Here is a 44,690-nt window from a genome sequence, read left to right on the forward strand (position 1 = left end):
CACCTGCTAGAAGCGGTTAATAAAACATCAGCAACGCTTAATTCTTGTACAGCAGATACAAAAAAGCGCCGCTTAAGTTAATAAGCAGCGCTTTGTTTACTGGCTATAAATAATAGTCTCTATATAGAAAGCTCTATAAAGAGATAATTAAGCTAACTCAAAGAGGTGATGCTTCTTTTTACCCAGCTTGACCAAAAAGTACTTACCGAATAGCGCCTTTTCTGCTGCAAACATTCCTGCCGCATTCATAATATCGTCCATACCATGCGCATTACCATTTACTACAACAGCATTACGCTGCAACGCATCCTTTACCTGCTTACCTGAAGGCGCCATCCCAGCATCAGCAAGTAGCGTTGTTACTGGCTGATCTGACACAGCTGCAACATCTAGCGTAGACGACGGTAGACCATCCTGAGCTAACTGAGCATAATCCTGCTCACTTAAGGAAGAGGTATCCCCAGAGAACAACGCTTCAGTAATCCGTTTAGCAGCAAGTAAACCTTCTTCTCCATGCACTAAACGAGTCACCTCCTCAGCTAGAACCCTTTGTGCATCTGGACGACCCTGACGCTCCGCATCTTCTGCCTCAATTTTTTCAATATCCGCAACAGGCAAAAATGTGAAGTAACGCAAGAAACGATATACATCGGCATCAGCAGTTTGTAACCAGAACTGGTAGAAGGCATAAGGCGACGTCTTAGTTGAATCAAGCCAGATAGTTCCAGATTCAGTTTTTCCGAATTTAGTACCATCAGATTTCGTTATCAAAGGTAACGTAAGCCCGAATACCTGATTGCCATTCATTCTACGAGTCAGTTCAGTACCGCCCGTGATATTGCCCCACTGATCTGAGCCACCAATCTGTAGCGAACAACCATGTGATTTATTCAATTGCTGAAAGTCGTATGACTGAAGAATCATGTAAGTAAACTCTGTATAAGAGATACCTTCACCTTCACGATCAAGACGCTGCTTAACAGACTCTTTACCTATCATCTGATTAACAGAAAAATGCTTACCTATATCTCTCAAGAACGTAAGAACATTAATATCTTTCGTCCAATCAAGGTTATTAACCACTTCAGCACTGTTTGAACCGGAATCAAAATCAATGAACGCACTTACCTGCGCTCTTATTTTACCGACCCAGTTTGCAACCGTTTCATCATCATTAAGCTTTCGTTCTTGCGCTTTAAAACTTGGGTCACCAATTAAACCTGTTGCGCCACCTACTAGCGCTAACGGTTTATGACCATACTCTTGGAAACGTTTTAATGTCAGTAACGGCACCAAGCTACCAATATGTAGGCTGTCAGCTGTTGGGTCGAAGCCACAATAAAGTGTCACACTACCATCCGTTAGATGCTTCTCCAGTTCTTCTTCACTGGTCATCTGCGCAACCAGTCCGCGCGCTTTTAGATCTTGTAACAGTGTTTCACTCATTGTGTATGTCTAACCTTGTATGATGGCATTTATAAAAACGACGCCTATTTTAGCGATACAACGCGCGTAAACAAATAGTAACTGGCGAATATTTATTCATTTTCATTAAGCCCTGCTTAAGTTTCAGCCATAAAGGCCGACATTTTGTAATGAGAATGGCATAATACTTCGATTATTTGATCAGCAACCTGTTTAGAAGGGGACTAGGGTGCTATATCGTTTCAAGCAATTACAAAAACAATTGCCTACTGTGCACTTGCTCGCTGTTAGTGCCTGCGTGTCTATACTCGGCCTGACTCTATTACTCCTACCTTCAGAACAGGTGGAAGCAACTAGAGGGGAAATTTCATCGACACAACCTCCTTTGGTCGTCGAATCAGTTTCTTCCACGCCTTTAATTGAGAAAACCTCCTCTCCATCGTTTGATGCTAAAGACGCTACAGCTGAAACGCCTGTAGTCATCAGGCAAATTGAAGAAAATTGGACTGACTATATAGTAGGTTCTGGTGATAACTTAACTTCAATGTTCAAAAAAGCCGGACTCACTGCCCGCGATGTATACAATGTCACAACCTCTACTGAGGCTGCTCACTCTCTTAGCCGGCTTTACCCTGGTCAAACGCTTTCTTTTATCATTGAAAACGACCAACTTATTAAACTTCGCCATATTCAATCTAAACTTCAGCAAACATTGATTTCTAAAACTGCTGAAGGGTTTATCGTTGATACTGTCGAGCGCAAGCCTGATATAAAGCAAAAGTTTACTGCAGGAACCATTCAAGACTCTCTTTTCCTAGCGGGAGAAGAAGCTGGATTATCAAACAAGAAAATTATGGAGCTTGCCAGCATTTTTGGCTGGGATGTCGATTTCGCTCTTGATATCAGAAGAGGCGACAGCTTCAATCTCATTTATGAAGAGAAGTATTTAGACGGCAAGTATATTGGTGAAGGCCCCATTATCGCGGCACAATTTATAAATCGCGGCACCAAACATACAGCTTTACGTTATACCGACTCTGAAGGGGATAGTAACTATTTCACTCCAGAAGGCTACAGCATGAGAAAAGCCTTTCTCCGCTCACCAGTTGGTTTTGCGCGCATCAGCTCCCGGTTCAGCCTCAGCAGAAAGCATCCTGTACTCAATACCATTCGAGCACATAGAGGGGTTGATTACGCTGCACGCACTGGCACTCCGATCAAATCTGCAGGTGACGGCAAGATAATCTACCGCGGTAGAAAAGGTGGTTTTGGTAATGTCGTAATCATCCAACATGGCAGCAACATCACCACTCTTTATGCCCATATGAGCAACTTTAAACGCGGACAAAAAGTAGGTTCACGCGTACAACAGGGGCAAGTTGTCGGTTTCGTCGGCAAAACGGGTTTAGCAAGCGGGCCTCATCTGCATTATGAATTTCGTGTAAATGGTGTTCATAAAAACCCACTTACGGTTAAGTTACCTAAAGCTCTGCCTATAGCTAAAGCGGAACACTCAACATTCAAGTCGACTGCAAGCGCACTATTGGCTCAACTAGAAACATATCAAGCGACTACGGTTGCCTCTTTGAGCACTCTTAAGTAGGCATGAGCACCTCTGATATTTATATTGGTCTCATGTCGGGCACAAGTCTGGATGGAATCGATGTTGCAGCCATCGATTTCAGCCAATACCTTTCGATTGTGGCCACACATTCAGAAACAATCCCTGACACATTAAAAAAAGAGATACTCCAACTCACGCAACCCAATCCAGATGAGATAGACCTGATGGGTAAGGTTGACATAGAGTTAGGTAAACTTTTTGCCAAAGCCGTCAATACTCTCATTTCTCAAACAAAATTATCCAAAACTCAGATTCAAGCTATTGGCAGCCATGGACAGACCATTCGGCACAGACCTGAGTTCGGTTTTACTCTGCAAATTGGTGATGCAAATATTATTGCGGAACATACAGGAATCACCACGGTCGCTGATTTTAGACGTCGCGATATGGCGGCTAGCGGACAAGGAGCTCCATTAGTGCCCGCTTTCCATAAAGCAGTACTGCATAATCCAGCCAAAGATCGCATACTCCTCAACATTGGCGGAATGGCAAATATCACCTACCTCCCCGCCGATAATAGTAAGATTACGGTCGGTTTCGATACTGGACCAGGCAATGTATTAATGGATGCGTGGATTCATAAACATAAAGCGCTTAGCTATGACCATAACGGTAAATGGGCGCAAAGTGGAAACTGCGACATTAAGCTCCTAGAAAAACTGCTATCGCTTCCCTATTTCCATGAAGCTCCACCTAAAAGCACTGGTCGCGAGCAATTTCATTTGGACTGGTTAACACACCAGCTGGAAGGCTTTAATCTATCGCCTGAAGACACACAAGCGACTCTACTCGAATTAACTGCAGCATCCATAGTTAGTGCCATACAAAGCCACGTGGCCAGTGAATCATTTGAGTTACTAGTATGCGGCGGCGGAAGTAGGAATAACGCACTGATGCAGCGCCTGAAACAGCTATTACCTTACAATGATGTTTCCACTACGGATAAAGTAGGCATTAACGCTGACTGGATGGAAGCTGCTGCCTTTGCATGGTTAGCAAAACGTTGCTTAGAGGGTAAGACTGGCAATAATACAGATGTAACTGGGGCTGACGGAGAAAGAATTCTTGGCGCTATCTATCAAGCTTAAAACATCTATTCAATCGACAGTATGCGTTTAAAAGTAAATATACCCGTCTTTACGTAACCGCACCTCTTCCAATGGACCTAAGGGCACAGTATCAACAAATTCAGGTAACTCTGAACGATCAACATCATTCGCTCGCATCCATGTTTCACAAATACGAACATCAATAACATTATTTTTTTCTAACCTTTCTGCCAAATCCAGTAACGCCTTATGCTGTTCCATATTACGATGACGAAAAGCATGCGCCTCCTCCCCATGCAATACAAACACAATGGGCTCGTATGCGTTTAAATTATCCACCCTTTCCGCCAGCATACTCGCTCGATGAAAAAGCATTTCCACTTCGCTAGGAGAGTTATTCTTTATCAGAGCTAAATATCGAGGTTCTTCATGCTCTGGAGATAAAGGTACTGGAGACTGCAGCGGAGCCGCTGAAGCAACACTAGAAAAAAGAAAGAAAACTAAACTAATTAAAAAAGTTCGCATATCGCCCTCCACAAGTTCAACAATGATAACTTATTAGCAGAGCAAAAAGCGGATGAATAGACTCTGAATCTAAAACAGAGCCTATTCCAAGGCAATCAGATGGAGAAGGATGAACCGCAGCCGCAAGTAGTTGTCGCATTTGGGTTATTAATCACAAATTGAGAACCTTGTAAGCCCTCTTTAAAATCGACTTCAGAACCCGCCAAGTACTGATAACTCATCGGATCAACAACCATTGTAACGCCATCTCGCTCTACAACAGTGTCATCATCCGCAGCACTCTCATCAAATGTAAAACCATATGAAAAACCTGCACAACCACCACCTGTAATAAATACACGAAGTTTGAGGCTTTCATTTTCTTCTTCTTCGATAAGAGTTCTGACTTTCGCAGCAGCCGATTCTGTAAATATCATCGACGACTCTAAGTTTGGATCTACTGTTTCTATCATGGGAACTTTACTCACATTGGCAGGCAACAATTATCGCCTTAACCAAGCAAATTAGTCAAGTATTAAGGCATCAAGCCAACAATATTTAGTCCAGCGCCCTCTTCGACCCCAAACATGATATTCATATTCTGAATTGCCTGCCCTGCAGCACCTTTAACTAAATTATCAATCACAGATAAGACCACAACAGTGTCATCATTCTGCGGACGGTGAATACTAATGCGGCACATATTTCCACCTTTCACGCTACGCGTCTGCGGATGAGAACCCGCTGGCATAACATCAACAAATGGCTCATTCGCATAACGCTCTTCAAAAAGAGTCTGTAAATCATGATCCACAGGATCTTTTAAGATACCGTAGCAAGTTGAATGAATACCGCGAATCATTGGCGTCAGATGAGGTACAAATGTCAAATGAACAGGGCGCTCAGCTGCAATAGCTAAACCTTGTTTGATTTCAGGAAGGTGACGATGCCCATGAACACCATAAGCCATCATACTTTCGCTTGCTTCGCACATTAACATACCAACCTTAGCGCCTCTCCCTGCACCACTGACGCCTGATTTACAATCGGCGATCAAACGGCGATGATCAATCAACTTATTCTCAAGTAATGGAAGATAAGCCAATTGGGTAGCTGTTGGGTAACAACCTGGGCACGCGATCAACTTTGCATCTTTAATTTGTTCACGGTTCATTTCAGGCAAACCGTAAACAGCTAACTCAGCCATCTCAGGCGAGGTATGCTCCATACCGTACCATTCAGACCATACATCAAGATCTTTAATACGGAAATCAGCGCCAAGATCAATAACTCTTACACCATTATCAATCAGTTCGGCTGCCATCTTCATCGCAACACCATGAGGAGTAGCAAAGAAAACCACATCACACTGGCTTAATGTTTTCACATCAGGCACTGAAAACTTAAGGTCGTGATGGCCTCGCAAGTTAGGATACATATCAGCTACACTCACACCCTCTTCTGAGCGAGATGTAATCACTTCCACTTTTGCTTCTGGGTGATTTGCCAACAAACGTAATAATTCCACGCCTGTATACCCGGTGCCACCTACAATACCTACCTTAATCACAGAGACCTCTCATAAGAGTTGAAAAACTGGTAACGTATAATACTACAAAGTATGCAAACCAATGACTATTAATTAAGTAATTCAATACTATGTTTCGACACGCATTTTCCATGGCGCACTTCCGCCACCGCCTAGCGCATAATGAAGCGCTGCCTCAAATGATTATTTTAGGTATTTTGTGCGGTCTTATATGCGGAGTAGTACTAGGCTCATTTCGCCTGCTCCTTGAGGTGCCCCTACAAAATGTACTTCCAGGCCAAAGCAGTGAGAATTTTGAGGGGCTCCCTCCTTGGTTGCATTTTTTCTTGCCGATTATGGGCAGCCTATTACTGATTGCCGTTTTATCCAGAGTAACGCCCCTTAGCAGAAAAGTCGGGGTCACCCACCTTCTGGAAAGAATGGCCTACCACCAAAGCAATCTACCTCTTACGAATGCTTTACTTCAGTTTGTAGTCGCTAGCATCGCCTTACTTTTTGGTCACTCTGTCGGAAAGGAAGGTCCCGCCGTTCATATGGGAGCAGCATGCGGAAGCCAATTAGGGCTCAAGCTCAACCTACCTAATAATACACTTCGAATTTTAGCCGGCTGCGGCTGCGCTGCGGGTATTGCAGCAACCTTTAACACCCCTTTAGCTGGGGTCGTGTTTGCGATGGAAGTAGTCCTGCTCGAGTACACAGTTATCGGCTTCATGCCTGTTATGGTTGCCGCGGCCACTGGCGCTTTGGTTGTGCAATTCATCTTCGGTAGTGATGCTGTACTCACCGTTCCAACAATGCACATAGAATCTCTCCACGAAATCCCTTACGTCGCTTTTCTTGGAGGCATAATAGGATTGCTCGCAGTTATATTTATTATTGTGATGAAAAAAACCATGGAATGGTCAAACCACTCAGTACTTAACTATAAATCCAAGCTGATGATTGCAGGGGTACTAACAGGCAGCGTAGCCCTCTTTTATCCGCAAGTTATGGGGATAGGTTACGATACCGTTACCGCTTCACTGCAGGGTGAAATTGGCATAGGCCTTCTTTTGGGTATTCTTATAGCCAAATGTCTTTTAACGCCCATTGTTCTTGGATTAGGCCTACCAGCAGGACTTATTGGCCCCACATTTTTCATTGGGGCAATTGCAGGCGGACTGTTAGGCATTCTTGGTGCCGGAGCGGTTGATCAAAATGTGGCCAATCCTGGATTCTATGCCTTGTTAGGCATGGGTAGCATGATGGGAGCTGTATGTAATGCCCCTATGGCAGCATTAGTCGCAATACTTGAACTAACCGGAAATCCAAATATTATATTTCCAGCCATGATCTCCATCGTTATATCTAATCTGATTGCTAGATACGTTTTCAATATGCCGTCCATCTTCGTCATGAGCATGCATCAACAAGGCCTAGACTATCGCTACCAACCACTCACTCAGGTTCTTAATGGATCAGCGGTGAGCAGCATTATGAAAACCGACTTTATACATTGTGATACCCAAATATCTCTTCAAGGTGCAATAAAAGCGTTAGAGCATGACCCTAGCTGGATATTAATTGGGGAAGATAACAAACAAACCCTGCTATCCCCCGGAGATCTTAAGATTGCAACGCGACAAGCAACGTCACCACATGATCTGATTAATACAATGGCGATGCCTGCTTTGCGACTTGATAGTACAAAAATAAATAAAAAGGCCACACTTCAGCAAGCGCTGGATACAATGACCGAAAAAGACGTCAAAGCACTGTGCGTAATGGATGATAGCGATGAGGTTCTTGGCCTAATCACACAAGATCAAATCGAATCTTTTTATCGTCAATAATTAACAAACAACAAACTGAAACTAGATATGAACTCTAATCTTTGCGGTTTATATGGCATAACCGACGCCGTACTAATGCCCTCCCTTGAACAGCTACTAGCTCAAGTAGAGCTCAGCCTGCAGGGTGGTGCAACAATCATACAATACCGAGATAAATCAGAAGATAAAAATAAGCGCAGGGCTCAGGCTCAAGCACTTCAAACGCTTTGCCAAGAATATTCTGTACCCATGCTCATAAACGATGATATCGAGCTCGCAGTCGCTGTCGAAGCTGCCGGTGTTCACTTAGGTCAAAGTGATGGCGCCGTTGACGAAGCTCGCCGTAAGCTAGGTAACGAAGCCATCATCGGTGTCACTTGCCATGATTCTATTGAGCTAGCCATTCAAGCGGAGCAGCAAGGTGCAGACTATTTAGCATTTGGCGCTTTTTTCCCATCTAAAACAAAACCCAATGCAAAACCCGCCCCTTTGCACTTACTCCATGATGCTAAACAAAAACTTAGCCTTCCAATAGTAGCGATTGGAGGCATTAGCATGGATAATGCAAACCAGATTATCACTGCTGGTGCAGATATGATTGCCGTAATACATGCCCTATATGCTCAGAACGACATAAAAGCGACGGCCCAATCCTTTTGCCAGCATTTTAACAACTGATTTTTAGAGAGATACAACATGTCCCGTTCAGAAGATCTATTCCAAGCTGCACAAGCTCATATCCCAGGTGGTGTAAATTCACCCGTTCGTGCATTTAAAGGTGTAGGAGGCACACCCATCTTCTTTAAGCGCGGGACAGGCGCCTATCTTTTTGATGAAGATGATAAAAAATATATCGACTACGTAGGCTCATGGGGCCCTATGATTTTGGGGCATGCTAATACTGACGTAATTAATGCGGTAAAAGCATCGTTAGATAACGGTTTAGGATTTGGCGCACCGACTGAAATCGAAATAGAGATGGCAGACAAAGTTTGCGAAATCATGCCGTCAATGGAAATGGTTCGCATGGTGAGCTCTGGTACAGAAGCGACCATGAGCGCAATCCGTTTAGCACGCGGATATACGAACCGTGACAAAATCGTAAAATTTGAAGGTTGCTACCACGGACATTCAGACTCCCTATTAGTCAAAGCGGGTTCAGGCATGCTCACATTGGGCGAACCAAGCTCCCCTGGAGTCCCAGCCTCTTTAGCTGAACACACAATTACACTGACACATAATGATATAGACAGTGTACGCAAGGCATTTGCCGAAGCGGGTGATCAAATCGCATGCATTATTGTTGAACCTGTTGCAGGCAACATGAACTGTATCCCTCCACTACCAGGCTTTCTTGAAGGTTTAAGAGAGGTTTGCGATGAATATGGCACTGTCCTCATCTTTGATGAGGTTATGACTGGATTTCGCGTAGCGCTAGGTGGTGCTCAAGCTGTCTACAACGTAAAACCCGACCTAACGACACTCGGTAAAGTCATTGGCGGCGGTTTACCTGTAGGTGCCTTTGGAGGCAAGAAAGAGATCATGTCCCATATTGCGCCTCTTGGTCCTGTTTATCAGGCTGGAACCCTTTCTGGTAACCCATTAGCAATGGCTGCTGGTCTAGCAATGCTCAATGCAGTTGCTGCACCAGGCTTTTATGAGCAACTCAGTGCAAAAGTAGAACTTCTAACGGAAGGTCTTGAAGCTGTCGCTATAGCCAATGGTGTACCTTTTACAACCAGCCGAGTAGGCGGTATGTTTGGCTTATTCTTTACCGATCAAAAACAAGTTACTAGTTTCTCTGAAACAATGGCTTGCGATGCAGACAAATTCGCAAAATTCTTCCATGGTATGCTGGAACAAGGGATTTACCTTGCTCCTTCTGCTTTTGAAGCGGGATTTGTATCTGCAGCCCACACCCAAGACGATATTGAAGCGACACTTGCCGCTGCTGATCAGGTATTTGCAACGCTATAATGTCAATTCTATTTATCGCTAGCAATACCATTTTGCTAGTCTGCGCCTTGTTACTTGCAGGGCGCAGCTATCAAGTATTCGAAAAACACGTCCATAAAGCCAGCATGGTTATTAGCCTGTCGGCTACATTTATCGCATGCTCCACGCTAGGGACACTGCTCATCCACCAGCAGACCTCAGACCTCATCACTCTAAAGAGAATACTCGACAATCTTGCTTTTTATGCCGGGATCCCTCTTTTAGCCAGCGCTTTTGTTGATATGGCATGGAAGCATGATTGGTCAAAACCTACGTGGGGGCGGTGGCTGCTTGTACTATTTGCACTATTCGAACTCGCAAGAAGGGCCGAATTTGGTGCACAATACAGTCAAATAATGGCGACACTTTCTATTCTTGCATTACTCATTAGCTTTATAAAAAAAGCAAACAGTACGGCAATCCTTTTAGGTACTCTAGCCTCAACATTCCTGGCTGCCAGCCTACTTATTTTCAGCCCTACAAGCATAATACCGGCTCTAGAAAATAGCCATTATGCCGCTTTATCTTTAGCAGCAGCGCTGATTTTTTTAACAAAAATACTGCCTAAAAACCCGTAATTATAAAACGGGACTTTTTAGCATACGAAGCACAAAAAGAAGTTACCAAACCCGACAAAAGCCGTTGAGAAAGCATTGAGAGAAAAACGTAGCTGACGCCAGAGTTGGCGTCAGTTTGGAAGCTATTAATCTAATAACGCTTATCTAATAACTATAAGCCTTACTTTTAGCCTGCTGAGCGCCTGACTGATTACCAGAGCTTAATCTAACATCAGCAATTAATAGCCATAGACGACGCAACATAATTACGTCCCCTATGGCCATATTCGTACCTTTTAAAGCAAGCTGTTCCGCTTGGGACCACTGGCCTTCAAGGCGTCTGATATCAGCCCATTGGTAATAAATTTCTGGATCCCTCGGCGCTATTCGCTGTGCTCTTTCCAAGCTGCTTTCTGCCGCCTGCATCGCGCCACTTTTTTTCTGCTTTTGCGCATTATCAAGCAATGCTACAACCGCAGGGCTCTGTGGCCTTGAGGTCATTAGCGTCGGAACGGGAACAGCCACTGACTGCTCCTTACGCGCCTCTCTCGTGACCGCTGGTCTAACAACAACACCTGTTGCAGCAGGCTCAACAGATTGAGTGACACCACCCGTTCCAGTTCTATCCTCAACTGGGGGGCGATAACCTCCTGTTCCATTAACACACCCAACCAAGCCTAAAATAACTAGACTTAAAACCCCTGTTTTACATCTTGTTGTTACCTGAACCATTTTTTAAACCAATCCAAAGATTCTTCTGTCTGATTTTCAGCACACTCAGCATATTGCTGTGGAGCTGTACCTTTTATGAACGGTAATTGTCTTACACCTTCACAGCGTTCTGCCGATAAGAAACCAGTGCTCTCTTCCACCCAATGATATTCAATACCTTCAGGCTGTACTGCCATAAACGACTGAGGCCTTTCTTTAACCATCAAATCAGTCCAAGCTTTTAACGCACCGCCCGAACCGGTAAATGGCAATTTACCATTATTATCCAGCCCTAACCAAACTACAGCCATACGATCACCAGCGAAGCCAGCAAACCAACTATCACGCTGATCATTACTTGTTCCTGTTTTACCTGCCAAATTCATCGATGCAGGTAAACGGCTGTATACTGATCGTCCTGTACCTTCTCGCATAACCGCTTGAAGAGCATATTGGATTAAGTGCATATTTTCAGCAGAGACCACTTGTTTCACATCAAAAGGATATCTTGATAGCTCCTCCCCTTCTGAATCCGTTACTAGGCGAATCGCTCGCATCGGTGTTCTAAAGCCATTCGCAGCAATTGTTTGATAAACCCGGGCAATCTCGAACGGGCTCATCGATTCTGCACCCAATAGAAGTGATGGGTAAGGTTTAGGCTCACGCTGAACACCTAAGCGCTCAAGCATATCAATGACTCGGTCCAAACCAATATCCATACCTAACTGAGCAGTACTTTGATTGTACGATTTAGCCAGAGCTTTATAGAAAGGAATCTTTCCGTGACTTTGACGATCAAAGTTCTTAGGCACCCAACTTTTTCCATTCGGTAGCGGTACACTTATAGGCTGATCATCTAACAAAGACGAAAGGGTATAGCCCTCTTCAAGCCCACTAAGAAACACAGCGGGTTTCACTAATGAGCCGATGGGTCGCAGGGCATCTAATGCTCGGTTAAAACCTTGGTAACGGGCATTTCTGCCCCCCACTAACGCCAATACTTCGCCAGTTTGAGGATCAGTCACCACCATTCCGCCTTGCAACTCCCCAACGGGCTTACCATGACGTTTTTGTAAACTGGTAATCGTTTTAGTCAACGCATTCGAACTATTAGCCTGAACAGTAGGGTCAAGACTTGTGAAAACCCTTAAGCCTTCTGAGCTTAAAACATGCTCAGGATACTCAGTACGTAATTGACGCTTAACAAGATCCAGGTAGGCGGGGTAAGCCCCTTTATGAAGACTTCGTTGTTGAACTACACCCAAACCTAGTTTCTCAGCATCTAAACGTTCTTTCATACTGATAACACCTTGCTCTTGCAGTACCTTCAAGACCAAATCTCGGCGTTTTTTCGCGCGTTCAGGGTGACGTCGAGGGTCGTAGTACGATGGCCCTTTAACTAAACCTGCCAGCAGTGCTACCTGATGCAACTTCAATTCGTTGATCGGCTGCGCAAAATAATACTGACTCGCTAATCCGAAGCCATGTACGGCCCGAGAGCCCGACTGCCCTAAGTAAACCTCGTTTAAGTAGGCTTCGAGGATCTCATCTTTGTCATAATGCAGATCCAGCAAGATCGCCATGGGTATCTCCATTAGCTTTCTTGCCAAGGTACGCTCAGAGGTTAGATAGAAATTTTTAATCAGCTGCTGAGTTAAGGTACTCCCCCCCTGTATAAACCGCCTAGCCTTCACGTTCACCACCATGGCACGCGCAATACCCTTCAGGGAAATACCGAAGTGATCGTAATAATCCCTATCTTCAATCTGTATTAGCGCTGCGATCAGAGCATCAGGAGCCTGCTCAAGCCTAATCAAATCGCGGTCTTCATTATCCTGCGGATAAATACCTCCAATCAAAATAGGCTCTAATCGACTGAGTGATACACTACGCCCCTTGGAATCTTTTATGGACGCAAGCTGATTCCCTCTAAAATTTAACAAAAGGCGTTTTGCAGGCTCATCACTATCAGGAAAGCTAAAGCCTCGGGTATAAACTCTCGCACGGCTTGTTGCCCATTCAACCATCCCAGGCTGGTCGGCTCTGTTTACAAAACGATAACCAAGCCCTTTTAGCTCCTGTTTTAAGGCATCACGTTCAATAACCTGACCGGCATATAACTCTAATGGCCGCGCATATACTTTTGCAGGAACCGCCCAGCGCTTGCCCTCAAATTTATTTTTGATCTGAATATCTAAATAAATAAGCCCAATTCCACCGATCACCCCCCCTAAAAGAGACAGTTTTAAAAATAGAATAAGTATCTTTTTCAAGAAGCTACGCGGCTTTGAGGAGATACGCCCCTTCCTTGATGATTTTCGTGCTCTCTTTTTTGCCATTGACTAGTATAATGCCCGTCTTAAAGGTAAGCGCAGAAGGCGCAAACCAGACTCTATAATTTATTTGAACGTATATGACGCTGTTAGATTCTTTACAAGAACCGGACTTTTATCCACACCCGGTTGAAAAGATCGAGTTAATCGAAACTCACATTTCCTGGCTAATTTTAACAGGCGATTACGCCTATAAAATTAAAAAGCCGGTTGATTTTGGTTTTCTGGATTTTACCACGCTAGCCAAGCGCCAGCACTTTTGTGAAGAAGAATTACGATTAAATCAGCGCCTCGCTCCTGACATTTATCAACAAGTCATTCCCATAGGTGGATCGGAAGAGCAGCCCATATTCAATATTGATAATTCAGAAACGGTTATTGAATATGCGGTACAGATGCGTCAGTTCAACACCGAACAACGCTTAGACCTACTTTTGCTCAACAAGCGCTTTGACGCAAACTGGATAGACACACTTGCGGAGCAAGTCGCCGAATTCCATAATCGAATCCCTATTGTTGCACAGGATAGCCCTTGGGGCGAAGCTGATACGATATGGGACGTTGTATCTGACAATTTCAGCCACATCACCGATACAATATCCGAGCTGGATGACTGGCATAAAGTACAAGAGCTTACTCACTTTACTGCTCAGCAATTTCGCAAACTAACACCTCTTATTCAGAAACGAAAAGCTGAAGGGCATGTCCGCGAGTGTCATGGAGACCTCCACTTAGCAAATATTACACTCTATAAAGATGAACTCCGCCTGTTTGATTGCATCGAGTTCAACCTTCAATTCCGCTGGATAGATACAATCAGCGATATAGCTTTCCTTTTAATGGACTTAGAGGCCAATGGTGAGTTTCGCTGGGCTAACCGCTGCCTAAACCGCTATTTAGAGATATGTGGTGATTATCAAGCCCTACCTTTGCTGAATTTTTATAAGGCTTATCGCTCTATGGTTCGCGCCAAGGTAGCCGTACTTGGAGGCATCATTGACACTCCAACATTGCGACGCTATCTACGCTTAACAGATTACTATGCAAGTAAGCCCAAACCTACATTGTTTCTTATGCATGGGATATCAGGCAGCGGTAAAAGCCATTTAAGCCAGCAATTAGTTGATCAAACAGACACGATAAGAATTCGTTCCGATGTAGAACGTAAACGCATTTTTAGAGACCTTAGCCTTAAAGGTGAAAAGTTAGACCTTTACGGTCCTCAAATGAATGCTCACACCTTCAACCATTTATTTGATACCAGCGCAGGTTTGTTACATCACGGCTATTCGGTCATTGTAGACGCTACATTCATTCGCCAACGAACAAGGCAAAGCTATATCGATCTAGCAGAAAAACTAGATATACCTATCCGTATTATTAACTGCCAATGCGAGCAAAAACTCATCGAAGCCCGCCTCAAACGTCGTGCTGCCGAGGGGAACGACGCATCGGATGCCGATGTTAGCGTGATGTTAGAACAACAAGCCCATCAACAGCCCTTAACCGTTGAAGAGCAGGCAATTACGGTCACAGTAGAGACAGACGATGATGAAGCGATTACTCGCCTCTTAGAACAACTACGATTGCAAGAAGTGATTTTTTGATGCACAAACTATGTTTATACAGCGATATCCCAGAAGGTAGCGCGAAAGGCTTTGAGATAGACGGAAGAAAAATCGTTGCCTGTAATTACCGTGAAAATATTTACATCTATGAAAACAGCTGCCCCCATCGCAGCATTCCACTAGAGTGGCAGCCGGATCAATTTCTTGATTATGAAAAAACCTTTATTCAATGCGCCACGCATGGTGCACTGTTTAAGATTGATACCGGTGTATGTATCGCAGGCCCCTGCGTAGACGACAAACTAAATAAGATCGCTTTTATTCAAGAAGGCGAGCAAATACTAGTTGAACTGTGATGCATACGCACTCATAGCTCTACAGGAAGCTCGCGTGCGAGCGTAACATGATGCTCATCAATATCAGCGCCATAGGCAATCACTTCCACGCCTACACGCTTAGCTTCCCGCAGCAAGCGTCCATATTCTGGATCTACATGATCAGCAGGGCGAACCTTTTTAATACCTGTATGCGGCACGCAAAATAGCATAACTGCACGATCACCCTGTTCAACCATCGCCATTAATTCACGCAGATGTTTCGCACCTCGGGCCGTCACAGCGTCGGGAAAACTACCCCAATTATCTTCTTCCAGTAAGGTTACATTTTTAACTTCGACCCAAGCTCGTCCTTTTTTTTCATCTTCCAGCAAAAGATCAATACGGCTATTTTCACCGTATTTCACCTCCTGCCTGAGAGAGGCATAACCTTGCAGAGAAGAAACAACACCATTCTCTATTGCCTCTTTTACTAATTTATTTGCCCGCCCGGTGTTAACACAGGCCATATAACGACCTTCAACCTCAACAATTTCCCAACCTAATGGATATTTCCTTTTTGGATTTTGGCTATCTAGTACCCAAACACGACTGCCCGGGTCAGCGCAATTTTTCATTGAACCTGTATTCGGGCAGTGAACTGTCACCTCTTCACCGCTTTCTAGCGTTATATCTGCGAGGAAGCGTTTGTAACGTTTAATTAACGTCCCTTGTATCAAGCCATTAATCTGCATTAACCTTGAATCCTTTTTTGTAGTCGCTCTACCGCCAACTCAATACGATCTAGGCCTGTCGTATATGAAAAGCGGATAAACTCATTACTACGATGCTGCCCAAAATCTAAACCTGGCGTCGTTGCTATATAATCTTCTTCCAATAATGACCAACAATAATCAAACGTATTATCCGTCACATGCTGCGCACCGGCGTATACATAAAACGCTCCTTCAGGCATAACCGGAATTGAAAAGCCTAAATCGCGTAAACCACTTACCAGCAGATCACGGCGTAATTTAAACTGCTGTTTTCGCCCCTCAAGCTCTTCCAATGTTGCAGGCTCAAATGCAGCCAAAGCAGCATACTGAGAGACTGTATTCGGAGAAATCATTAAATTCTGGGCCAGCTTTTCTAACTCATGAGCGGCATCAAGCGGTGCAACTAACCACCCTAATCGCCAGCCTGTCATGCCAAAATATTTAGAGAAGCTATTCACCACAAAAGCATTAGGGTCGACCTCTAAAACTGAGTAATCATCACTTGCGTAGGTCAAACCATGATAGAGTTCATCAACAACTAAGGCCCCATCTTGCTGCTGCACCTCTTGTGCAATAGCACTCATCTCATCACGATGAACAACAGCACCGGTAGGGTTTGCAGGTGACGCCAATAAAACCCCAGCCGTATTCTGCTGCCAATGCTGCTGCACAAGAGAAGCGTTCAACTGAAAGTTTTGCTCTGCATCAACAGAAACAAACTGAGACTTAGCTTCTAAAAAACGTAAAAACTGCCGATTACACGGATAGCCGGGATCCGCCATCATAAAACTTTCACCCGCATCAGTAAGCAATGAGAAAACCATTAACAAAGCACTGGATGCTCCGGTGGTAACAATAATTCTCTCGGGTGAAATGTCTAAATTGTATTTCGTTTTATACCAACCGCTAATCGCTTCTCGTAGCTGGGGAATACCTGCCGCTGGTGTATATTGTGTCAGCCCCTTATCAATCGCATCCTTAGCTGCGGCAGCAATCGCAGGTGCTGTGCCAAAATCGGGCTCTCCCACTTCCATGTGAACAACATCAAAACCATTTGAATCTAATAATTTAGCCCTTTTTAAAAGATCCATTACTTTAAAGGTTTCAATTTCAGCAACACGTTGAGAGGGACGAAACACTATTATATTTCCTGATTCAGCAATAAAAACTAAAGTATACCTAATTAGTTCAATCAATCATGCAAATCCCGTCCTAGCTCACTATTTACAACCCTTACAGCTTAAGCTAAACCTAATTAAATGCTTTTCGGTGTCTATTGATAAAATTTAGGGCTAGCGAAACGGCAATGCATCTGGTAATTTGCCTGCCTTTCATGCTAAATGCAGTTTTTGCATTAATAACACAGGCAAGTGAAGTCATCCTTAAGATGGCTTACGCAGAAGAGTGAGGCAGCACTTTATGCCAAACAAGAGCGATACATTCACACATTTCGAGCCTTACCCTCTTAAGAAGGGCGAGGAGTATATGAATGAAAATCACAAGGATCATTTTCGTAAAATCCTTGGCGCTTGGAAACAAGAGCTTATGGAAGAGGTGGACAGCACTATCCACCATTTACGTGAAGAGCAATCTAATTTTGCGGACCCGAGTGATCGAGCGAGCCAAGAAGAGGAATTTAACCTCGAACTACGCACACGTGATCGCGAGCGTAAGTTGATTAAAAAGATCAACGAATCTCTCGAGTTAATCGACGAAGATGACTACGGTTACTGTGACGCATGCGGAATCGAAATCGGTATTCGCCGTCTAGAAGCTCGCCCGACTGCGTCTATGTGCATCGATTGCAAAACGCTGGCCGAGATCAAAGAAAAACAGTTAGGCCGCTAATCCGATATAAAGCCAGTTTAACCGCTGGCTTTTACGGGTTCACACCTTGTGACCTATATCGGACGTTTTGCCCCATCCCCGACCGGGCCTCTTCATTTTGGCTCTCTTTTGGCTGCACTCGCAAGCTTTCTTGACGCACGTGCAAATAATGGAAAGTGGCTATTACGGATCGAAAACTTAGATCCCCCCCGAGAACAAGCTGGGATTAAAGAAACATTCCCCAACATTCTAGAAGCTCACGGTTTATACTGGGACGATGAGCTTTGCTTGCAAAGCGATCGCCATCAACACTATCAAAATGTTCTCGATGCACTACTGTTACAGAAACATGCGTATCGCTGTAATTGCTCTCGCAAAGAGATTATCAGCCGATGCGGTAACACCGTTTACGATCAACACTGCCTACTTAGCCCTCCTAACACTGATGCTCAATGCGCCATCCGCATTAATAGTAAAGATGCTCAAATTTCCTTCACCGATCTGATCCAGGGGCAACAAAATGATCGGCTGAACGATTATGGGGATTTTGTAGTTTATCGACGGGATAATCTCTACGCATATCTTTTAGCTGTTGTCGTAGATGATTATTTACAAGGCATCACCCATGTTGTCAGAGGCTCTGATTTACTCAGTGAAACCGCACGCCAGATACATCTTCAGCATATATTGAAGCATCCAACCCCAACTTATGCACATATCCCCGTCGCAACAAATAACGAGGGACAAAAACTGAGCAAACAAACCTTCGCACCTGCACTCGATATTGAAAACCCAGTATCAACGCTCTTCCAAGCACTAAAATTTCTAGACCAGAGGCCACCTCAAGAGTTGCTCAGCGCTAGTAAAGAGGAAGTCATCAGCTGGGGAATAAACAATTGGAAGATAAGCAGCATTAAAAAAACTATGGCTAAGCCATTACAGGTGAGAACCTAATACGTGTATTTTCATAGGCTTCTACTTCTACTGATTCCAACGCTATATATCGTTGTGCCCCTCATCATAAGTAGCTGGCAAAGTATGAATGCACCTTGGTACTTACCTTATATTGTATGGGCGGGCGTAATAGTTATCGCTTTTTTGATAGAGAGGAGACGTTCAAATGTTTAGCTTATCCTCCTTAATATTAATCGGTGTTGCTTATCTGTTATTCCTATTTGGTACAGCGTATTTAACCGAGCGCGGATTACTACCTAAGAAAATTGTTACTCATCCCCTCACCCATGTTCTCTCTATAGGGGTGTATGCCAGTGTATTAACATTCTATGGGGCATTCAGCTTAGCTCAAGAGTCAGGCTATAGCTTTTTGGGCACCTATTTTGGTGCTGTAATCACTTTTATTTTAGGCCCAGCCCTTCTCATTCCTATCCTGCGTATTACACGAACCTACCAGCTAAGTTCGCTCGCGGATCTATTTGCATTTAGATTCCGTAGCGGCGCTGTCGGCAGCTACACTGCGATATTGTCAGTAATCGCTATATTGCCAATGCTGTCCATTCAAATCCAAGCGGTTACGGATGCCCTATATATTTTGAATGATCAGTTCAACGCTGATCAAATAGGCCTAGGCTTTTGCTTTATTATCGCGTTGTTCTCTATTCTTTTTGGTGCAAGGCACGCATCACTTAGAACCAGCCACCATGGGCTAATGGTCGCGATGGCAGTTGAATCACTGATTAAGCTGATTGCTTTACTCGTCATAGCGGGATTTGCCATTTTCGGAATATTAGGCGGTATTAGCGGAACTGAAGCCTTCATTCTAAATAATCCGAAATCGATAGAATCACTACAAGCACCGATCAATAGCGATTCATTCCGCACACTAATTCTGGCTTTTTTCGCCGCCGCTATAGTGATGCCCCATACCTTTCATATGCTGTTCACTGAAAACGCATCCGATGAAACCATCTACAAAGCAGCTTGGGGAATCCCTCTTTTTCTATTTTTATTAGCTTGCGCGGTTCCCCCAATTTTATGGGCCGGTGAAGCCCTAGGCGTAGAGGGAGACCCTCAGTTTATTATTTTAAACATTGGCCTTATGCTCGACTCAACTTGGCTAATGGTAATTGCATTTATCGGTGGATTATCGGCGGCGACTGGCATCATGATTGTTGCTACCGTATCTATGGCCTCAATGCTGCAAAATCATGTCATTCTGCCCTTAATACCTAAACCAAAAACTCCACGCTTCTACGCATGGTTACTTTGGCTTAGGCGAATGCTCATTATGGCGATGATATTAGGTAGTTACTTATTCTATCGACAGATAGGCAGCAATTTTAATCTGCATCAGATGAGTATCTTATCGGTTATAACTTTCTTACAGTTTCTTCCCGGCTTACTGGTTACGCTATTTTGGCAGCGAGCCCATCGCCTAGGTGTTATTTTAGGGCTCACAGCAGGTGTCGGTGTTTGGGTATTTAATATGCTTATTCCACTCTTAAATGCACCTTCGACCCATACTGAACTGTTTAGCCTCGATAACAATTGGGACCACATTGCTATTTTAGCGCTCATGCTCAATGCAATAATTATGACCGTTGTTTCATTATTTATGACCCAGTCCACAGAGGAATCTCAAGCCGCACAAGCCTGTTTGATTAATGCCTTACAAAAGACAAACCCTAATAACTTACGTGCATCAAGAATCAGCGATTTCATTGATATGCTTTCCTCCAGGCTCGGGCGCAAAACAGCTGAACGAGAAGTACAAAAAGCGTTAGAAACAATGAATGTTAACCCCGATAACATTCGCCCGGTGGACCTTCTTCACTTAAGAAGCATGCTGGAAAACAACCTCTCAGGGCTGTTAGGGCCGATTGAGGCAGCAGCCCTGCTTGAACCTTTAGATCACCCTAAAGATCCGATGGGTTTTAAAGCAAGCAATGTACATTTAATTGAAAATCAATTGGAAAACTATCAAGTTCAGCTCACTGGGCTGGCCGCTGAACTCGATGAGATGAGACGTTACCACCGCCTTACCTTACAAAAGCTTCCTGTGGGTATATGTACCTTAGATACAGAAGGACAAGTGCTTTTTTGGAACCATGAAATGGAACGTTTCACCCATATTGACGGTGCTGAAATCATTGGCAGTAAACTTCACAGCAACCAAAACCCTTGGAGCGCCATCTTAGAAGAGTTTGCCAACGGCACACTCGATCATCAACTAGGACAAAAGCTAATCATTGATGAACACACCCACTGGTTCAGCTTACACAAATCTATACTGAAAGAACGCCGCGATATCGGCATGGTTATATTGTTAGAAGATGAAACCGCTACCAAAAATTTACAAGATAAACTCGCACACAATGAACGGCTTGCATCAATAGGCCGTTTTGCAGCGGGCGTAGCGCATGAAATTGGTAACCCTGTCACGGGCATCGCCTGCCTAGCGCAAAACCTAAAACTTGAAACAGACAATACCTACATTCTTGAAACCGGGGATCATATTGTTGATCAAACCAAACGCATCAGCAAAATAGTCCAATCCCTTGTACGCTTTGCCCATGCGGGTCGTCCAGAAGCGGATAGAGAGCAGCTGCCTGTTTCATTAGCACAGTGTGCTGAAGAAGCTATCCATCTACTCTCCCTCGACAGCCATGGCAAACAGCAACATTATGTTAACCGTATCCCAGACAATTTAAGAATTCTTGGCGATCCACAACAGATGCAGCAAGTGTTTGTAAACTTGTTACAAAACGCAAGTGATGCATCAAATGACAATGATCATATTTGGTTAGATGCTACAGAAACTTCGGAGACAGTTAAGCTGACAGTAACCGATGAAGGAAGTGGTATTTCAGATGAATCAAAAATAAGAATCTTTGAACCCTTCTTCACTACAAAAGACCCAGGCCAAGGTACAGGTTTAGGTCTATCATTAGTGTACAATATTATCGAAGAACATTATGGTAGTATTGATATAACAAGCCCAGCCAACAACAATCAGAAGAAAGGCACTCAAGTGGCAATAACGCTCCCGCGTCTTAAATGGACATGAGATCCTAATAACGCGAGAAAGCTGGATATAAGGTAGAGCTTATGAGCCGAATTCTGATTGTAGAAGACGAAACAATTATACGAGCAGCCCTACGCAGGCTACTAGAAAAACATCACTTTAACGTCGATGACGCAGCATCTGTTGATGATGCAACCAGCCGCTTTAAACTTGATGATTTCAATCTCATCATCAGTGATCTTCGCTTACCCGGCGCACCCGGAACAGACCTTATCGGTTTAGCTAAATCAGTTCCTGTTTTAATAATGACCAGTTACGCTAGCCTTCGCTCCGCGGTAGATGCGATGAAGCTAGGCGCAGTTGATTATATTGCAAAGCCATTTGATCATGACGAGATGCTCTCATCAGTAGAAAGCATCCTTGCTGGCAATATTGAACATGCTACGCCCCAAGCCGATTCATCCTCATCACTGACACTGGGCACTACTCAAATTTTTGGTTCTTGCCGCCCGATGCTAGAGTTAGCCAAACGCATTCAAAAAGTTGCAAAAACTAACGCGACTGTCCTTATCCAAGGTGAATCAGGTACCGGCAAAGAGTTGGCAGCTCGCTCGATTCATGAACAAAGTAATCGTGCTCATATCCCAATGATTTCCGTCAACTGCGCAGCTATACCAGAAAGTTTGATCGAGTCAGAACTTTTTGGTCATGAAAAAGGTGCCTTTACCGGCGCCAGCAGTGGCCGCACAGGTCTTTTAGAAGCCGCTGACGGCGGTACACTTTTCCTTGATGAGATAGGTGAGCTCCCGCTAGAAGCTCAAGCTCGTCTACTTCGTTTTCTTCAAGAGGGTGAAATACGAAGAGTAGGCTCTGTTCAATCGAAAAAAGTCGATGTCCGTCTTATCGCCGCCACTCATCGTAATTTGAAAGAACTCGCGAAACAAAATGAGTTCCGTGAAGATTTATACTATCGCTTGTACGTTATGGAACTTGTTATTCCTCCTTTACGTGAACGTGAGAACGATATAATTGAAATAGCCAACAAGATGCTGATAAACGCTTGTCGACGTATGAATGTCAGCACCCATAGCTTTGCCCCTGATGCGATAAAAGCAATGGCTATCTACCCTTGGCCAGGTAATGTTCGAGAACTAGAAAACGCTATTGAACGTGCGGTTATTTTAACCGAAGGCCCAATAATTACCTTAGATACACTTGGATTGGATATTCCGAAAACAGCTTTAGAAACTCTTGAGGCTCAGTTAACAGAGATAGCCCCTCAAACCAGCACCGCACTTGCCCAAGAGGAACAAAGTAACTTATCGCTGGATGATTACTTCCAACGTTTTGTAGTAGAAAACCAAGATAAACTAAGCGAAACAGAGCTCGCAAAAAAACTTGGCGTCAGCCGTAAATGCCTGTGGGAGCGGCGTCAAAAACTAGGAATACCACGGAAGGCTAAAAAGTAGCAGACATCAGTATTAGACCATAGTTTTAGAAGAGATTAAGAGTAACGATATAGGTAACAAACGGGTAACAAGTTGGGTGTTACCTTACTACCCACAAACTAGTACCTAAGCGTAACAAGCAGTAACAAAAGCAACACCTAAGTAGCCATTATTTTTTAGTGGATTTTTTAACATGCTGTTTTACAACAATTTTTAAAAAGTGGCACACCAAATGCTTACTATTGGCGTGTAAACAAATAAGAAGCAAGCTTCTAAAAGCTAGACCACTAATAAAAATAAAAACTGGAATTAGATTTTAAGAAGCACCCGCCTCGAATAAAAATAAAAATGAGGTTTAGAAAAGCTGGTCGTAGCGAAGTTGTAACGATCAAAATGCTCTTAGAAAAACAACAATAAGCTAAGTAATAGCCGTTGTTACCTGAGATGCGATCAGCTAATCATTCCCCCATATTCAAATTCAAACAAGCCAACGCTCCCATTACACCATTCAACAGTGGTATGATTGCGCACCTAATTTGATTAGGGATAGCGGCATCAAGGTTGTCAGAAAGAAACACCTCCCTTGTTAACAAGCCAGCATATACCCTTTCTAGATATTCAATTTGTATTAATAGGCACTTCAATTGCTTAAAACCATTAGCAACGCACTGTGTAAAGTATTTAGCAGTAAACCGAAAGATCAGAGCACAGACACGGATGAGACACCCTCAAACTCTGGCATGATTACGGTTGCTAAAAAACGCCTGATTACAGAAGATCAGCATAAAATTTCTCGCCGGTATCTAGATGATAATGCTCTCAAGGTTGCATATCGCCTGCAAGATGCAGGGTATGAAGGCTACTTAGTGGGCGGGTGTATCCGCGACCTACTACTTGATAAAAAACCTAAAGATTTTGATGTAGCCACTAATGCGCACCCAGAAGAAGCTGCTGAGTTATTTCGCCGCGGGCGCCTGATTGGTCGTCGTTTTAAGCTAGTACATGTACGCTATGGCCGAGATCTAATTGAAGTTGCCACCTTTCGAGCAAGCCATGATAGTCAGACTGAAGATGGCGAAAACGAACATGGAAAACAGTGCGATAGCGGCCTAATTCTGCGAGATAACGTCTACGGCACGATTGAAGATGATGCTCTACGTCGCGATTTCACAGTAAATGCACTTTATTACTGCCCAAAAGATCACTGTGTCTATGATTTTGCTAATGGCTACGAAGACCTGAAGAAAGGCGTGCTTCGTATGATTGGCGATCCAGACTCCCGTTACAAAGAAGATCCCGTTCGCATGCTGCGAGCTGCTCGTTTTGCTGCAAAGCTTGATTTCACCATTGATGCTGCTTCTGAAGACCCTATTCGCCCATTAGCACCCATGCTAAAACGAATAGCGCCCGCTCGCTTATTTGATGAAGCACTTAAACTTTTACAATCAGGTCATGCAGTTCAATCTTATAAACAGTTACAGCGCCTTGAACTATTTGAACCGCTGTTTCCTCAAGTTCAAGTGCTGCTTGATGACCCTCATCTTAATGTACCTTTAGAAAGCCTTATTCAAAACGCATTCAAGAATACCGATCGCCGTTTAGCTCAACGTAAGAGTGTGACCCCTGCATTTTTGTTTGCAGCGATACTTTGGTATCCGACACAACTGCGGATGCAAACACTGATACGAGAGCAACGCATGCCTCCTTTGCCTGCGCTACACGAAGCAGCTAATCAGGTTCTATCTGAACAAGTGCGTTCGACAGCGATCCCACGTCGCTTCTCAACATCGATTCGCGAGATATGGGAGATGCAACTACGCCTGCCTCGCCGTCAAGGGCACCGAGCTCTGCGTTTAATGGAGATGCCTAGATTCAGAGCCGCATATGATCTACTTCTTCTACGTGAAAGCAGCGGCGAACAGCTAGATGGACTTGGCCAATGGTGGACTGACTTCCAAAATGCTAACCCAGAATCCAAAGACAATATGGTAAATAGCTTGGGTAAAGGCGATAAACCTCGCCGTCCTCGCCGTAAAAAAACCAAAAAACCTCGTCAAGAGCGTTCAGGTAATGACAGCTAGCATTCGATGTTTTATTGGATTGGGAAGCAACCTTAACAATCCCACTGAACAAGTAGTTCGAGCACTAGATGAGCTGGCCACTTTAGATAAATGCCAGTTCATCCAAGCCTCTTCTCTCTATGCTTCAGCCCCCGTTGGCCCTCAAGACCAACCAGATTTTATTAATGCCGTCGCTGAAATAGAGACTGAGTTACCACCGCACCTTCTGCTGGATAAACTTCAAGCGATTGAACAGAAACACCAGCGTGTTCGCGAAAGGCATTGGGGACCAAGAACACTCGACCTAGACTTATTACTCTACGGTGATCAAGAAATTAACACCGAGCGTCTTATCGTCCCTCACCCATTCATGCACGAGAGAAGCTTTGTACTTTACCCGTTATCTGAAATCTCTCCTGATGTAGAGATTCCTCAAGATAAACAATTGTCTTCGCTTTTAGTTGAATGCCCTATGGGCAGCTTAACAAAGATATAGGTATAATCGCGCCAACGCGTAATAACAGGAAGCTAATTCCATGAGCAAAATAACTCTGCACACGTTGTCATCAATGAAAAAGACCGGCGAAAAATTTGCGGTTCTCACTGCTTATGACGCTTGTTTCTCTCATCTCGTTAGTACTGCAGGTACTGAAGTGATTTTAGTAGGAGATTCATTAGGCATGGTGCTTCAGGGCAATGACAGCACCTTACCCGTGACTGTTGAAGAGATGGCCTACCACACCCAGGCCGTCGCCCAAGGAAACCAGGGAAGCCTTATCATGGCAGACCTACCCTTTATGAGCTATTCAACCCCTGAACAAGCGATGGACAGTGCTGCCGCGCTTATGCAAGCCGGCGCCAATATGGTCAAGCTTGAAGGTGGGGCATGGCTAACCGAAACAGTTTCAATGCTCGCTGAACGTGGCGTGCCAGTTTGTACTCACTTAGGCCTAACACCTCAAACAGTGAACAAATTAGGCGGCTACCGAGTACAAGGCCGAGACAATGAAACAGCGCAACAGATGATCAATGATGCCGTACTCCTACAAGACGCCGGGGCCAGCATTATTCTGCTAGAGTGCGTTCCCTCGCTACTCGCTAAAGAGATTACCCTTGCTGTAGATATCCCTGTCATAGGGATTGGCGCAGGAAGCGATACCGATGCACAAGTACTCGTACTGCATGACATGCTAGGCATCACACCAGGCCGCAGCCCGAAATTTGTTAAAAACTTCATGCCTGGAGCAGAAAGCATTGAAGCGGCTGTCGCTCAGTATGTCAAAGAAGTAAAAGATGGCAGCTTTCCAGCGCAGGAACACGGATTCGAATAAGCATGATTACAATACATTCAATTGCTGAACTGAGAGCGCAACTTAATAAAGCGCGTTTACAAGGTAAGCGGATTGGCTTCGTCCCAACGATGGGAAACTTACATGAAGGCCATCTACAACTGATAGATCAAGCACGGGCTTGTAGTGACGTTATTGTCTCATCCATCTTTGTGAATCCATTGCAGTTTGGTGCTGGAGAAGATCTAGACAGCTACCCTCGAACGTTAGCTGATGACCAAGAAAAGCTTGCATCCAGAGGCTGTGACTTTCTCTTTGCCCCAACAGATGCAGAAGTCTATCCGCACGGCCGAGAAGCCCAAACACAAGTCGAAGTGCCTACCATATCAGACCTCTACTGCGGCGCATCTCGCCCGGGGCATTTCCGCGGTGTAGCCACCGTGGTTTGCAAACTGTTTGGCATGGTACAACCAGATGTCGCTATTTTTGGCGAAAAGGACTTCCAACAGCTGATGGTCATTCGCCGAATGACTGAAGATTTGAGCTTACCTGTCGAAATACAGGGAGCACCTATCGCACGCAATGAGGATGGACTCGCATTAAGCTCGCGTAATGGTTATTTAAGCCCCGAAGAACTAAAAATAGCGACCACTTTGAATCGCACTCTACTAATTGCTAAGGATGCTCTTCTCAACGGCAGCAAGGACTTTAGTGGTATTGAAGAGCAAGCAGAGACAACTCTTGAAGAATCCGGTTTTAAACGTGATTACTATAAGATCTGCCGTCGCTCTGATCTGCAACCTGCTACCGACTCAGACAAAGAACTCGTTATTGTGACAGCCGCATACATGGGCTCAACACGCCTTATTGATAATATTCAAATCAATTTATAACGCTAATAGCTAAACGAAAGTTCTTTCGTTTAGCTATTTTTGAAATCCCCTTACTTTTTGCACCGACATACACCTTCAGCCCCCTAAAATACTGCAACGCAACACTCCCAGCCACCAACCGAAGTCGTATACATCCCCGCTACTTTCGAGGCTTGACAAGCAGGGGGCTGGTCACGCAGACTGCTAAGACGATGAGTTCGTGCAGTGCAATAAAAACTATATAAATAGTCATCACTGCCGAGAAATGCGGTTTTTTTAACCCGTCATGCACAAATATGACGAATAAGGTTTTCGTATAAACGCCAATTTTCAATTGAAACACTAAAGTCACTTTAGTGACTTAAAATCATCGTTAACGAACTTTGTACATAGCTAAGCTAAGAGGCATTTCAAATGCGTGACGTTGTTATTGTTGCTGCGGGTCGTACCGCAGTTGGTACTTTCGGTGGTTCCCTATCTAAAATTGCTGCATCAGATCTAGGTGCAACAGTTATTAAAGGCCTAATTGAAAAAGTTGATTTAGATCCAGCAAAAGTGGACGAAGTCATTTTAGGTCAAGTTTTAACAGCAGGCTGCGGTCAAAACCCTGCTCGCCAAGCGACTCTGAATGCAGGTTTACCAAACTCAGTTTCGGCACTTACGATCAACAAAGTATGTGGTTCTGGTCTAAAAGCTATCCAGATGGCTACGCAAGCAATCCGTTGCGGCGATGCAGAGATCATCATTGCGGGTGGTCAGGAAAACATGAGCGCATCTGCTCACGTTCTGCCTAACTCTCGTAATGGCGCACGCATGGGCGATTGGAAAATGGTTGATACCATGATCAAAGATGGCCTTTGGGACGCATTCAATGATTACCACATGGGTATCACTACGGAGAATATCGTAGAGAAATATGGCTTCACGCGTGAAGAGCAAGATGCTTTCGCTTCTGCATCTCAGAACAAAGCAGAAGCAGCTGTAACTGGTGGCTTATTCAAAGATGAGATCATCCCTGTAACAATCCCTCAGCGCCGTGGCGATGATATTGTATTTGATACAGATGAGCAGCCACGTTTCAGCTGTACTCCTGAAGCACTTGCGAAGCTACGCCCTGCATTTAAGAAAGATGGCACAGTAACAGCAGGCAACTCTTCTACAATCAACGATGGTGCAGCTGCAGTTATCGTTTGTTCTGCAGAAAAAGCAGCAGAACTAGGCCTTCCAGTACTTGTAACTATTAAGGCTTACGCTTCTGCGGGTATTGATCCTGCTATCATGGGTACAGGCCCAATCTGCGCAACACAGAAAGCACTTGAAAAGGCTGGCTGGAATGTAGATGACCTTGACCTTGTTGAAGCAAACGAAGCATTCGCTGCACAAGCAATGTCTGTAAACAAAGACCTAGGTTGGGATACAGATAAAGTAAACGTTAATGGCGGTGCAATCGCTCTGGGTCACCCAATCGGTGCTTCAGGTTGTCGTGTATTCGTGAGCCTAGTTCACGAGATGGCACGTCGCGATGCTAAGAAAGGCCTTGCTACACTATGTATTGGTGGCGGCATGGGTACAGCACTTGCAGTTGAACGTAGCTAATCGCTTTTTTGGGTAATCACTCTGATTACCCAAAACAAAAAACCGCAGCTGAGCTGCGGTTTTTTTTGCCTTAAATTTGGCTTAACAAATAAAGGTTATGCCTGTGCTATTGCACCTTTACCTACACCTTCATACGCCTTAACTAGAACCTCATCATTAGGACGACTTAGCTTAATTTGCTGCGCTAAATGGGAGGCAATCAGCTCAACCGTGGTATCCGTATCAATCAAATAGCACACACTTGCAGGCAGACTGATTGAAAACTCACCTTGCGGCGCTTGATAAGCGTATTCATGCACGGTATCACTTTGTGATGTAAGGTGTGACTCAGAACCTATATAGATTTCTTTAAAGCGTTCTGCCCACTCCAACTCTAAATCATTATCTCGCTGTCCATTAATATACAACTCAATTTTAGAACGATGACCATGCGCTATACGCTGGCAGTTACCATCATGCTTTTGCAGGCCATGACTGTAGTGATAGAAAGCGCCATCAATTTTTTCTGGTACAAAACGAATATTTAACCCTTTAACTTCGCCCGGAAACAGATCGAGTAGCTTATCTTTACACCACTCAGCTAATGACTCTTCAGTCACTTCAGGCAGATCAACTAAACAAATAGCCGCTTTAGGTGAGCGACACACAAATCTCTCGCCAGTTTTATACAGCCATTCAACTTGCGTATAACCCTCTTCCGTATGCTGACTCAAACGCGGCATCTGTGTAGGCACAACTAAAGCGTGATCAATCCAGAGATCAAACCATTTTTTAACCTCTTTTTTCACTATACCGAAATCGCAAATCATACCTTGTTCATTTAAGCTTCCATCAAGCTCTAATTGCACAAGCCAAGATTCCCCCATAAGCCCTCTCTGAGGGTGAAGATAGGAAAAATCAACATTGGTAAGATTATCTACAAACAATTTCACAAGCGGGCTCCACGGTTAAGACGCGTATTTTAGCCTAAATTTAGCCGGTAAAAAACGCCGTAGGCTGTAGGGGATAAGCTGCATCAGATATAATAGCTACTTTCTTACATGCTTGACTGACGAAGTGATGAAAAAGTACTGATATGCGCCTCGATAAATATCTATCTCAATCTACTGATTACTCCCGTAAGGAAGTTCGCCGTTTTCTTAAAATGGGGGAAGTCACTCTCAATGGAGAAGAGGTGCGTGATCCATCGATGCATGTGAATGAAGTAGAGGATGAGATCTATCTCAACGGCTATCCCCTTGAGGCCCCTGGGGAAAAATATCTAATGCTAAACAAACCGCTAGGCTGCGTCTGCTCTAACAATGACGGCACTCATCCAAGCGTACTCAGCTTTATCGACCTCCCAAGGGCAAACGAACTAGTTATCTGTGGGCGACTCGATGTCGACACCACAGGGCTCGTTCTAATCACAACCGATGGTAAGTGGGCACATAGAATCACCTCACCTAAGCATAAAACAGGGAAACTCTACCAAGTGGTAACAGCTGACCCTATTCCCGAAGATGCTGTCGATAAATTTGCCCAAGGTATGATGCTCATTAACGACAAAGTCCGCACGAAGCCCGCTGAACTGCGCATTACCGCATCAAATGAGGCAGAAGTTATTCTAACTGAAGGCCGTTACCATCAGGTTAAGCGCATGTTTGGCGCAATCGGCAACAAAGTTGAAGAGTTACATCGAGCAAGTATTGGTAATATCCATCTTGATGAAGACTTAGAATTAGGCGAATACCGCTTTTTAACTGACCAAGAGATCAATAGCATCCAATGAGTGATTCAGCCTTCCCACTGCTTGCTCCATACATCAAGAGCGCAAAAGCGAAAAGCCTTTGGCTAACCGATGAAAATCTTCTCGATACGAACTTACAGCCTAATGAATCAGTTATCTGTATTACCAACCGACTAGATCTACACGCACACTTACAAAAACAGGGCTGGAAAGCCTTCTTTTCTGACTATGACCTATCCATTATCGAAGATAACAGTTTAGAGCGCGTGGTCTATCGTGTATCGAAAGAAAAGCTCGTCACTCACCATCTTATTAATGAAGCTTATCGCTGCCTGAGAGTAGGCGGTGAATTGATCATTGCCGGCGATAAAAATGAGGGGATCAAAACCTATTTCAGCAAAGCTAAAAAGCTTTTAGGAATGGGAGAGACTAGCAAAGTTGATAGAGATACTTGGCTCGCCCAACTGACCAAAATTAATGAATCCAGCGAACAACGGCTAGACGATAAAGATTACCACCAGCTACGCGCTAGCTGCGCAGATGAAAACTTTGAGTATCAAAGCAAGCCTGGTGTTTTTGGTTGGGATAAAGTAGATAAAGGAAGCGCTTATCTTATTGAAAACTTAGATAGCTTTCTCATGACACTCCCTGAACCACCCAAAAGTGCACTCGATCTTGGCTGTGGCTACGGTTACCTATCGCTTAACCTAACTCATTTAGATATCCCCGTTACAGCAACCGACAATAACGCGGCGGCCATCCGCGCCTGCGAACGAAATTTTGATCGCTATCCAATTGATGGCAAAGTTATTCCAGCCAGTTGCGCGCAAGGCATTAGCGAGAAGTTTGATCTGATTGTCTGCAACCCACCTTTCCATGCAGGTTTTTCAATTGATGGAGACCTAACGGACCGGTTTGTAAAAGCCGCACATGATCGTTTGCATAAACGCGGTATCGCTTGCTTTGTCACCAACATGCATATCCCTATCGAGCGTAAAGCTAAGAAATATTTCCATCAGGCTGAATGCATTATGTCCAACGGCAACTTTAAACTTGTACGACTTAGCCATAAAACGTAAAGCGTTTGTTTAGCCCCAGTTAAAAATTAACAAGGACGGCGTTTAACGGTTAAATAAACACCAATAACCGTTACGCCAATGCCTGTTAAAGCATAAGCATTTAACGTTTCACCAAACAAAAACCAAGCCTCCAAAGCGGTAAGTGGCGGCACCAGATAAAAATAACTCACCACCTTACTTGCCTCACCCTCACGGATCATCACTAAAAGCAACAAAATAGCTATCACAGATAACGCCAGCACCATCCACAATAGCGCTCCTATTAATGGCCAGCTCCAGATAACAATGCCGGAATCAAACTGCCAAGCTAATAACGCCATCACCATTGCCGTGGCTAAATATTGATAAAAAGCCCCAACCATTAGATCCACACCTGAACCAAAACGTTTTTGATAGAGCGTACCCACAGAAATAGCAACCAATGCAAGCAGTGCAGCGCTCCATGCTTCCCAACCGGCAACACCTCCCCCCTGAGAATCACTTTGGCTGACTACCAATAACACACCGACAAAACCCACCAGCAATCCTAACCACTGAACTTTATGTAAGCGCTCACTTATCCATAACCAGCCTATCATGGCGGTCAGCAATGGTTGTACACCGACGATAAGTGCCGTTATCCCTGCGGGTAATGACCAACCGATTGCAGCAAAAACACCGCCTAAGTAACACGCATGTACAAGAAACCCTACCATCATCTGATGAGCCGCCTGTTTAGGTGAACACCACTTTGGCTTGCGCCAAAGTAATAGCCCTGCGAAAACCACCAGCGTCAGCAACATACGCAGTAACAAAACACTAAACGGCTCCATATACGGCACCGCATATTTAGCACCAATAAATCCGGTACTCCAAATACCCACAAACGCCCAAGGCACCAACTTTAACTGCTGATCTTTAGTTAACACACCATGCACCTTAAAAAACGTATATTACGGCTTCCCATCACTCTACCAATAGAAATAAGCGATCAACAAAACCCTATGTAGGCTAACCACTCTAAAGAGATAAACCGCGGCGGAAAAGGGACACAGAAAAGCAATTAAAGGGGTACAGAAACACGAACAAGCAATTAAAAAATGATATTTACAGCCTTTTAAAATACCCTGTACCCATGAATAAGTATTCTCAGTTAGTACAGCAACTAAAAAAACGTATCGAAAAAGGCGAGCTGACGCCGGGATCGCGTCTCCCCTCCATCCGGCTTTTAAGTCAGCAATATCAGCTGAGTAAAAACACCGTCATTAGGGCACTGACCGAGCTAGAAAACTTAAAGCTCCTTCAAGCCAAACCTAGACAAGGCTTTTTTGTCTGCGCCCCACAAAAACAGATTCCAGCGCTTCAACCTAAACAAGTAACGCTAGGTGCAACCGCATTTTCTGTGCTCGGCGCAGCAAACAAACCCGGCCTACTTGCTTTAGGTTCAGCCTACCCTGATTCACGCTGGCCTACCGTAAGCTGGTATTATCAACAACAAGCAAAAACCGCTCGCCGTTGGGCACGTGCAAACCACCAGCGCCGCAGCCATTACAGCACTCCTCCCGGAGACCCAAGCCTACGAAAATCCTTAGCCGACCACCTGAACGCCACGGCACTGAGCTGCAATAGTGAAGAGATTGTTATTACCCAAGGCGCACAAGAGGCGCTTTCCCTGTGTCTTCGCTCAGTAGCAGAGGTAGGCGATACTATTGCCGTAGAATCACCTTGTTACTATGGCACGCTCCAATGTATAGAAGCGCTAGGCCTAAACGTATTAGAGTTACCCTCAGACCCGGTACAAGGCACTAATTTAGATGCCCTAGAAAGCGCGCTCAACCAATGGCCAATTAAAGCGGTACTCACTAACCCGAGCTTTAATAACCCCTTAGGCTTCAACCTCGATTTAGCAACGCGTAAGCGCCTGATAAACATAGCCAACCGTTGGAATATTGCTATTATCGAGGATGACGTATTCGCTGAACTAAGCTACAACCAACAACGATCCACCCCTATAAAAGCACTTGATACAGAACAACGCGTGCTGCACTGTGGCTCCTTCTCAAAAACAGTCGATGTTGATATTAGACTCGGTTGGGTACTTCCCGGCCGATATTATGAAAAGGTCAATTATTATAAATACGTTACCAGCATCGCTTGCCCTGCGTTAACTCAACAAGCTATCAGTGAACTATTAATCGGTCGCCGCTATCGCCGCCATCTGATTCAAGTGAGCCGAAGCTATCAAGAACGTGCCGATATGCTCGCTGAAGATGTTCACCGCTACTGGCCAGATAAAACTCTCTTTATCCAACCCAAAGGCGGGATACTTCAGTGGTTTAATCTGCCCGAACAGATCAACAGTGATCAACTCTTTAAGCAAGCACTTAAGGCAGGTATAGGCATCTCCCCTGGTAACCTTTTCTGTGCTGATAATCGTTTCAATCACCACATCCGCTTATGTTATGCACACTACACCCAGAGCGAAGAGCAGGTGACTGCGATTGCTAAACTCGGCGAAATGATGGAAAAGCTCTGAAGGTTTTCCACCGCTGATAGAAATATAACCAACTTCCTATAGCCCTTTATTTATAAGGCTCACAGTGAGCTGCACTCAGACTACTAACGAACTTATCCACAGAAATATGGGATAAGTTTAAAGCACTTCTAAGTCAGAATATTCAGCAATCGGATTTCGACCTTAAGTTTTGGCCAAATATAAGGCCTTAGCCTCACCTGTGAATAAACTCTAGTTTTATCTCAGCGCTCTAAAATGACAGATTGTGAACAATTCCCTGAAAACCTCATTAATACTGACCTACAGCGATTCACTCTCAAGCTATCAACGCACTTATCCACATAAAACTTGGATGAAAAATGATTAGACTTATTCGCTAACATAAAAAAACCGCCGATATCCGGCGGTTTTTCATTTTCGATAACAGCAGTACCGATGTTAGGTATTCGAGGTGATAATATCTCGCAATACCATTGGCAGGATGCCTTTATGACGTATCTGATCTAGCTCTGATGAAGTATCGACTCGTGAGGTCAACTCCAACTGTAGCGATGAGCCATCCGCTCTGTTTATAGTCAATCTGACAGTGCCACGAGGTTCAAGGGTATCAATACCCTTCAGATCGAAGGTTTCAGTGCCATCCAAATTCAGAGAAGCGCGAGTCACTCCTTCCGGTAGTTGCAGCGGTAAAACCCCCATTCCTACCAAATTGGATTTGTGAATACGCTCAAAGCTCTCAGCTATAATCGCCCTTACACCCAGTAGAGCAGGTCCTTTCGCGGCCCAGTCTCTTGATGAGCCGGTGCCATAAAGCTTACCGCCAAATACAACAGTGGAGGTGCCTTCTTCACGATAACGCTCAGCAGCATCGTAAATAGACATCTGAGCCGGTGAACCTTCTGATGGGTAGTAGTTCGTTACCGCGCCCGTAGTACCTGGTAGCAATAGGTTTCTAGCTTTACCATTGCCGAATATACTGCGCAGCATTACATGGTGGTTACCACGGCGTGCACCAAGGGAGGTCATGTCGGCATCAGCAACACCTTGTGAGCTCAGGTACTCACCAGGAGGTGAATCGGGGCGAATACGGCTTACCGGAGAGATGTGGTCTGTTGTTGTGTTGTCATCACACATAACCAGCATACGCGCACCTGAAATATTGTTCAGTGCGTCTTGCGGTGTTTCCAGTGAGAAACCATCGAAGAAAGAGATCTCCTGAATGTAAGTGGAATCCGCCGCCCAGTCATAAACAGGGCCCGTTGGGGATTCCAGGTTCTGCCATGTCGCTGGGCCATCCAAAGAATTCTCATACGTTTCGCGGAACGCTTTCGGGTCCATGCACTCAAGCATGGTCTGGCTGATTTCAGCATTGCTCGGCCAAATATCCTTTAGGTATACAGCGTTCCCATTTGCATCCTGTCCTATAGGCTCTTTGGTAACATCAATATTCACATTACCTGCCATCGCCATAGCAACGACCAGTGGTGGAGACATTAGGAAGTTGGTATCTACATCCGGGTGAACACGGCCTTCAAAGTTACGGTTACCGGATAAAACAGACGCAGCGATAATATCGTGTTTTTGCAGCGCTTCTTCAATGCTCGGTGCCAGAGGACCAGAATTACCTACGCAAGTTGTACAGCCGTAACCAGCCGTATTAAAGCCCAGTGCATCTAAGTGCTGTTGTAGTCCCGCCTTGGTTAAAAAGTCGGTTGCAACCGGTGACCCCGGAGCTAAGGATGTTTTAATGCCGTTAGGTACTGTCATCCCAAGTTCATTCGCTTTCTTCGCCAGCAGACCAGCCGCAATCAATAAACCTGGGTTAGAAGTATTGGTGCAGGCTGTAATCGCAGCTATTACGATATCGCCGTCTTTTAACTCCCTTTCAGGTAGCGGTGCAAAAATACCCGCCTCGTCTGCTTTCATAGGCGTCACTTTTACGACTTCAGGGTTGCGCTCTTTACCTTTCTCTTGGCCTTCAGTCGCTGCTTTTCTGAATACGTTACCAATCTCTGCCAGTGGCAATCTGTCCTGAGGCCTTTTAGGGCCAGCCACAGAAGGCTCCACTGTAGACAGATCAAGCTGAAGAAGATCAGTATAGTGTGGAAGTGCCTGACCTGGCTTCCAAGCCATGTTCTGTGCTTTATAGAATTCGAGTGGTAGATCGCCATCTCTGCCGGTTGCTCTCATATATTCTGCAGAGATCTCATCAAATGGGAAGAAACCCATCGTCGCACCATATTCAGGCGACATATTAGCGATGGTCGCACGGTCTGGCAGGGAAAGATTGGCACAGCCCTCACCAACGTATTCAACAAATTTACCAACAACACCAGCAGGGTATTTTCGCAACATTTCAGTAATGGTTAGTACTAAATCTGTTGCTGTAACACCTTCTCTTAATGCGCCTGTAAGTTCAACACCTACCACTTCTGGTGCCAACATTTGCATAGGCTGTCCAAGCATGGATGCTCCGGCTTCAATGCCACCAACACCCCAACCTACAATGCCGAGGGCATTGGCCATGGGTGTGTGGCTATCCATACCAATAAGAGTATCTGGCACCATCAGATTATTAATATTGAGATAACCTTGTGCCAGGTATTCCAAGTTAACCTGATGAACAATGCCGGTTTGCGGGGGAATAATTCTAATAGTATCAAAAGCCTGCGCTCCCCACTTCAAGAAGGCATAACGCTCTTTATTTCTTTCAGCTTCCAGCTCGCCATTGATTCTAAGTGAAGCAGGGCTACCTGTGTTATCCATTGTAACCGTGTGATCGATAACAAGATCTGCGCGTACTAAAGGTTCAATGATGGTGGGATCCATGCCCATGCGTTCTACAGCTGAGCGCATAGCAGCAAAATCCACAATGGCGGGTGTACCACTCAGGTCATGCATAATAACGCGGCCTGCCGTGAACGGAATTTCGATCGGCTTTGTGCCTTGATGTTCTGTCCAGCTCCCTAGCGCCTGAACCTGCTGAGCCGTGACTCCATTTTGGCCAACATTTCGGGCAATGCCTTCAAGTATAGGACGAAGCGAAAAAGGTAGTTCATCAAGCTTGATGCCAAACAACTCAGCAGTATCTGGAAGACTATGATAACTATGTGTTGTGCCGGGTAGGGTTTTAACTGAACTAGATGGATCGAATTCAATAGAGCTTGTCATTTTTTATACCTTTCGCAAAGAGAGCGCTTCTGGCTCTATGACTTTTTACACGAGTCTCCGGCAATTGCTGCAGTTACTCGATTTCCTTGTCAGTCATATTTTCAGCCGCAAACGAATCGTCATATTTTGCAACATAAATCATTATCCCCATCCAGATTGTCGACAATATTGCCACAAAACACCTTATAGGAAGTAATAATGGCATATTTATGCTTTAATTACATACAATCTAATACTATTTACTAGTGCACATGAGTATTTTTTACAGCTTTAAGTGGTCTGGGTGCAGTTTTTACAGCGAAGAATGACTATGGAAGTCATACCAAGGGATCAAATTACTACCTGAACAGTACTGAGCCTCTATATAGACGGCCCAACTGAATAGCAGACCATCGCCCTATAAACTTGGGGGCAATGGTTAAAGAGAGCATGGAGGTTTTCTTTATAGCTTAGCGAAAAGCCATATTGGCCCATAAAGATAAATAGATAGATACATTCAACAAGCATAAGGAAGTCACACTTAATAAGTGCACAGGCTCCTATATACACGCCAATAATAGAAGAGGGTGAATGAGTAGCTATGAATAGTTTTTCTGTGCTTAAGGGATAGGCGAGCAGCTAGCACTCTTCTAACTTTTTAAACAACTAGATTAAACAGTGCAGTTTAAGCCGAGCAAGATCACGATTCAACGCTATTTTTAGCTATCTAACGGATCGATCAAATCACTAAAGAGATAGAAAGTCGGCTGAAAAAGCTTACGAAAAAGCCCCTAGTTATCTTAATAGCTGATAAAACGGCGATTAACTCACCTTAGGCAGACCTAAAAAATCAAGCATCACCCTCATGATTACTATTTTAAATAAAGAGAAAACCTTTCATATTTATATAAAAATACATATCTACAACCAATGTATACCATACTAAAACACGTTGATTTAAGTACTATTTTTTTAATTTATATCGACTATTAGCTTCATTTAAATAGTTTTCATTGAGCTGTTTGTACCTTTTTCCTTATAATCTCTCCCAAATCATAACTAGATTTAAGTGAGACGTTAGACGCCATGAGTTACTATTCTGAGTACCTAGAAGAAATTGAGGTTCGTAAAAAGGACCTGGGTCTACACCCAAAACCAATCGATAGCGCTGAATTGCTATCTGAAATCATTGCCCAGATCAAAGACACAGGCAATGCAGAGCGTGAAGCGTCTCTAAACTTTTTCATCTACAACACTCTACCAGGTACTACTCCAGCGGCTGGCGTTAAAGCTGCGTTCCTAAAAGACATCGTTCTTGGTAAAGAGACTGTTGCAGAAATCTCACCTGAGTTCGCTCTTGAGCAACTATCTCACATGAAAGGCGGCCCTTCTGTTGAAGCGCTACTAGACATCGCTCTTTCTGATGACGCTCAAGCTAAACCAGCTGGCGAAGTTCTTAAGACTCAAGTATTCCTATATGACGCTGACACTGAGCGTCTTGCTGCTGCTCTTAAAGACGGTAACGCAATCGCTAAAGACCTTCTAGAAAGCTACGCGAAAGCTGAGTTCTTCACTAAGCTTCCTGAAATCGCTGAAAAAATCGAAGTTGTTACGTACATCGCAGCTGAAGGTGATATCTCTACTGACCTTCTTTCTCCAGGTAACCAGTCTCACTCACGTGCCGACCGTGAATTGCACGGCCAGTGCATGATCACACCTGAAGCTCAACAAGAAATCGTTGCGCTAGGTAAGAAGCACCCGAACGCTAAAGTGATGCTAATCGCTGAGAAAGGCACTATGGGTGTTGGTTCTTCTCGTATGTCTGGTGTAAACAACGTTGCACTTTGGGCTGGCGAGAAAACATCTCCTTATATCCCATTTATCAACAACGCGCCTGTTGTTGCGGGTACTAACGGTATCGCACCTATCTTCCTTACTACGGTTGGTGTAACTGGTGGTATCGGTCTTGACCTTAAAAACTGGGTTAAGAAACTGGACGCTGACGGCAATGCGGTTAAAGATGAAAATGGCGACAACGTATTAGAAGAAGCTTACTCTGTTGCAACAGGCACAGTTCTAACTATCGACACTAAAGCTAAGAAGCTTTACAACGGTAGCGAAGAACTAGTAGACGTCTCTGATGCATTCACTCCACAGAAAGTTGAGTTCATGAAAGCTGGCGGTTCTTACGCTCTGACTTTCGGTAAGAAGCTACAGACTTTCGCTGCTGAAACGTTAGGTGTTAAAGCGCCTACAGTATTTGCTCCTTCTAAAGAAATTTCTAACGAAGGCCAAGGTCTAACGGCTGTTGAAAAAATCTTCAACCGTAACGCTGTAGGTGTTGCTTCTGAAACACCACTGCACACTGGTTCTGACGTTCGCGTTAAAGTGAACATTGTTGGCTCTCAGGATACTACTGGCCCAATGACTTGTCAGGAACTAGAAGCGATGGCTGCTTCTACTATCTCTACAAGTGTTGACGGTGCTTTCCAGTCTGGTTGTCACACAGCTTCTGTATGGGACAACAAAGCGAAGGCTAACACGCCTAAGCTAATGGCATTTATGAACGCGTTCGGCGTAATCACTGCACGTGATCCGAAAGGCGTTTACCACTCAATGACTGACGTAATCCACAAAGTATTGAACGACATCACTGTTGATGACCGTGCAATCATTATCGGTGGTGACTCTCACACCCGTATGTCTAAAGGTGTAGCGTTCGGTGCTGACTCTGGTACGGTTGCTATCGCACTGGCTACTGGCGAATGTGCAATGCCGATTCCTGAGTCTGTAAAAGTTACCTTTAAAGGTAACATGAAGTCTCACATGGACTTCCGTGACATCGTTCACGCTACTCAAGCTCAAATGCTTAACAAGTTTGGCGAAAACGTTTTCCAAGGTCGCGTAATTGAAGTACAGATCGGTACTCTACTAGCTGACCAAGCGTTCACTTTCACGGACTGGACCGCAGAGATGAAAGCGAAAGCTTCTATCTGTATCTCTACTGACGACACACTAATTCAGTCTCTAGAGCTAGCGAAATCACGTATCCAGATCATGATCGATAAAGGTATGGAAAACGAAGCGGGCATGCTTCAAGGTCTTATCGATCTTGCTGACAAGCGTATCGCTGAAGTTAAATCTGGCGAAGCGCCTGCGCTTGCTCCAGACGAAAACGCTAAGTACTTCGCTGAGCTAGTTGTAGATCTAGATCAGATCGACGAGCCTATGATCGCTGACCCAGACGTAAACAACGACGATGTTTCTAAGCGCTACACGCACGATGTGATCCGTCCGACTTCTTACTACAATGGCCGTCAGGTTGACCTAGGCTTCGTTGGTTCTTGCATGGTTCACAAAGGCGACATGCAGATCATCGCTGCTATGCTACGCAACCTTGAGAAGAACGGTCCTATTACGTTCAAAGCGCCTCTAGTTGTTGCGCCACCAACGTACAATATCGTTGATGAGCTAAAAGCTGAAGGCGATTGGGATGTTCTTTCTAAATACGCGGGTTTCACTTTCGATGATGAACACCCGAAAGAAGCTGCACGTACTAAGTACGAGAACATTCTGTACCTAGAACGCCCAGGTTGTAACCTATGCATGGGTAACCAGGAAAAAGCTGAAGCAGGTGATACTGTTCTTGCTACTTCTACTCGCCTATTCCAAGGCCGTGTTGTAGAAGATACAGCAGAGAAGAAAGGTGAATCTCTACTAGGTTCTACCCCAATGGTTGTTCTATCTACTATCTTGGGTCGTTTCCCAACGTTGGAAGAGTACAAAGCTGCCGTTGAAGGTATCAACCTAACGTCTTTCGCTCCACCAAGCGAAGACTTAAGCGTTGCACCACAGGCTATCCCAGCTGCACGCATCTAATTACTAGATAACGTGAGCAATAAAAAGCCCCGATCATTCGGGGCTTTTTTATTTATGCTCAAAACTTCAAAGCTTGAATATTTAAAACGGAATATCGTCGTCAAAATCAGTCGGTTGAGGTGCCGCATTAGAGTTAAAGTACTCTGACTCGGAGGCTTCTGCAGAAGACGCTGGCTGAATTTTCCAGCCCACGAGGTTGTTGTAATAGCGACCGTTATATTCTCGACCACGGATATCAAAGCTTACAGTCACTTCTTGCCCGATCTGCAATGATTCGAGAAGACTAACCTTATCTTGTACAAACTCTAGGTTGATCTCTTGTGGATATTTACCGTCATCAACAGTCACGACAATTTCACGTTTTGTGAAGCCACTATTGAACGTTTGCGGGTCTTGAATCAGTTTGATCTTGCCAGTTAGCTCGTAGCTCATGAATGCTTTCCAAAAATATATGAAATTTCTATACAGTCTTCATTAAATCAAAATTAAATAAAGAAATCTTAGTTATCCACAACACAGCAATACACAGTTTCATATCGCCCATAACCACTACACTAACAGCTAAGTCGGCGACCTAGCGCTTAGGTAAAACCCAGCCTGGACGTGGGAAGTGACAGGTATATCCTCCCGGATAGCGTTCGAGATAATCTTGATGCTCTGGCTCAGCTACCCAGAAGTCGCTCACAGGCTCAACCTCAGTGACCACTTTGCCAGGCCACAAACCACTGGCTTCAACATCAGCAATCGTATCCAGCGCAGTTTGCTTTTGCGTTTCATCAACAAAATAGATCGCAGACCGATACGACATACCTTGATCGTTGCCCTGCCGATTAGATGTTGTAGGGTCATGAATCTGGAAAAAAAACTCTAATACAGTACGGTACGAAATCAGATCTGAATTGAACAGAATTTCGATGCCCTCAGCATGAGATCCATGATTGCGGTAGGTGGCATTCATGACATCACCACCGGTATAACCCACACGCGTTGCAAGAACCCCTGGCAATTTTCTAATCAGATCCTGCATACCCCAGAAGCATCCACCAGCCAGCACGGCTCGTTGTTCGGTCATTTGGGTACCCCCTCATTTTAAAAGTTAACAATTCGCAACTGTATATATTTGTTCCTGCTCTATTAAGAAAGTTCAAAACTTTGCAATACTATAAACCCTACCTCTCTCTGAGCCTGACATAAACCTCTTCAACTCTAAATTCTCAGCACTACAAAAAAACAGACTCAATCGAGTAAGCAGTTTTAAGGCAATCTAAGAACCGATCCTATTAAAACATCTACAGGGATTCAAACTTCAGAACATGCAGAAAAAAACCGCCCATGTTTCCAAAGGCGGTTTTTTATCGATCTTAGCCGAAGCTAAGTTGAATGCAATAAAGCTTAGCTAACAGCGTTATCTGCAATCAGATCTTTCATAGATAGTTTGATACGGCCACGCTGGTCTACGTCCAGAACTTTAACCTTAACCATCTGATCCATCTGGATGTAGTCAGTTACTTTCTCAACACGCTTGTTGTCGATCTGAGAAATGTGAACTAGACCATCTTTACCCGGTAGGATGTTGACGAACGCACCGAAGTCTTCGATACGTACTACTTTACCTTCGTAAACCTGACCGATCTCTGCTTCAGCAGTGATTTCGATGATCTTATCAGTTGCTGCTTTAGCCGCTGCTTTGTCAGCTGCGTATACGCGAACAGTACCATCGTCTTCGATATCGATAGATGCGCCTGTCTCTTCAGTCAGTGCACGGATAGTTGCTCCGCCTTTACCGATAACGTCACGGATCTTCTCAGGGTTGATCTTAATCTGTGTTAGCGCTGGAGCGTTGTCTGGAAGCTCAGGACGCGCATAACCGATAACTTTAGCCATCTCTTTTAGGATATGAACACGTGCTTCATATGCCTGCTCAAGAGCGATATCCATGATCTCTTCAGTGATACCTGTAATCTTGATATCCATCTGAAGTGCAGTGATACCTGTTTCAGTACCCGCTACTTTAAAGTCCATGTCGCCAAGGTGATCTTCATCACCCAAGATGTCGGTTAGGACAGCAAAGCCGTTCTCTTCTTTAACAAGACCCATTGCGATACCCGCAACTGGTGCTTTAAGAGGAACACCAGCATCCATCATAGATAAAGATGCACCACAAACAGAAGCCATCGAGCTTGAACCGTTAGATTCAGTGATCTCAGATACGATACGGATTGTGTACGGGAACTCTTCCTGTGTTGGAAGAACAGCAGCAACACCACGACGTGCTAGACGACCATGACCGATCTCACGACGACCAGCGCCCATCATACGACCACATTCACCTACAGAGTATGGAGGGAAGTTGTAGTGAAGCATAAACGGATCTTTACGTTCGCCTTCAATTGCATCGATGATCTGCTGATCACGTGCAGTACCCAGCGTACAAGTTACAACAGACTGAGTTTCACCACGTGTAAATAGTGAAGAACCATGAGTACCTTTTAGTACGTCGATCTGCACATCAATGCCACGGACAGTTTTGTTGTCACGGCCATCGATACGTGGCTCACCGGCAACGATACGTCCACGTACGATCTCTTTCTCAAGAGAGCTAACGATACCAGAAACATCACTAGCAGAAGCTTGACCTTCTTCTTCACCTGAAAGAGCCTCAACTGCTTTAGCACGCAGTTCAGCAAGTGTATTTTGACGCTGCATTTTATCCGCAACTTGGTACGCCGCTGTAATACCTTCAGCAACTTCAGCACGTACTTTAGCAACTAGATCTTCATCTTTTGCTTTCGGCGTCCAGACCCATGCTTCTTTACCTGCTTCAGCAGCAAGTTCGTTAACAGCGTTGATAACTGTCTGCATCTCTTGGTGAGCGTAGAGTACCGCACCTAGCATCTCATCTTCAGATAGCTCTTGTGCTTGAGACTCAACCATCAATACTGCATCAGCAGTACCTGCAACAACCATGTCTAGTTCAGACGTAGCTAACTGCTCGTAAGATGGGTTAAGTAGGTAGCCCGCTTCTTCAGTGAAACCAACACGTGCTGCACCGATTGGACCCTGGAAAGG

35 protein-coding genes are annotated in these 44,690 nt (G+C 44.5%); 21 read left to right on the forward strand and 14 right to left on the reverse strand.

Features of this window, described 5'->3' with window-relative positions:
• Positions 1–147 precede the first annotated feature (147 nt).
• Complete coding sequence (gene tyrS, locus B4K11_RS17210) at positions 148–1,446, reverse strand: tyrosine--tRNA ligase (RefSeq protein WP_292955604.1); 1,299 nt, start codon at positions 1,444–1,446, stop codon at positions 148–150.
• A 208-nt stretch (positions 1,447–1,654) separates the two neighbouring features.
• On the opposite strand from tyrS, the gene B4K11_RS17215 reads away from it, so the two are divergent.
• On the forward strand, positions 1,655–3,028 hold the full coding sequence (locus B4K11_RS17215; RefSeq protein WP_292955601.1) for an OapA family protein: 1,374 nt from the start codon (positions 1,655–1,657) through the stop codon (positions 3,026–3,028).
• Between the two features lie 2 nt (positions 3,029–3,030).
• Positions 3,031–4,137 (forward strand): anhydro-N-acetylmuramic acid kinase, encoded by a 1,107-nt coding sequence (locus B4K11_RS17220; protein ID WP_292955598.1) that lies wholly within the window; start codon positions 3,031–3,033, stop codon positions 4,135–4,137.
• Positions 4,138–4,164: 27 nt separating this feature from the next.
• On the opposite strand, the gene B4K11_RS17225 is transcribed toward B4K11_RS17220, so the two are convergent.
• From B4K11_RS17225 to argC, 3 genes are all read right to left on the reverse strand, one after another.
• Entirely contained in the window at positions 4,165–4,623 is a 459-nt protein-coding gene (locus B4K11_RS17225) for a hypothetical protein (protein ID WP_292955595.1), read from the reverse strand.
• A gap of 95 nt (positions 4,624–4,718) precedes the next feature.
• Positions 4,719–5,075 (reverse strand): iron-sulfur cluster insertion protein ErpA, encoded by a 357-nt coding sequence (gene erpA / locus B4K11_RS17230; protein WP_292955592.1) that lies wholly within the window; start codon positions 5,073–5,075, stop codon positions 4,719–4,721.
• Between the two features lie 62 nt (positions 5,076–5,137).
• On the reverse strand, positions 5,138–6,172 hold the full coding sequence (argC, locus tag B4K11_RS17235; RefSeq protein ID WP_292955589.1) for an N-acetyl-gamma-glutamyl-phosphate reductase: 1,035 nt from the start codon (positions 6,170–6,172) through the stop codon (positions 5,138–5,140).
• A gap of 89 nt (positions 6,173–6,261) precedes the next feature.
• Here argC and B4K11_RS17240 point away from each other — a divergent pair, with 89 nt between their 5' ends.
• Genes B4K11_RS17240 through B4K11_RS17255 form a run of 4 tightly spaced genes read left to right on the forward strand, consistent with a single transcriptional unit; the run spans position 6,262 to position 10,535 of the window.
• On the forward strand, positions 6,262–7,983 hold the full coding sequence (locus tag B4K11_RS17240) for a chloride channel protein (protein WP_292955586.1): 1,722 nt from the start codon (positions 6,262–6,264) through the stop codon (positions 7,981–7,983).
• A 27-nt stretch (positions 7,984–8,010) separates the two neighbouring features.
• Positions 8,011–8,640, forward strand: coding sequence for a thiamine phosphate synthase (thiE, locus tag B4K11_RS17245; RefSeq protein WP_292955583.1), 630 nt, complete (start codon positions 8,011–8,013; stop codon positions 8,638–8,640).
• Positions 8,641–8,658: 18 nt separating this feature from the next.
• On the forward strand, positions 8,659–9,939 hold the full coding sequence (gene hemL, locus B4K11_RS17250) for a glutamate-1-semialdehyde 2,1-aminomutase (protein ID WP_292955580.1): 1,281 nt from the start codon (positions 8,659–8,661) through the stop codon (positions 9,937–9,939).
• Entirely contained in the window at positions 9,939–10,535 is a 597-nt protein-coding gene (locus tag B4K11_RS17255; protein ID WP_292955577.1) for a hypothetical protein, read from the forward strand. Before hemL ends, B4K11_RS17255 begins: the two co-directional genes overlap by 1 nt.
• 144 nt (positions 10,536–10,679) lie before the next feature.
• Here B4K11_RS17255 and B4K11_RS17260 read toward each other — a convergent pair whose 3' ends face one another.
• Entirely contained in the window at positions 10,680–11,246 is a 567-nt protein-coding gene (locus B4K11_RS17260) for a hypothetical protein (RefSeq protein ID WP_292955574.1), read from the reverse strand.
• Positions 11,234–13,498: a penicillin-binding protein 1B gene (mrcB, locus tag B4K11_RS17265; protein WP_349680100.1), complete on the reverse strand. Its 2,265-nt coding sequence runs from the start codon at positions 13,496–13,498 to the stop codon at positions 11,234–11,236. Before mrcB ends, B4K11_RS17260 begins: the two co-directional genes overlap by 13 nt.
• 140 nt (positions 13,499–13,638) lie before the next feature.
• Here mrcB and B4K11_RS17270 point away from each other — a divergent pair, with 140 nt between their 5' ends.
• Together B4K11_RS17270 and B4K11_RS17275 are read left to right on the forward strand one after the other, a co-directional pair.
• Positions 13,639–15,165 (forward strand): AAA family ATPase, encoded by a 1,527-nt coding sequence (locus B4K11_RS17270; protein ID WP_292955568.1) that lies wholly within the window; start codon positions 13,639–13,641, stop codon positions 15,163–15,165.
• Positions 15,165–15,482, forward strand: coding sequence for a Rieske (2Fe-2S) protein (locus B4K11_RS17275; protein WP_292955565.1), 318 nt, complete (start codon positions 15,165–15,167; stop codon positions 15,480–15,482). Before B4K11_RS17270 ends, B4K11_RS17275 begins: the two co-directional genes overlap by 1 nt.
• Positions 15,483–15,493: 11 nt before the next feature.
• Here B4K11_RS17275 and sfsA read toward each other — a convergent pair whose 3' ends face one another.
• Positions 15,494–16,195, reverse strand: coding sequence for a DNA/RNA nuclease SfsA (sfsA, locus tag B4K11_RS17280; protein ID WP_292955562.1), 702 nt, complete (start codon positions 16,193–16,195; stop codon positions 15,494–15,496).
• Positions 16,195–17,355: a pyridoxal phosphate-dependent aminotransferase gene (locus B4K11_RS17285; protein WP_292955559.1), complete on the reverse strand. Its 1,161-nt coding sequence runs from the start codon at positions 17,353–17,355 to the stop codon at positions 16,195–16,197. Before B4K11_RS17285 ends, sfsA begins: the two co-directional genes overlap by 1 nt.
• Positions 17,356–17,635: 280 nt before the next feature.
• Between B4K11_RS17285 and dksA the strand changes: the two genes are divergently transcribed.
• From dksA to B4K11_RS17330, 9 genes are all read left to right on the forward strand, one after another.
• The gene (gene dksA, locus B4K11_RS17290; protein ID WP_292955556.1) at positions 17,636–18,064 is read left to right on the forward strand and encodes an RNA polymerase-binding protein DksA; all 429 of its coding nucleotides are present in this window, start codon (positions 17,636–17,638) and stop codon (positions 18,062–18,064) included.
• 48 nt (positions 18,065–18,112) lie between these two features.
• On the forward strand, positions 18,113–18,997 hold the full coding sequence (gene gluQRS, locus B4K11_RS17295; protein WP_292955553.1) for a tRNA glutamyl-Q(34) synthetase GluQRS: 885 nt from the start codon (positions 18,113–18,115) through the stop codon (positions 18,995–18,997).
• 166 nt (positions 18,998–19,163) lie between these two features.
• Complete coding sequence (locus tag B4K11_RS17300; RefSeq protein WP_292955550.1) at positions 19,164–22,067, forward strand: sensor histidine kinase; 2,904 nt, start codon at positions 19,164–19,166, stop codon at positions 22,065–22,067.
• Between the two features lie 41 nt (positions 22,068–22,108).
• On the forward strand, positions 22,109–23,494 hold the full coding sequence (locus B4K11_RS17305; protein WP_292955547.1) for a sigma-54-dependent transcriptional regulator: 1,386 nt from the start codon (positions 22,109–22,111) through the stop codon (positions 23,492–23,494).
• A 623-nt stretch (positions 23,495–24,117) separates the two neighbouring features.
• The gene (gene pcnB / locus B4K11_RS17310) at positions 24,118–25,554 is read left to right on the forward strand and encodes a polynucleotide adenylyltransferase PcnB (protein WP_292955544.1); all 1,437 of its coding nucleotides are present in this window, start codon (positions 24,118–24,120) and stop codon (positions 25,552–25,554) included.
• Positions 25,544–26,029 (forward strand): 2-amino-4-hydroxy-6-hydroxymethyldihydropteridine diphosphokinase, encoded by a 486-nt coding sequence (gene folK, locus B4K11_RS17315; protein WP_292955541.1) that lies wholly within the window; start codon positions 25,544–25,546, stop codon positions 26,027–26,029. Before pcnB ends, folK begins: the two co-directional genes overlap by 11 nt.
• A gap of 40 nt (positions 26,030–26,069) precedes the next feature.
• The gene (panB, locus tag B4K11_RS17320) at positions 26,070–26,864 is read left to right on the forward strand and encodes a 3-methyl-2-oxobutanoate hydroxymethyltransferase (RefSeq protein WP_292955538.1); all 795 of its coding nucleotides are present in this window, start codon (positions 26,070–26,072) and stop codon (positions 26,862–26,864) included.
• Positions 26,865–26,866: 2 nt separating this feature from the next.
• The gene (panC, locus tag B4K11_RS17325; protein WP_292955535.1) at positions 26,867–27,715 is read left to right on the forward strand and encodes a pantoate--beta-alanine ligase; all 849 of its coding nucleotides are present in this window, start codon (positions 26,867–26,869) and stop codon (positions 27,713–27,715) included.
• Between the two features lie 393 nt (positions 27,716–28,108).
• Positions 28,109–29,290 carry an acetyl-CoA C-acetyltransferase gene (locus tag B4K11_RS17330; protein WP_292955532.1) on the forward strand — a complete coding sequence of 394 codons (1,182 nt, stop codon included), beginning with the start codon at positions 28,109–28,111 and terminating at the stop codon, positions 29,288–29,290.
• Positions 29,291–29,385: 95 nt separating this feature from the next.
• On the opposite strand, the gene B4K11_RS17335 is transcribed toward B4K11_RS17330, so the two are convergent.
• Positions 29,386–30,222 (reverse strand): 6-carboxytetrahydropterin synthase, encoded by an 837-nt coding sequence (locus B4K11_RS17335; RefSeq protein ID WP_292955529.1) that lies wholly within the window; start codon positions 30,220–30,222, stop codon positions 29,386–29,388.
• Between the two features lie 143 nt (positions 30,223–30,365).
• Between B4K11_RS17335 and B4K11_RS17340 the strand changes: the two genes are divergently transcribed.
• Together B4K11_RS17340 and B4K11_RS17345 are read left to right on the forward strand one after the other, a co-directional pair.
• Positions 30,366–31,061 carry a pseudouridine synthase gene (locus tag B4K11_RS17340; protein WP_292955526.1) on the forward strand — a complete coding sequence of 232 codons (696 nt, stop codon included), beginning with the start codon at positions 30,366–30,368 and terminating at the stop codon, positions 31,059–31,061.
• Entirely contained in the window at positions 31,058–32,098 is a 1,041-nt protein-coding gene (locus B4K11_RS17345; RefSeq protein WP_292955523.1) for a methyltransferase, read from the forward strand. The genes B4K11_RS17340 and B4K11_RS17345 overlap by 4 nt, the downstream gene beginning before the upstream one ends.
• 26 nt (positions 32,099–32,124) lie before the next feature.
• Here the strand turns inward: B4K11_RS17345 and B4K11_RS17350 are convergent, their stop codons facing one another.
• A complete protein-coding gene (locus tag B4K11_RS17350) occupies positions 32,125–33,006 on the reverse strand; it encodes a DMT family transporter (protein ID WP_292955520.1) in 882 nt (293 codons plus the stop codon).
• Positions 33,007–33,212: 206 nt separating this feature from the next.
• Between B4K11_RS17350 and B4K11_RS17355 the strand changes: the two genes are divergently transcribed.
• Complete coding sequence (locus tag B4K11_RS17355; protein ID WP_292955517.1) at positions 33,213–34,613, forward strand: PLP-dependent aminotransferase family protein; 1,401 nt, start codon at positions 33,213–33,215, stop codon at positions 34,611–34,613.
• A gap of 417 nt (positions 34,614–35,030) precedes the next feature.
• Here B4K11_RS17355 and acnA read toward each other — a convergent pair whose 3' ends face one another.
• Positions 35,031–37,763 (reverse strand): aconitate hydratase AcnA, encoded by a 2,733-nt coding sequence (gene acnA, locus B4K11_RS17360; protein WP_292955514.1) that lies wholly within the window; start codon positions 37,761–37,763, stop codon positions 35,031–35,033.
• A gap of 1,065 nt (positions 37,764–38,828) precedes the next feature.
• Between acnA and B4K11_RS17365 the strand changes: the two genes are divergently transcribed.
• Positions 38,829–41,621, forward strand: coding sequence for a bifunctional aconitate hydratase 2/2-methylisocitrate dehydratase (locus B4K11_RS17365; protein ID WP_292955511.1), 2,793 nt, complete (start codon positions 38,829–38,831; stop codon positions 41,619–41,621).
• 81 nt (positions 41,622–41,702) lie between these two features.
• Here the strand turns inward: B4K11_RS17365 and B4K11_RS17370 are convergent, their stop codons facing one another.
• The 3 genes from B4K11_RS17370 to pnp all read right to left on the reverse strand — a co-directional run.
• Positions 41,703–42,053, reverse strand: a complete 351-nt coding sequence (locus tag B4K11_RS17370) for a DUF3127 domain-containing protein (RefSeq protein WP_292955508.1) — start codon at positions 42,051–42,053, stop codon at positions 41,703–41,705.
• Positions 42,054–42,195: 142 nt separating this feature from the next.
• On the reverse strand, positions 42,196–42,693 hold the full coding sequence (gene msrA / locus B4K11_RS17375) for a peptide-methionine (S)-S-oxide reductase MsrA (protein WP_292955505.1): 498 nt from the start codon (positions 42,691–42,693) through the stop codon (positions 42,196–42,198).
• A gap of 320 nt (positions 42,694–43,013) precedes the next feature.
• Positions 43,014–44,690, reverse strand: a 1,677-nt coding sequence (pnp, locus tag B4K11_RS17380) for a polyribonucleotide nucleotidyltransferase (RefSeq protein ID WP_292959470.1), incomplete at its 5' end; no start/stop codon positions are given.

This window comes from Neptuniibacter sp. UBA6509, from assembly GCA_002435145.1.
Taxonomy (GTDB): domain Bacteria; phylum Pseudomonadota; class Gammaproteobacteria; order Pseudomonadales; family Balneatricaceae; genus Neptuniibacter.

What these genes read in the sequence shown, in the direction of transcription:
- B4K11_RS17340 (WP_292955526.1), top strand. Translation starts at nt 30,366, where the DNA reads ATGCGCCTCGATAAATATCTATCTCAATCTACTGATTACTCCCGTAAG.
- B4K11_RS17330 (WP_292955532.1), top strand. Translation starts at nt 28,109, where the DNA reads ATGCGTGACGTTGTTATTGTTGCTGCGGGTCGTACCGCAGTTGGTACT.
- tyrS (WP_292955604.1), bottom strand. Translation starts at nt 1,446, where the DNA reads ATGAGTGAAACACTGTTACAAGATCTAAAAGCGCGCGGACTGGTTGCG.
- B4K11_RS17305 (WP_292955547.1), top strand. Translation starts at nt 22,109, where the DNA reads ATGAGCCGAATTCTGATTGTAGAAGACGAAACAATTATACGAGCAGCC.
- sfsA (WP_292955562.1), bottom strand. Translation starts at nt 16,195, where the DNA reads ATGCAGATTAATGGCTTGATACAAGGGACGTTAATTAAACGTTACAAA.
- B4K11_RS17270 (WP_292955568.1), top strand. Translation starts at nt 13,639, where the DNA reads ATGACGCTGTTAGATTCTTTACAAGAACCGGACTTTTATCCACACCCG.
- B4K11_RS17355 (WP_292955517.1), top strand. Translation starts at nt 33,213, where the DNA reads ATGAATAAGTATTCTCAGTTAGTACAGCAACTAAAAAAACGTATCGAA.
- B4K11_RS17345 (WP_292955523.1), top strand. Translation starts at nt 31,058, where the DNA reads ATGAGTGATTCAGCCTTCCCACTGCTTGCTCCATACATCAAGAGCGCA.
- msrA (WP_292955505.1), bottom strand. Translation starts at nt 42,693, where the DNA reads ATGACCGAACAACGAGCCGTGCTGGCTGGTGGATGCTTCTGGGGTATG.
- dksA (WP_292955556.1), top strand. Translation starts at nt 17,636, where the DNA reads ATGCCAAACAAGAGCGATACATTCACACATTTCGAGCCTTACCCTCTT.
- B4K11_RS17370 (WP_292955508.1), bottom strand. Translation starts at nt 42,053, where the DNA reads ATGAGCTACGAGCTAACTGGCAAGATCAAACTGATTCAAGACCCGCAA.
- erpA (WP_292955592.1), bottom strand. Translation starts at nt 5,075, where the DNA reads ATGATAGAAACAGTAGATCCAAACTTAGAGTCGTCGATGATATTTACA.
- B4K11_RS17300 (WP_292955550.1), top strand. Translation starts at nt 19,164, where the DNA reads ATGTTTAGCTTATCCTCCTTAATATTAATCGGTGTTGCTTATCTGTTA.
- panC (WP_292955535.1), top strand. Translation starts at nt 26,867, where the DNA reads ATGATTACAATACATTCAATTGCTGAACTGAGAGCGCAACTTAATAAA.
- B4K11_RS17240 (WP_292955586.1), top strand. Translation starts at nt 6,262, where the DNA reads ATGTTTCGACACGCATTTTCCATGGCGCACTTCCGCCACCGCCTAGCG.
- thiE (WP_292955583.1), top strand. Translation starts at nt 8,011, where the DNA reads ATGAACTCTAATCTTTGCGGTTTATATGGCATAACCGACGCCGTACTA.
- B4K11_RS17260 (WP_292955574.1), bottom strand. Translation starts at nt 11,246, where the DNA reads ATGGTTCAGGTAACAACAAGATGTAAAACAGGGGTTTTAAGTCTAGTT.
- B4K11_RS17225 (WP_292955595.1), bottom strand. Translation starts at nt 4,623, where the DNA reads ATGCGAACTTTTTTAATTAGTTTAGTTTTCTTTCTTTTTTCTAGTGTT.
- B4K11_RS17255 (WP_292955577.1), top strand. Translation starts at nt 9,939, where the DNA reads ATGTCAATTCTATTTATCGCTAGCAATACCATTTTGCTAGTCTGCGCC.
- hemL (WP_292955580.1), top strand. Translation starts at nt 8,659, where the DNA reads ATGTCCCGTTCAGAAGATCTATTCCAAGCTGCACAAGCTCATATCCCA.
- acnA (WP_292955514.1), bottom strand. Translation starts at nt 37,763, where the DNA reads ATGACAAGCTCTATTGAATTCGATCCATCTAGTTCAGTTAAAACCCTA.
- B4K11_RS17275 (WP_292955565.1), top strand. Translation starts at nt 15,165, where the DNA reads ATGCACAAACTATGTTTATACAGCGATATCCCAGAAGGTAGCGCGAAA.
- folK (WP_292955541.1), top strand. Translation starts at nt 25,544, where the DNA reads ATGACAGCTAGCATTCGATGTTTTATTGGATTGGGAAGCAACCTTAAC.
- B4K11_RS17220 (WP_292955598.1), top strand. Translation starts at nt 3,031, where the DNA reads ATGAGCACCTCTGATATTTATATTGGTCTCATGTCGGGCACAAGTCTG.
- B4K11_RS17365 (WP_292955511.1), top strand. Translation starts at nt 38,829, where the DNA reads ATGAGTTACTATTCTGAGTACCTAGAAGAAATTGAGGTTCGTAAAAAG.
- panB (WP_292955538.1), top strand. Translation starts at nt 26,070, where the DNA reads ATGAGCAAAATAACTCTGCACACGTTGTCATCAATGAAAAAGACCGGC.